The sequence below is a fragment of the Burkholderia sp. LMU1-1-1.1 genome (genome assembly GCF_040675865.1).
GTDB lineage: Bacteria > Pseudomonadota > Gammaproteobacteria > Burkholderiales > Burkholderiaceae_D > Rugamonas.
Genome location: NZ_JBEGHG010000020.1, coordinates 1 through 55862 on the forward strand (window position 1 = coordinate 1; position 55862 = coordinate 55862).

A 55862-nucleotide genomic window follows, 5' to 3' on the forward strand; every position below is an offset into this window, starting at 1 on the left:
CGCAACGACCCGGACGAAAATTCGACCGGGTCGTTAAAGCGGTGGCGCAGCGATATCCAGAGAAACGATTAACTAAGAAAACTTAACTTAGCGGCATTAGGGTCAGGTCCACCATTTCTACACGGGCTGGACCTTACTTGGGCCGTCGGCTCCTGGCGGATTACGGCGTGCCGCCTCATCCGCCAAATGCGGCCTGCGGCGCAAGCACCGCCTAAAACATCAATCGAAGCAAAGACGCTTCTTGGTGGCGGCAATCAGCTTGTCGTCATACGGATGCAGATTCTCGACGAACAGCAACTCCGTCTCGTCCGGCTCTTCCAGGCACATTTCAATCATCATCGGCCCGTCTTCCATGCGGCCCAGGAAGTGCGATGGCCAGCGGTTCTTGCGGTGCGTCTTCAGCACTTCCATCCCCAGCTTGGCCAACGGCGCCTTCACGCCCGCGGCCAACGCCTCGCGCTGCCAGTCGTCCCAATAGTCACTCATTGTCTTACCTTTAAATATCTAACAAAGCGGAATTGTACTCCTTCCGCCGCCCTCCCTACCAAAACCAGACCAAAGTGGCATGCATCGGCGATACGCCAACGAACGCGCCGCGCTTCGCCAATTCCCATTAAAAACAGATAGTTACCAATAAATACCAACTCGACAACGCAAGTCCACTTCAATATTTTATAATACCAGTTAAATACCTGTTGACAAGCTGGTTGGGCAACCATATAGTGCCCTCAACCACCCCGGCCCGGGCCGGCTTCCCAGCGACAGAGTTTTCAGATACCCATGATCGAATTTTTAATAGGCGTAGACGGCGGAGGTAGCGGTACCAGGGTTCGCCTGGCGCGCGTCGACGGCGTCGAACTGGCAAACGGCACCAGCGGGCCCTCGGCGCTGTCGCACGGCATCGCCGGCGCCTGGGCCGCCGTCGAGGACGCGGCCGCGAAAGCCTTCGCTGCCGCCGGGATCGATTTCCCGGCCAAGTCGTCCATCGCGATCGGCCTCGGCATGGCCGGCGTGCATAACCGCCAGTGGGCCGCCGAATTCGTCGCCGCCAATCCCGGCTACGCGCGCCTGGCGCTGGAGTCGGACGGCCACACCACCGTGCTGGGCGCCCACGCCGGCCAGCCGGGCGCCATCATCGCGCTGGGCACCGGCAGCGTCGGCGAGGTCAAACCGCTCCGCGGCCCGCATGTCGAAGTAAGCGGCTGGGGCTTCCCGGCCGGCGACGAGGCTAGCGGCGCCTGGATGGGACTGCGCGCGGCCAACCACCTGCAGCAGGTACTCGACGGCCGCAAGCCGGACGACGCCTTCGCCGCCGACGTCGCCGAAGCCTGCGGCGCGGCCGAAGGCGCGGACCTCGCGCAGACGCGTCTATCGGTCCAGCAATGGCTGGCCAAGGCCACGCAGACCCAATACGCGCAGCTGGCGCGCGTGGTGCTGCGCCATGGCGAATCGAATCCAACCGCGCAGGCAATCCTGCTCGAAGCGGGACGCGAAGTGGAGCGCATGGCCAACGCGCTCGATCCGAGCGGCGCGCTGCCGATCGCGCTGTGCGGCGGCCTGGGCGCGCCATTGCGCCCCTATCTGCCGGCGGCTGTCCTGGCGCGCAGCGTGACGCCGCAAGGCGATTCGGCGGCCGGCGCGCTGCGGCTGATCCAACAACGATTGAAGGAGTAGCCCGTGCCAGCCCAGTCGAGCGAACAGCTGAAAGACTTCGAACCGGACGCCGGCAGCGACACGCCGCTGTACATGCAGCTGGCGAACAAGCTGTCCGACGGTATCGTCAACGGCGAGTGGCGCGCCAACGAGGCCTTGCCCTCCGAGCGCGTGCTGTCGGAGATGCTGAACATCTCGCGCGTCACCGCCCGCAAGGCGATCGACATGCTGTGCGAGCGCGGCATGCTGACCCGCAAGCGCGGCTCGGGCACCTACATCACGCCGAAACTTGAACAGCCCTTGTCGCGCCTGACCAGCTTTTCGGAAGAACTGCGGGAGCGCGGCTTCAACGCCGGCTCGCGCTGGCTGCAGCGCGACATCGGCGTGGCCTCGCCGGTCGAGGTGCTGTCGCTCGGCCTGTCGCCCAACATGCCGGTGGCGCGCCTGAAGCGCCTGCGCACCGCCGACGACGTGGTGATGGCGATCGAAACGACCACCATCCCGGCGCAGTACATGCCCAACCCGCATAGCGTGACCGATTCGCTGTACGGCTATCTGGAATCGAAGGGCACGATCCCGATGCGCGCGCTGCAGCATATCCGCGCCGTCAACGCCAGCGTGGAACAGGCGCGCCTGGCCAACATACCTGCGGGTGCCGCGATGCTGCACATCACCCGCGTCAGTTATCTCGACAACGGCGCAGCGGTGGAACTGACCCACTCGTATTGCCGAAGTGATTATTATGAATTCGTAGCGGAGTCGCGCAGATGAGCAGTGCAATCAAAGGCAATATCCTTACGTCGGCGGGCTGGATCCGCGGCGAGGTCACATTCGACGAACGCGTGATCGCCATCACCGGCGGCGGCATCGATCCGGCGCTCAACGCCGACGACTACATCATCCCCGGCTTCATCGACCTGCACGTGCATGGCGGCGGCGGCAAGGACGTGATGGAAGGCGGCGACGCGGTCCACACCATCGCCGCCATCCACGCGCGGCACGGCACCACCAGCATGCTGGCGACCACGATGACGGCGCCGCCGGAGGATATCGACATCGCGCTGGCCGGGATCGGCAGGGCCGCCGCCCAGCGCGGCAAGGGTGAAGCGCGCGTGCTCGGCGCCCACCTCGAAGGCCCGTACATCAACTCCGGCAAGCTCGGTGCGCAGCCCAACTACGCGCGCTCGGCCAAGCTGGCCGACGTCGAACGCCTCGAAACGCTGGCGCCTCTCAAACTGATCACCGTGGCGCCGGAAATCGAAGGCCACCTGGAACTGGTCAAGGAACTGTCCGACGCCGGCATGCGGGTGCAGATCGGCCATACGCTGGGCTCCTACGAGGACGGCAAGGCGGCGCTGGAAAACGGCGCCCACGGCTTCACCCACCTGTTCAACGCCATGACCGGCCTGCACCACCGCGAACCCGGCATGGTCGGCGCGGCGCTGGCGCACGCGCAGTACGCCGAACTGATACCGGACCTGCTGCACGTGCACCCGGGCGCCATCAAGACCGCGCTGCGCTGCATTCCGCGCCTGTACTGCGTGACCGATTCCACCTCCGCCACCGGCATGCCGGACGGCGAATATATGCTGGGCCGCCAGGTCGTCATGAAGTGCATGGGCGGCGTGCGCCTGCCCGACGGCACGCTGGCCGGCAGCACCCTCACCATGGACCAGGCGCTGCGCAACCTGGTCGGACTCGGCCTCGATCTGGCGGATGCCTCGGCACGGGTCTCAACGTATGCGGCCGATTATCTCGGCCTGCAAGAGCGGGGCCGCGTGGCGCCCGGCGCCTATGCCGACCTCGTGGTGCTCGACCGTGACCTGAACCTCAAAGCCGTCTATATCGAAGGAGAATTGTTGTGACCTCAATGATGTTGAAAGAAGCCCTGTCCGCAGCTGATTGCGTGGCCCTGCAACTGGCCCACGATGGCGACCGCTACGCGGAGCTGGGCCGCAAATTGAGGAGCACCTCCTTCTCGACCGCGCTGACCATCGCGCGCGGTTCGTCGGACCACGCCTGCGCCTACGCCGCCTACCTGATCATGGCGCGCCTGGGCCGCGTGGTGGCGTCGCTGCCGATGTCGCTGGTGACCCTGAACAAGTCGCCGCTGATCACCCGCGACACGCTGGCGATCTCGATCTCGCAGTCGGGCCAGAGCCCGGACGTGGTCGAGCCGATCAAGTACTTCCGCGACGGCGGCGCCACCACCATCGCGCTGGTCAACGACATCGATTCGCCGCTGGCGCACGCCGCCGAATGGGCGATGCCGCTGCGCGCCGGTAAAGAGCAAAGCGTGGCCGCGACCAAGAGCTTCATCACCAGCCTGGTGGCCGGCGCGCGCCTGGTGGCCGCGTGGCAGAACGATCCGGAGCTGCTGGCCGGCCTGGAGGCGCTGCCCGAGTCGCTGCGCGCCGCCACCACCGAGGACTGGTCGCCGGCGCTGGAAGTGCTGGCGCCGGCCCGCAACATCATGGTGGTCGGACGCGGCATCAGCTTCCCGGTCGCGCTGGAAGCTTCGTTGAAATTCAAGGAAACCTCGGCGCTGCAGGCGGAGGCCTTCAGCGGCGCGGAGATCAAGCACGGCCCGATGGCGCTGATCGAGGAAGGCTACCCGCTGGTGATCTTCGCCACGCGCGGCCCGACCCAGGCCGGCCTGCTGCAGCTGGCGAGCGAAATGCGAGGCCGTGGCGCGCGCGTGCTGCTGGCCGCGCCGGCCGACGTGGCCGAACGCGACCTGACCTTGCCGGTGGCGGCGACGCCGGATCTCGATCCGATCGTGGCGATCCAAACCTTTTACGTGATGGCGGCAAAACTGTCGGCGGCGCGCGGCATGGACCCGGACGCGCCGCGCCATTTGAGCAAAGTCACCAAAACAAACTAAGCGCGCCGGAGCACTCCAATGACCGACCAAACAAACAAGACTCACGACGAGTTGCGAAAAATCGCGGGCCAACTGATCATGATCCGCTTCCCCGGCACTGTGCTGGACGCGGCCACCGCCGGCTTCCTGAAGGCGAACAACATCCGCGCGGTCTGCCTTTTCCGGGGCAACATGACCGACTCCGAACAGCTGGGCAAGCTGACCGCCGACCTGCGGGCGGTCATGGGGCCCGAGTCGCTGATCGGCATCGACCAGGAAGGCGGCGCCGTGGTGCGCTCGACCTGGGTGCCGGCGCCGCCCGCGGCCATGGGCCTGGGCGCGGCCGACGACACCGACCTGGCCTACCGCACCGGCGCCGCCGTGGCGCGCGCCGTCAAGGCGCTGGGCTTCAACTGGAACTTCGCGCCGGTTCTGGACCTGAACAACAATCCGCACAACCCGGTCATCGCCGAGCGCTCTTTCGGCGCCGAACCAAAGCGCGCCGCCGAACTGGCGATGTCGTGGATGGCCGGCAGCCACGCGGAAGGCGTGGCCTGCTGCGTCAAACACTTCCCCGGCCATGGCGACACCAATGTCGATTCGCACCGTGACCTGCCGACCGTGAACAAGCCGTTGGAGGAACTGGACCGCCTTGAACTGGCGCCGTTCCGCATCGCGTCGGCCGCCGCGCCGGCGATGATGACGGCGCACATCGTCTATCCGACGCTGGACCCGGACAACCCGGCCACGATGTCGCGCCGCATCCTCACCGGCCTGCTGCGCGACGAGTGGAAGTACAAAGGCGTCGTCATCACCGACGGCATGGACATGCACGCCATCGCCGGCCGCTATGGCGTGGGCAACGCGGCGGTGCGCGCGCTGACCGCCGGCGCCGACATGGTGATGGCGCTCGGCACCCCGGAAACCCAGAACGAAACGCTCGACTCCATCGCGGCGGCGTTGGCCACCGGCGAACTGACGGCGGAAGACGTCCAGCGGCGCCTCGACCGCCTGTCCGCGCTGGCGCTGGCCTATCCGTGCAAGCCGCGCTCGTACAAGGAGGATGCGGCCGACCGCGACGTGATGGCCGAAGGCTGGCGCCGCGCGCTGACGGCCTACCGCCAGCCGCGCCGCCCCGCCAAGGGCGCGCGGGTGCGCCTGGTGGTGCGCCAGGACGTCGTCAGCGACGGCGTATCGGAAGCCGGCGTGCCGGCCGAAACGGTGGCCGCGTCGCTGCGCCGCCTGTACGACGTCGAACTGGTGACCTTCGCCGACGCCGAGGCCTTCGACTGGAGCGCCCTGCCCCGCGACGGCCGCTTCACGATGCTGGCGTCGACCTCGCGCCTGCGCTACGGCGAGCACGCGAGGACCACGTGGCGTCCCGACCTGCATCTGGCGCTGTGGAACCCGTACCAGGCGCTCGACATCCAGGCGCCCGCGCTGATGACCTACGGCTTCGCCAAACCGGCGCTGGACGCGGTCAACAGCTGGCTGGCCGACGAACTGCCAGCCACCGGCCGCGCGCCGGTGCCGGGCTTCGAATAAAATAATCCGGGGACGACGTGGACCACAATAAACAAAACATCCGCAACCCGAAGTTCTGGGTCCCCAGCCTCTATCTGGCGCAAGGCCTGCCGTTCTTCGCGGTGGCCATCGTCGCCAATCAGATGTTAAAGAGCATGGGCGTGCCCAACGACGAGCTCAATCACTGGACCGGCTTGATCGGCTTCGCGTGGGTGTTCAAGCCGTTGTGGAGTCCCTTCCTGGAGCTGGCCAGCAGCAAAAAACTGGTGGTGGTCGGCTTCCAGATCCTCGGCGGCGTATGCCTGGGCGGCGTCGCGCTGGCCTTGCACGCGCCATTCTGGTTCGCCGCCTGCATGGCGATGCTCACGCTGGTCGCGATCTCCGCCGCCACCCACGATATCGCCTGCGACGGTTTGTACATCACCAGCCTCGATGAAAAAGGCCAGGCGCAGTACGCCGGCTGGACCGGCACCTTTTTCAACGCCGGCAAATTCTTCACCACCGGCGGCTTGCTGCTGCTGGCGGGCCACTTCGAAAAAACCATGGGCGTAGTCCCCGCGTGGACCATCTGCTTCTGCATCCTGGCCGCGCTGATGATCGGCCTTGGCCTGTACAACAGCTGGGCGCTGCCGCTGGCGAAAAACGAAACGAGCGCAGACACCAACGCCGCCGCCATCGCCCGCACGCTGTGGGAAGTGATCGTCGAGTTCTTCAGAAAGCCCGGCATCTGGATCTCCATCCTGTTCATCATCCTGTTCCGCGCCGGGGAGGCGCAGGTGCAGTCGATCGGTCCCCTGTTCCTGCGCGAGGCGCGCGCGCTTGGCGGCCTGGGACTGTCCACGTCCGAAGTGGGCGCCGTCTACGGCACCGTGGGCACCGTCGCCTTCGTCGTCGGCAGCATCGCCGGCGGCTACTTCACCTCGTGGCTGAGCCTCAAACGCGCCATCCTGTGGCTGATCCTCGCGGTCAACCTGCCCAACGCCGCCTTCTATCTGCTGTCTTACTTCCAGCCGACCGACCTGGCGGTGATCGGCGCGGCGCTCAGCGTCGAGATGTTCGGCTACGGCTTCGGCTTCGTCGGCCTGATTCTGTACATGATGCAGGTGGTCGCGCCGGGTAAATATCAGACCGCGCACTATGCCTTCGCGACCGGCATCATGCAGCTCGGCTTTGTCCTGTTCAAACTATTCAGCGGCGACATCCAGATCGCGCTCGGCTACCAGCACTTCTTCATCTGGGTGATGCTGTGCGCGATCCCGGTGGCCATCCTGTCGCAGATCATTCCAATGACAGCGCGTCCGCGGCATGAGCCGGAGCCGGTGGTTGCGCGACCAGCGCACAGTTGACGCACCCTTGAATTAAGCGCATCAACCATGATTTATGTAACAATACGTTGGTTTCACCGGCGGGCTCTTTTACTTCCCGGAAAGGGATCGTAGAATGTGCGGTTTGCCGGATCGCGCGTAGCGCGGCCTTGAACACTAACTCCAATAGCGACGGCATGGCGTCTCGGCGCCGGCCATCCCATGTCTTTTGAAGGATTAAACATGTCCCATATTCGTCTCGCTCGTATTAGTCTGATCCTGGCCGCCATTGGCCTGAACGCGGTACCGGCCATGCTGGGCGTGACCGCCGCCCACGCGCAGGACAAGGAAAAAGCCGCCGCCGAAGCGCCGAAGGATACGGTACGTCCGGAGATCTACAAGTTGATCGATCCGGCGCAAACCAAGCCGCTGCTCGATTCGAAGAACTACCAGGAATACCAGACCCGCATCGACACCGCCGCCGCCGCGCCGAACCTGACTCCATACGAGGCGTTTGTGCTGAACCAGATGCGCGTGCAACTGGGCCAGGCCACCAATAACAATGAGCTGACCCTGAAGGCGCTGGAATCGATGATCGATTCGGGCCGTCTGAAGCAGGAAGACAAACTGCGCTTCATCGACGCCGTCGCCGGCATCTACTACAGCTCCATCAAGGACTATGACAAGGCCATCACCTGGTTCAACCGCTACGGCACCGAATCGGGCGACAACGCCAAGCAGCGCCAGTACATCGTGCGTTCGTACTTCCTGAAGAACGACTTCGCCACCGCCAAGACCGAAGTACTGAAGGATATCGAAGCGGCGAAAAAAGCAGGCACCGCGCCGACCAAGGACGAACTCAATTTGCTGGGTAACGTCGGCATCAAACTGAAGGACACCGACCTGTATCTGACGGCGATCGAAGAGCTGGTGCGCTACTACCCTTCGGAAGACTACTGGTTCGACCTGCTGAACCGCACGCGCGGCAAGAAGACCTACGCTCCGCGTCTGGACCTGGACATGGCGCGCCTGAAAGCGGTCGCCGCGCCATCGAAGATGGAGCCTGAGGATTACGTCGAACAGGCCGAGCTGGCGGTGCTGGGCGGCTTCTTCACCGAAGGTAAAATCGCGATGGACAAGGCTTATCCAGGCGCCATCCCGGCCGGTAAAGACAAAGCCGCGATCCAGAAGATCCGCGACAACGCCAACAAGGGCGCCGCCGACGATGCGAAGAACATCGATTCGGGCGTCGCCGCCGCGCAGAAGTCGAAGGACGGTGTCGGCCTGGTCAACCTGGGTTACAACTTCATCACCCTGGGCCAGTTCGACAAGGGTATCGACCTGATGAAGCAAGGTATCGCCAAAGGCGTGTCGAAGAATCCTGAAGATGCGAAGCTGCGTCTGGGCTACGCGCTGGCGATGGCCGGCAAGAAGGACGAATCGGTCAAGCTGCTGGAAACGGTCACCGGCAACGACGGCCGTGGCGATCTGGCGCGCTACTGGATCATGTATCAGAACAAACCTGCGGCAGCACCGGCAGCCGCCGCGAAGTAATCAAACAAAATGCCGGCATCGCCGGCATTTTTTTAACCCGTAACCCGTGATGCGTCGGGGTCGTACCCCAAGGGGTACGACCCCGCCGTTCCGGGTTTCTACCGCCGCATCTCGGACCACAGCGTCTCGATCAGCTGATGCTCGCCATCGGCGCTCAACTCCCAGAACATCGCCCCGCGCAACTTCTTCGACTTGATATAGCGCGCCTTCCCCCTCAGCGATTCCTGGTCCTCGTACGTGATCCAGATCTTCTCCTTCGCGTTGTACAGATACGGCACCTTGGCCGACGCGTTCCAATACCGTTTATAGCCTTTGCCACCCTCGAAGGACGGCGTCAGTATTCCCTGCTTCAGCAAATGGCTGAAGCCATACGCGTTGCCGCCACCGGCGCCGCCGGTCGCGCCACCTTCGCACAACTGATACTGGCCGTCGCCCGCCGGGCCGGGCGCGCACCCCTTCCAACCGTAACCATAAAACGGCACGCCCATCACCAGCTTGTCCGCCGCGATGCCGGCATCCAAATAGCGCTGGACCGACGCCTCAGCATACAAACCCTTGGATGCGACCGGATCTTTCGGATCACCGCTCAATGCAGCCAGATGCCCGGTGGTTTTCTCCCACGGAGCGTGGTAGTCGTAGGTCATGATGTTGATCCAGTCGAGGCTTTGCGCCAGCTCCTTGATCCAGGCGCTGCCCGCCGCGCCGTCGTTGACGAAGTTGGCGTTGGCGCCCGACGCGATGGTGACGCTGTAATGCTTGCCATCCTTCTTGCCGGCCGCGTCGAAGGCGGTGCGCAGTTCGCGTACCAGCTTGATGTAGTTCGGCTTGTCCTGCGGCCGTGCGCAGACCCTGCCCGCCACGCACGGTATGCCAACCTCGGTCGGGTACTCCCAGTCGATGTCGATGCCATCCAAACCGAAGCGGCGCATCAGCTTCACCGACGAGGCGACAAAATTGGCGCGCGCGGTGGCCGAATCGGCGACGTCGGAAAACCGGTTCGACCAATTCCAGCCCCCGACCGACACCACCACCTTGAACTTCGGATGCTGCTTCTTCAACGCCACCAGCGCGCGCAGATTGGCGCCGTCCGCGACGGCGTCGCCGAACACCAGCGCGCCATTGGCCGACGCCGGATCGCCGGCGGCATCCTGGCAGGGCGCCTCGTCATTGACGGAAGGCTCGGGGTTGCCATGCTTGCCGTCCCAGCACACGTCGATGAATGCGTACAGCGCCATCGTCAACTTGTCGGCGCCGACGTTGACGGCGGTGACCGGATACGCCGCCGACTTCCAGCCGGGGTAATAGCCGATCACTTCATCCGCCATGGCCGACGATGACGACAACGCTGCGATGACAGATGCCGCGAACACTGCGCCGGCGTGTAATTTCATGGTGTCTCCAGTAGAATTATTTTTGCAGTTGCGCGATCAAGACGTCCTTGAAACGCCGCACCTCTTCGGGCGACATCGCTCCCAACGCCCCGCGCCGCTGTTCAGGGATATGCGCCAACCGCTGTGGGTCGGAATTGAAAACAAAATGCTCGAAGATCGCCCGCCAGGCCTGCAGCACCTGCGGCTCCAGATCCTTCATGTTCAGCAAGCAGTGCATCAGCGCATTCGACGGCGACATGCTGCGGTCGTTGGCCGTGTGCGAACCGCCCCACCAATAATTGACCAGGATGTTCAGATGGCCGATCGATTCGACCTGATGCCACCAGATCGCCGGAATGTAGATCGCGTCGCCGGGCTCCAGTTCGGCCACCTGCGCCGCCGCCAGCGCGTCGCGAAAGCGCGGGTACTTGTCGAAGTCCGGTTGCGCGCGCGAGGCCATGCTGATCGGCGCGCCGGCCGGGGTGTAATCGAGCGGGCCGACATACAGGTTGCCCACCTGCTCGGGCGGAAACAAGGTGAAGCGCCGCCGGCCGCTGACGCAGGCCGCGATATTCTGCGCCTCGTCGAAATGGGCCGGCACCGTGATGTGATTGCCCAGCCAGATGCGCGGCCGCACCTCGGGTCCCAGCAACGGCAGCTGGTTCTCCGTCAAAAATCCCGGCAGGCATTCGGCGATGACCGCGCTTTGCGCCGCCAGCGCGGGAGCGCGGACGCCGGCCGGCAGATAGCGCATCAACTGGTCGATGATGTCCGACATCGGCAGGCGGTTGCGCACGAAGCTGAAGGCGCTGACGTCGTCGCTATAGGTCACCAGCCCCTGCGCGGCGGGCGGCGTCATGATGGCGTTGACATCAGCGCCGCTGTCGAAGGATTTGAGGTAGCCGCCGACCGCCTCCGGCGACGTCAGCGCGTGGGCGACGACGGGCCAGTCGCGCACCACGCCGCGCATCACAGCGGGGCGGTGCAGCGGCAGGATCTGCTCATGGAAGACGCGGGCGTCGACATCGCGCCACTCGGGTATCGGTTGCGGAATTGGGTGCATCGGCAAAGTATAGCGTTGAAAACCCGTCATGCGACCCGCGCCCGCCTCTTTAGTGGAGGCGGACGCGGTCCGACCGGCTTAGTACTTGACGCGCATCGTCAGGAAGAACTGGCGACCGTTCTTGTAGACCGAACGTGGCTGGTCTTCGTTCAAGGCGTAGTACTTCAGCTTCGGATCGTTCAGGTTACGCATGTCCAGCGAGAAGCCGATCTTCTCGTTGAATTTGTAGCCCAGGGACGCGTTCAGGTAACCCATGCCGACCTGGTTGAACTCCGTGCCGCGATCCAGGCCAACATACGAATCCGAACGGTAGCTGTACGTCAGGCGGGCGTTGAAACGCTCGTCCTCGTAGAACGCGCTGGCGTTGTAGGTGCGCTTCGACGAACCGAGCACCTTGGCGCCGCTGCTGTCGCTGGCGTTGGTGAAGGTGGCATTGCCGTCGATACCGAAGTAGCCGAACAGCGGCTGCTGGTACGACAGCTCGATGCCCTTGACCTTGCCGGTGCTGTTGATCGGCGAAGAGATCAGGTACTGCGCGTCGAAGCCGTTCGGATCGGTGACCTTGGTGGCCTCGGTGTAGGTGCGGTAGGTGCCCACGCGCGTGCCCTGGCCGATGTAGTTGGTCAGGTCCATGTAGTAGACACTGGCCGACACCAGCGAGCGCGGTGCGAAGTAGTATTCCAGCGAGGCGTCGAAATTGTTCGACGTGATCGGCTTCAGATCCGGGTTACCGCCCGAACCGGAACCGACGCCGCCCTTGGTGGCCGGAGGCGTCAGGGTGAAGGTGCCGACCAGCGACGAGAAGTCCGGACGCGTCATGGTGCGCGACAGCGCGAAACGGGCCACCAGGTCCTTGTTCAGATCCAGGCGCAGGTTGGCGCTCGGCAGATAGTCGTTGTAGGTGTGTTCGACGGTGGTCGGCTTGAAGATGCCGAACGCCGACGTGTACACCACGCCCGGCTGGCCCAGTGGCGTATCGCCCGGCATGCCGACATTGCTGACGGCGCGTTCCTTGGTCTGCACGTAGCGCACGCCGACGTTGCCGCTCCAGCCTTCGCCTTCGAAGTTACCCTGGATGTAGGCGGCGCGGTTCTTTTCCTTCAGGTTGAACTCATTGCCGAAGTCCTCACGCGTGCCGTCGGTGGCGCGGTTGGCGAACAGCTTGGAGAACGCCGCCAGCTGTTCGGCGGTGTAGCGGAAGATCCCGCGTGGGAAATTGCCACCCAGGCCGCTGGCGTAGTTCGACGGATACGATCCGGCAGCCGCAGGCCAGTTGGCCGGGTTGTACGGCGAGTTGGCGCCGTTGATGCAGCTGTACTGGGTAGGCAGCGGCGCCGCCCAGAAGAAGCCCGGGCCGCCGGCGGCGTCGGTGCGGGTCGAGCAGGTAGGACCCTGGCCAACCACGTTGTCCGAATAGCGATCGTGATCGGCGCCGCGCACGCCGAATTTCAGCAGCTTGAGCGGACCGGCTTCGAGCTGGAAGTCGCTGTCCAGTTGCAGCCATTTTTCCTTGTCGGTGACGGTGACGTTCTGGTCGCCGAACATCCAGCTGAAGCCACTGGTGGCGTCGGTGCCCGGCGTCGCGGCCGGATTGTTATTGAAGGAGAAGTCGGCGGCCGTGCCGGTGCCGTTCAACTTGTACGACGCGCCGGTGCCGGTGGCGCCGTTCCACGCGATGACGTCCTGGGTCGGGGTTTTTCCCTCGCCTTTCGAGGTGCCGGCCTTGCCGTAGAAAGTCAGGTTCTCGGCGGCGCGCCACTTGCCGTCCAGCGCGATGAATTTGGCGGTCGCCTCGGCGCCGGGACGGGAGATCTGGTCGTACTCGTTATAGTTGGTGCCGGCCACCGGCGCGAAGTTCGCGCTGACCAGGGTCTTGACGCCGTTCTGGGTCTTGACCACATAGCCCGGCAGCGGTGCCTGGCCGTTGCCCTGGTTGATGATGGCGCCACCGTTGAGCAGGTAGTTGTCGTTGGTGTTGGACGCCTTCAAGGTCGAGCTGAAACCGGTCAGGTCGAAGTTCAGATCGCGGCTCGGCTTGAATTGCAGGTCGATCAAACCGCCCCGGCGCTTACGCTCCTGCTGGAACAGCGAGGCGCCAAGGAAGCCGGGATAGTAGGCGTTGGCCAGGTCCGGATTGGCGATCGCCATCGGGCTGTTGGCCAGGATCTTGTCGTAGGACAGCGCTTCCTGGCCGTCGCGGCGCAGGTGGCGTTCTTCGGAGAACACTTGCAGCAAGGCGCCGAAAGTCCGCTGCTCGTTCTTCCAGTTCAGCAAGGCGCTGAATTGCGGATCGGTCTTCTTCGGCAGATCGGCGTACACCGCGCCCAGCGACACTTCGCCGGTGAAGTTCTCCTTGAATTCGAGCGGCTTGCGGCTGATGATGTCGACCGAGCCGGCGACGCCGCCCTCGACCAGGCTCGCTTCCGAGCTCTTGTGCACCACCACCGAACCGACCAGCTCCGACGGCACCAGCGTGTAGCTGACGCTGCGGCCGACCTGGGTGGTCTGGTTCAGGATGAACCAGTCGCCGGAGGCCACGTTGTGGCCGTTGAACAGGGTCTGGGTCAGGTTGGGATTGGTGCCGCGCATCGACACGCGGTCGTTCTCGTCGAAACCGCCTTCGCTGGCGCCGGCGTTGCTGACGTTGACGCCAGGCACACGCTGCAGCGAGTCGGCGACGTTTTTATCGGGCATCTTGCCGATGTCTTCGGCCGTGATCACCTCAAGGTGCGACTCGGCATTTTTCTTTTGGTTCAGCGACTGTTGCAAGGCCGCACGAATGCCCTGCACCTGGACCGTTTGCATCTCCTCGCCGTCCTTCTTGCCGGCATCGGCCTGAGCCTGCGCCTGGGCTTGCGCTTGCGCCGACCACGACATGCCCAGCACCATCAGGCCCACCGCCGCGGCGATCGGCGTCAACTGCTCGACCGCGCTACGTGGCATGTTCGTCTTACCTGGCAGATTCTCTTTCATTTACTCCCCCTTGTTTGCGGCCTGTTTTTTTTGGAAGGCCCGTGCTGTTTTAACGTAGATCGATTCCCCGGTTCATCGCCGCCGCGATGTCGTGCAGATCCCTTTTTTACAACCTCATACAAAACCAATTCAACGCCAATATACCGCAGTACCAATACCAGAATACTACCAATTGCCATATTTTTTTTATATGTTGTGCGAAGTACACATACCAATTCGCCCTTCGTTGCAGAGGAGCATCTATAGGGCGGTGCGGTCCACAGTAAAACCAGTGTGATACCAGAACGGTGGTTCTTTTTGGTATTATCGGATCAGGTATGGCAACGACCGGGTACAGACCAATTCAGGGCGCCCGGCCCGGGACGAGGGAGACGAAACGGATGACATCGCTTGCTGAGATCATGCACACGCTGGGGCAAGGCAGCAGCCAGCCGCTCTACCAGCGCCTACAGCGCGCGCTGCGCACGGCCATCGACCAGCGGCTGTTCGGACCGGACGAAGCCTTGCCGGCCGAGCGGCAGTTGGCGGCCGACCTGTCGATCTCGCGCATCACGGTGAGGAAAGCGATCGACGGGCTAGTGGACGAGGGATTGCTGGTGCGGCGCCCTGGTTCGGGCAATTTCATCAATACGAGGATCGAGAAGAATTTCGCCAAGCTGACGTCGTTTTCGGAGGACATGCGGGCGCGCGGGCGCACGCCGCGCAGCGTGTGGCTCAAGCGGTCGGAAGGGACGGTGACGCCGGAGGAGGCGCTGCGGTTGCGGCTTAGTCCGGGGGCGGCGGTGTACCGGTTTCACCGCATCCGCTACGCCGATGACATCCCGATGTGCATCGAGTACGCCACCATCGTCGCGACGTGTTTGCCGTCGCTGGAGTCGGTGCAGGTGTCGATGTACGAGGCGCTGGAGCATGCGCACAACCGCCCGGTGCGCGCGCTCCAGCGACTAAGCGCGCTGCTGCTCGACGAGGAGCAGGCGGCGCTGCTCCAGGCCAAGGCGGGGGACGCGGGGCTGGCGGTGGAACGACTGGGGTTTCTGCGCGATGGGCGGGCGGTGGAGTTTTGCCGGTCTTATTTTCGCGGGGACCTGTACGATTTCGTGGCGGAGCTCAATGCGGGTTAGGCAATCACGCCGCCGCCGCGGTCGCGCCGAAGATCAGCGAATGATGCGCCGACACCCCGGCAAGCGTGCCATCCGCCGCCGCCAGCGCCACATTCCCCGCCATGCGCGCCGCGTCGCCGCACGCGTACACGCCGGCGACGCTGGTCGCCTTCATGCCGTCGGTGCGCACGTACATGCCCATCGCGCCCTGCTCCAGCTCACACCCCAGCTGCTCGGCCATCGGACTGCCGCTATGCGTGCGGCTAACCACGAACAGACCCGCCATCTCCAGCGACCGCCCGTCCTGCAATTCAACCGTCGCATGCCCGGTGATTGACTTGACCGGCGTGCGCTCGATCGCCACGCCGCGTTTTTCCAGTGACGCCAACTGCTCCGCGTCCGGCTCGAAAGCCCCGTTGAGCAGCATCGTCACCTGCCCCCAATCCGGCAGCATCATCGCGTGATGCATCGACAGCGGCCCCGTGGCCAGCACTCCGATGCGTCCCTCCATCAGCTCATAGCCATGGCAGTAGGGACAGTGGAACACCGTGCCGCCCCAGCGCTCCGCCAGCCCCGGTACCGGCGGCAATTCATCGACCACGCCGGTGGCCAGCACCAGCCGCTGCGCGTTGTAGGCGCCGCCGTCCTGCAAGGTGACGCGGAAGCCCTGCTCCACTTTCTCGGCCCGCTGCGCCGAGCCCTCGATCCAGCGCACGGTCGGATACTTCATCAACTGCGCGCGGCCGTCGGTGGCGATGGCCGCCGCCTCGCGGCCGTCGTGGCCAAGAAAGCCGTGCGAATGCCTGGCGTAGCGGTTGCGGCGCTGGCCGGCATCGACCACCAGCACGCGGCGGCGGGCGCGCGCCAGCTGCATCGCGGCGGACAGGCCGGCGTAGCTGCCGCCGATGACGATGACGTCGAATTCAGTGCTCGGATGTGGGATGTGCATGGGAGGCTCCTTTGTGCTTGGCGTATTCGTCGTTGAAGCGGGTCGACAAATCGGCCAGCGTGACGTCCTTGAAACGCTCGATCAGCAAAGCCTCGGCCTCGTCGAAGGCGCTGGAGAGCGCGTCGTTGACGGCGCGCTCCACCAGGCACTCGGGCTGCTCGCTGCGGTTCCCCATCGCAAACACCGTGGGCGAACCGACCGCCTCGTAGATGTCGCGCAGGGTCACGCGGCGCAGGTCGCAGGTGATGGTCCAGCCGCCGCCATGGCCCTTGTCGGAACCGACATAGCCACGCTCGCGCAGGCCGGCCAGCACGCGGCGCACCAGCACCGGGTTGGTGTCGAGGAAGCCGGCCAGCTCGTCCGAGGTAAACGGCCGGTCGGCGTGCGCCATGTGCAGCAGCACGTGCAGGATGGAGGATAGTTTGCTGTTTCGTCTCATGTAACTAATGATAGTACATAATTGGAGATGGTGCAGAACATTCCTTATTTTTTGGCTTTGGACTCGTCGCCGGCCACCACCACCGTCAGCTTGGCCGGGTCGACGGCTTTGCGGAAGGCGGCGTTGACTTGCGCCAGCGTCGCGGCCTTCAGCTTGTCCTCGTACTCCTTGCTCCAGCTGTAGGTGCGGTTCAGGTACAGGTTGCGCGTCCAGCCGGCGGCCAGTACTTCATCCTTCGATCGGTTCTGGATGCGCTGCTGCAGCAGGCCGGATTTGGCGCCCGCCAGTTCCGCCGCCGTGAAGCCTGCTTTCACCGCCCGGTCCAGCTCTTCCCTGATCGCCGATTGCAGCTTCTTGAGGTTCTGCGGCGCGGCGATGGCGTTGACGTCGAAGCTGCCGGCGCGGTCGATCTCGCCCGCCTGCAAGCCCGTGCCGCCGCCATACGACAAGCCGTCCTTCTGGCGGATGCGGTCCATCAGCCGCGATTTCAAACCGCCGTCGCCGAAGATGTAATTGGCCAGGTCCAGCAGCGGGTAGTCGGGATCGTTGACGTTCAAATCCAGGTTCAGGCGCGCGGCATAGAAGCCGTTTTCCTTTTCCGGCGCGTTGATCATTTTGACGATCGGCGCCTTGTCCACGTTGACGCGGGTGACCGGGGCGTAGGAGACCTTGCTGTCCCAGCCCGAGAAGCTGTCCTCGATGGTCTTGCTGATCAGGGCCTTGTCGAAATCACCGACGACGGCGATCTCGCCGTGATTGGCGCCGTAGTATTTGCGGTGGAAGGCCACCACGTCTTCGAGCTTTAGCGCCTTGACCGCCGCCAGCTGCTCGTCCACCGACATCGGCGCGCGCACGTCGCCTTTCGGGTAGTGGTTGAAGTACAGGTCCATTTCCGTGCTGGCCAGCGACTGCGGTTCGTTGCGCGACGCTTCGATCCCGACCAGCCATTGCTGGCGCAGCTGCTCGAACTCCGCCGCCGGGAAACTGGCGTCCTTCAGCACGTGCGCGACCAGCCGCAGCGCCGCATCCAGATTCGGACCGGTGGTGTCGAAGCGATACAGGTCGCCCGATATTTTTAGTTTGGCGAAGGCGTCGGACAATTGCTCGCGCGTGAACTTGTCGGTGCCGCGCATCAGCATCGCGCTGGCGGCGCTGGAGACGATGGAGGTGTTGAACAGATTCTTCTCGTCGCCCCAGTGCAGCGACATGTTGACCGACACCGCCTCGCCGCGATTCTTCTTCGGCAACAGCGCCACCCGCAGGCCGCCGATGGTCTTGATCTCGGTGCGGGCGTTGATGTTGTCCTGGCTCGGATCGAACACCTCCGACGTCAGCACGCTGTCCTTGCCCTTGAAGTCTTTCATCACCTCGGCCACGCTCGGCGCGGCGGGGATCTCGGCGCGCTGCGGATGGTCTTCGGGAATGAAGGTGCCGACGGTGCGGTTGTCGCGCCTTAGGTAGCGCGCGGCGGCGGCGCTGACCTGCTCCGGCGTGATGGTCGGCAGCTTGTCGCGGTCCAGGAACAGCAGGCGCCAGTCCCCCAGCGCGATCTCCTCGGACAAGGTGACGCCGACCTTTTGCGGATCGTTGAGCGACTTCTCGACGCTGTTGGCGACGTTGCGGCGCACGCGCTCCATTTCCTCGGCCGTCGGCGGCGTCTTGGCGAAGTTCTCAACCGTCGCGATCAGCGCGTCGCGCACCGGTTCCAGCGGTTCGCCGGCCTTGACCACGGCGCCGATCAATTGCAGGCCGGGCGCGTAGCCGGTCTGGCCGAAGCTGAACACCTCGGCGGCCTTGCCGGTTTCCACCAGCGCCTTGTGCAGGCGGCCGGTCGGCGTGTCGCCGAGGATCTCGGACATGAAACTGAGCGCGTCGCTATCCTCCTGCAGCGCCGACGGAATCTTGTAGCCGAGGACCACCAGCTGCATGTCGCCCTTGCGGCGCACGACGAAACTGCGCTCGCCGTCCTGGGTCGGCTCGACCGTCCAGAACGGCGGCAGCACGCGCTTCGGTTTCGGGATCGCGCCGAACGATTTGCTGATCCACGCCAGCGTTTGCGCCGGGTCGAATTTACCGGCCACCAGCAGCACCGCGTTGTCCGGCTGGTAGTAGGTACGGTAGAACTTCTGCAGGTTGTCGATCTTGACGTTTTCGATGTCGCTGCGGTTGCCGATGGTGTCGCGGCCGTAGCTGTGCCAGTCGTAGGCGACGCTCTCCATGCGCTTGAGCAGCACGGCGAACGGGCTGTTCTCGCCGCTCTCGTACTCGTTGCGCACGACCGTCATTTCGGAGTCCAGGTCCTTGCGCGCGACGAAGGAGTTCACCATGCGGTCGGCCTCCATGTCGAGCGCCCATTTCAGGTTCTCCGGGCTGGCCTGGAACACCTCGTAGTAGTTGGTGCGGTCGAAGGAGGTGGTGCCGTTGAAGTCCATGCCGCGGTTGGCGAATTCCTGCGGGATGCTGCGGTTCTTCGGCGAGCCTTTGAACAGCATGTGTTCGAGCAGGTGGGCCATGCCGGTCTCGCCGTAGTTCTCGTGGCGCGAGCCGACCAGGTAGGTGACGTTGACGGTGACCGTCGGCTTGGAGGCGTCGGGGAACAGCAGCACTTTCAAGCCGTTCGGCAGCCGGTACTCGGTGATGCCTTCCACCGACGGTCCCTTGACGACGCCGGCCGGGAGCTTGACGGCGGCGGTGGCGGGCGCCTTGGCTGCCGTGGCGGCGACGGGCTCGGCCCAGGCGGTGCCGGTGGCGGCGAAGGACAGGCCGCACAGCATCATGCTGGCGACGACGGCTTGTTTCAAACGGCTGTTGTTCATGGTGTCTCGCTAAAAACGGATGAACAGGCAGCATAGCCCCACCCCGCCGACGTGGGTAGTGGCAAAAACGAAAATTTTCTGAGGGGAGGCTTAAGTACTTACTTCTCGGGCACCAGGCAGGCGTCGACCATCTGCAGGTCGTTATCCTTGGCGAACGAGATCACGAAGTGATACGCCAGCGGCTCCAGGGCGCGCAGCTTGCCGTTGACCACCACCGACTTGACGCCGTTGACCACCGTCGGCGTGACATACGGCGAAAACTGCAAATGGGAGTCGCGTCCGCCGCCATAACCTTCCGGCTTGAAGCAGGACATCACACCGCACAGGCGCTCGGCCCAGTCGCTGGGACGGAACTGCCTGCCATTGCTGGTGAGGCCTAGGATGAAGAACGATTCCTGCTGTTCTGCCGGTTTTTGAACTGACTCTGCCATGGGCGGGGGCTTGTGCGTAGATACTTGTTGGTAACAAGAATGCGTGGAAAGTCCCGGCGGGACGCGCCGGGCGGATATCATTCTAGAAGAATCTTACGTATTATATCTTATAGAAGACCTAAATACGTAAGTCGTTGATTTCAATCGACCTTTCCTCACAGATAACCAAATTGGTGCAGAAAACTCATCATCCGCACCAAGGCAATACCGCTATTGTACCCTGCTCCCGGCCGTTTTAAGGCGTCCCGCCGAGCCAGGCCGCGCCGGAACACAGCAATAACAACATCATCCACAGCAACAATGCGCGCCACACCAGGCCCACCGTGCTTTGCAGCGCGCGGATGCCCGGCTCCTCGCCCGGCAGCATGTCCGGCTCCATGTCGCTGACGTCGACGGTCGAGGCGTCGACCAGCACCACCTTGGCCGCGTTCTCGGCCGGCGTGCCCAGGCGCACGCCCATGGCGCCGCCGCCGGCTGACAGGATGATGCCGATCGCCTTGTCGCTCCAGCGGTGGGCGAAATTGCGCCACGCGTAAATCGCGTCCTCGAAGTTGCCGACCACGGCGAAGGCGACGGCCGTCAGGCGCACCGGTATCCAGTCGATCCAGTAGAACGCGCGCGCGGCGAACTGGCCGAACGCCTCGTTGCGCATATGTTCCGGTTCGTTCCAGGCGCGCGCCAGGTATTCGGACACGCGGTACATGACGGCGGCGGCCGGGCCGAGCGGCATCAGGAACCAGAAGAACACGCCGAACACGCTGCGGTGCGTGGTGATCAGCGCCTTTTCGACGGCGACGCGGGAGATTTCGCTGACATCCATGCCGACGGTGTCCTGCTTGGTCCATTCGGCCAGCAACGCGCGCGCGGCGGCGTCATCGCCCGCGCTCAGGTGCAGCTGGATCGAGGTGAAATAGTGGCTGTAATGGCGGAAGCCCAGGGTCAGGTAGACCACCAGCACGTTCCAGGCGAAGGCGGCCAGAAACCAGTCGTAGTACTTGAGCACCCAGTAGATCAGCGCGGTGGGCACCATCAGGATGGCCATCATCAGGAACCAGCCGAGGCGGCCGTGGCTCGAATGGCCGGCGTTGAACCAAGTCTCCATCCGCAACGCCAGGCTCTTGATCTCGGCGTAGATCGGGTTATCCGCGCGCAGCGGCTTCATTTGCTCGAGCAGCAGCGCGCATAAAATGGAAAGAAATGTCATTAATGGTCCTTTTTAGGTCGGCGACGCCTTGATGCCCGCTACGATAACCCACCGTGGTGGGAGAATCAAACTTATTAGTTCGGACATCAAGCGCGCAGGAAGTGGAACAGGTTGCGCAGCATGCCGGCGGTGGCGCCCCAGATGTAGTATTCGCCATAGGGCATGGCGTAGAAGCTGCGCAGTCCGCCGGGCAATTGGGCCGACAGGCGCTGGTGGTTCAGGCCGTCCATCAGGAAGGCCAGCGGCACTTCGAAGATCTCGGCCACCTCGGACGGGTCGGGCCGCAGCTCGAACGGCGGCGCGATCAGGCCGACGACGGGGGTGACGCGGTAGCCGGTGCCGGTGAAATAGTCGGGCATGGTGCCGATGACGTCGACATGGGAGCGGTCCAGGCCGATCTCCTCCTCGGATTCGCGCAGCGCGGTGTCGACCGGACCGCTGTCGTAGGCTTCGGCGCGGCCGCCGGGAAAGCTGACCTGGCCGGGATGGTCGGTCAGGTCGGCGTTGCGTTGGGTCAGCAGGATGGTCAGGCCGGTCTCGCGCAGCACCAGCGGGATCAGCACCGAGGCGGCCGTGGCCGGGCTGCCGTCCGGACGCCGCAGGTGCCGTTCGTCGGTGCTCTCCGGCGTCCAGACCGGCTGCTCGGCGAAGCGGCTGCGCAGCCATTGCGGCACCAGGCGCTCGCGGGCGACGGCCGGCTCGCCGGCGATGGCGTCGATCGGCAGCGACTTCGGATCAAATAGCGGCTTGGCCAAACGGAACCTCCATATAAAAAAAGGGCACCCCTTTATGTGGTGCCCCTTCATCCAAACACAAGCGCGGCTATTAAGCTGCGGTTGCTTTCGCCGCTGGGCGACGGTTTGGCAGTTTTTCCTTGATACGTGCCGATTTACCGGAACGATCACGCAGGTAGTACAGTTTAGCGCGACGTACGTCACCGCGGCGTTTCACTTCGATCGAAGCGATCAGCGGGGAGTACAGCTGGAACGTACGCTCGACGCCTTCGCCGGACGAGATCTTACGAACGATGAAGTTCGAGTTCAGGCCACGGTTACGACGGGAGATGACGACGCCTTCGTATGCCTGGGCGCGCTTGCGGGTGCCTTCGACGACGTTGACGTTGACGATCACGGTATCGCCAGGGGCGAAATCAGGGATCTTCTTGCCCAGACGAGCGATTTCTTCTTGCTCGAGTTGTTGAATCAGATTCATTTTAAGACTCCAAAAACCATCGTGCTGGCGCGCAGTTGAGTGCTGTTCAGACACTCGCCCAGTAGAGGATGGGGTTAAACACGCGGACAACATGTCCGCAAGCTTCTACAACAACAGGTTTTTATAAACCTGCCAAAAATTTCTCGTCATGCTTGGTCAGCAGGCCGCTCTCGCGCGCCTTGACCAGCAGATCGGGGCGCTTGCGCGCGGTCGCTTCCAACATGCGCTGGCGGCGCCATTTTTCGATCTCGGCGTGGTTGCCGCCCATCAGCACCGGCGGCACACCCACCCCTTCATACGTTTCCGGCCGCGTGTAGTGCGGCGAATCGAGCAGGCCGTTGACGAAACTGTCTTCGATCGCCGACGCATCCGTGTTCAGCACGCCGGGAATCTGGCGGATCACGGCATCCATCAAGGCCATCGCCGGCAGCTCCCCGCCGGACAGCACGAAGTCGCCGAGGCTGATTTCCTCGTCGATGCAGCGGTCCAGCAAACGCTGGTCCACCGCCTCGTAGCGGCCGCACAGGATCACCAGACCGGGCTCCTGCTTGAGCTGCATGACACGCTCGTGCGTCAACTGCTTGCCCTGCGGCGACATGAACAGCACGCGGGGCGCGGGCAGACCGGCATCGGTCTGGCGCTGCTTCGCCGCGTTGAGCGTCGCTTCCAGGGGCTTGGCCAGCATCACCATGCCGGGGCCGCCGCCATAGGGGCGGTCATCCACGGTGCGGTGATTGTCGGTGGTGAAATCGCGCGGATTCCACAACGACAAGCCACATTTATTCTGTTCGAACGCGCGCCGGGTGACCCCCGACTGCGTCAGTGCGGCGAACATTTCGGGGAACAGGGTCACGACATCGAATTGCATGGCGGGCCGCCCTTATGTTCTTTAGTAATCAAGGCCCCAGTCGACGGTGATCTTCTTGGCCGCCTTGTCCACCTTGATGATGAACGCCTCGACAAACGGGATCAGGCGCTCTTGCGCCGCAACCTCTGGATCGGAGCCTTCCGCCACGGCCGCCGTGATGCGCAAGATCGACTGCGGACCGTTGCTCATCATGTCAGTCACCGTACCGAGGTGCTCACCTTGCAAATTCTCTACATCCAGACCAATCAACTCGGTCCAGTAAAACTCATCTTCGGACAAGGCCGGGAAACGACTGCGCGGAACCGAAACAGCGGCGCCCTTGAGCGCTTCTGCGACGTCCCGATCGGTCACTCCCACCAGCTGCGCGACCACGTCGCCGCCATGCAGTTTGCACTGCTTGACATCGACCTCGTGCAAGCTTGGCTTGTCGATCCACCAGTTTTTCACCGACAGGAGCGCATCCGCATCTTCCGAGAAAGGACGTATCCTCACCCAGCCAGCGACGCCGTAAGCACCGAAGACAAAGCCTACCTGTGCCAGATCGTCGGGGACTTGCACCCCGGATGCATTCTTATCGGTCAAACCAGCAGCCAGACTTAAGCAGCTTTGTTCGACGCTACCAGGCGAGCGACGGTAGGCGACAGTTGTGCGCCAACCGATTGCCAGTGAGCCAGACGGTCAGCGGTGATGCGCAGTGGCACTTCGCCACCCTGCGCCATCGGGTTGTAGAAACCGATGCGTTCGATGAAACGGCCATCGCGGCGATTGCGCGAGTCGGTTGCAACGATGTTGAAGAACGGACGCTTCTTGGCGCCTCCACGAGCTAAACGAATAACGACCATAATATTTCCAAAAAGTGTGCTAGGACGGAAAAAGCCGCAAATTATAGCGCGCTTTGCCGCGAAGCAGCAAGCGTTAATGAAATAATCGGGCGAATTGGGGTAATCGAAGATTATCCCCCGTTCCGGCGCACGGGGCAATAGCCACAGCGATAAAAAGGTGGGCCGGGCCGGTATTATGACCGATACTGCATGCTTTCCGGCTATTTAATCGATAACCATGACGAATCCGCACCACACCGCGCATCCCACCGCCCCTGCCGCACGCCACAAAAACAAGACCGTCGCCGCCCTGCTGGCCTTCTTATTAGGCGGGCTCGGCTTGCACCGCTTGTATCTGCGCGGCCCGCGCGATCCCTGGCTATGGGCGCATCTGGCCGCTGTGCCGCTGGCCTGGGTGATCGCCAAGGGCGCGCCGGACGCGGACGGCTTCTATAAGGTGCTGCCGATCATGGTGTCGGGACTGGTCGGCTTCCTCGAGGCGCTGGTGCTGGGATTGATGTCCGACGAGAAGTGGGATGCGCGCTTCAACCCCACGTCGGACAAGCGATCGGAGTCGCGCTGGCCGCTGGCCATCATCCTGGTCGCTTCCATGATGGTCGGGGCCACCAGCTTGATTGCCACAATCTCACGATTATTTGACTTACTGTACACTGGGGGCGCTTATGGCTAACAATAGGAGACCTACTATGAACAATCGTTCAATTTTGCTGGCGATCACGCTGGCCGCCCTGACGTCCGCCGCGCAAGCCCAGACTCCGAAGCAACACTACAACGCCGAAACCAAGCGCATCGCCACCCGCTACGCGGAAGACAAGAAACTGTGCGCCGAAGAAACCGAATCGAGCGCCCGCATGCAATGTCTGCGCGACGCCAAGTCCGAATTCAACAAATCCAACACGCAAGCGAAGGCCGACTATAAGAACGCCGGTGCGGCCAAGCCTTCGGCCAACTGCGCCGACTGCGGCCGGGTCACCTCGGTCGTGCTGGGCGAAAAGAAGGGTGAAGGCGGCGCGGTCGGCCTGATCGCCGGTGGCGTCGCGGGCGCCCTGCTGGGCAACCAGGTCGGCAGCGGCAGCGGCCGCAAGCTCGCCACCGTGGCGGGCGCCGCCGGTGGCGCCTACGCCGGCAAAAAGGTCGAGGAACATGCGCGGTCGAGCAAGCAGTGGACCGTCAACGTCGAATACGAAGACGGCAAGCACGACAGCTACACCTTCGAAGAAGATCCCGGCATGATGAAGGGCGACCAAGTCAAGCGCTCGAACGGCAGCATCGTCCGCCGCTAAATCGCCTTCCCAATGGGGTCAAGTCTGACATTCGGACACGGGCTGAACCAGGTAATGGTTGTGTTCGTGTCCGAATGTCAGACTTGACCCCCGAGTTTATTTGGCGTGCGACCAGATGAATCGCACGCCATCGCTGCCGTCCGGCAGCGGCCCTGGACTGTCCGCCACCACCTTCCTGGTCTGCGGATCGATGCGCAGGTAGCGGTTGTTCGCGAGCGACATCAGCACCAATTCTCCCGTCGGCGTTTCCATCCATTGGAAACTTTGCGCCGCGCCGGGTTCGCCGGTCTGCAGGCTGACACCGCCCTCCTTGTCCACCGCCAGATAACGCACGCCCGAGGCCAGCGCCACGCGGCCCAGTCCCATATCCTTTACCTCGAACGCTGTCGGCGCGGAAGCGGACAGCTTTGCTCCAGCGACGGCAAGGCCGGTTTCGGTTTTGTAAGAGGCCAAGCTAATGGATTTGCCGAAAGGAATCGCACGCATCAGGCCGCGCGGCATCGGCTCCGCGATGTCGACACTGTCGAAATCGGCGTATCCACCTTCCGCGCCAGTGACGTTGTAATGAAATAGCGCATAGCGCACGCCTTGGAACGTCTTGAGCTGGAACACCATCGTCCAGGCGCCGCCGATGTCGATGAAGCGTTTGCCGTCCACCGAATAACTGAATCTCGCCTGCTCGGTCAGAAAATCACAGTCGGCACGCAGCCAGATTCGTTTGGCGTCCAGCCGAATCCGTGTGGTCTGCCCGCTGATCTGGTCGAATAGCGCGACGTTCAGGCCTTCGGCGGTTTTTGCGACGCCGAGCGTGGCGTAGGGCAGATTCAGCAACCCGAGGCCGGCGACGTCGCCCTCTTTCATCCCCGCAAGGTCCAGCGCGACCGTCGGTGACGATACCGGCCCGATCGCACGCTGGGTCAGGCTATTGCGCGCGTCCCAAAACGATGTCGCCGGCAAGGAATGCAGACGCAGGAACCCCGGCCGCTGCGTCAGCGACCATTTGTTCTCGACCGGGACGTGGTTCCATTGCCAGATCGGCTTCAACTTCCCACTGGAGAAGTCGTCGCTGCGCTCGTACGGCACATGGATCGGTTGGGCCGCGGCGGTCTTCGGTTTGACCCAGGTGCGCGGATTGCGCCCCGGATTACCCGGCAAGCCGAAGTACGGCCAGCCGTCCTTCCATGTCACCGGCGATAACGCGGTCAGGCGACCGACCGAGTTGTAGTCCATCATCGAAAAGCCCCACCACTCGCCAGCCGGCGTGAGCACGATGCCGCCCTGGTGCAACGTCGTGGCGTCGCCGGCCCCAGGCTTGGGCCGGTCGATGACGAACGGCGGCTTGGCGTCCTTCATACGGTTGCCGCGCGCCAGGCCGAAGCCCTCGTCCACGCTGATCGCCCGGTTCACCTCGTAGGGGCCGTAGACGTTGTCGGCGCGCGCGGCCGGCATGCGGAATCCGCCGGCATAGTTGGCGCTGAGGATGAAGTACTTGCCGTCGATTTTATAAAAGTGCGCGCCCTCCCCCATGCCGTCGTCCTTGTCGAACAGGGTTTTCTCAGAACCCGGCACGATGTCGGTCAGATCGTCGTTGAGGCGGGCTACCTGCATGGTCTGGTGCCCCCAGACGGCGTACGCTTTGCCATCGTCATCGAACAGCACCGACAAGTCGTGCAGGCTGCGTTGCATTTCGTGATGTTTCCACGGTCCGCGCGGGTCGGTCGCGGAGTAAACCTGTGTCGCCCGGCGGTTGATGTTGGTGAAGATATAGAAAGTGCCGTTATGGAAGCGCAGGCTGGGCGCCCAAATCCCCTGCCCATAAATCTCCTTGCCCTCCTCCAGCCGGAACTGCGGGCCGAAATCCAGCTTGGGCGCGGCGTAGCTGAGGAACTCCCAATTGACGAGATCCTTCGACCGCATCACCGGCAAACCGGGCATCGCGTGCATGGTGGTGCCGGTCATATAGAACCAGTCGTCGACACGGATCAGGTCAGGATCGGAAAACTCGTCGTAGAACAACGGATTGGTGAACGTGCCATTGCCGTTGTCGGCGGTCCAGGTCGCGCCCTTGAAAATGGACGGCGCCGGCTCGGCAGCGAGCACCGACTGCTGACCCGCCGCAGCCACCACACATGCCGCGCCGACCAACCATGCGGCCAGCCGGCGAAGTTTTCGGTCGCCCGCCATGGATGCATCCTTCATATTGTCCCCTCCTGTACGGCGTTTCGGCCGTGATTCACATTGCGAAATGTTATACGCAATCATTTTACAGGGGTTAGGTCTGGAGCACGACTTTTCGCCCGCTCCGCCATTTGGAAGATCATGGTGGCTGTGACACAATGTTGTCCAACCCATCATCAGGAGCCGCCGTGTCCGCACCAACCTTCCCCGCCCAATGGCAAGGCCTCGTCGATCAAGCCGCGACGGCGCTGCGCGCGTTGGCGCTCGACGAATCGGCCAAGGAAAAATTCTGCAACGACCCGCTGCTGCGCGCTTACATGCACAAGGTGTCGCAGCGCTACGTGGCGGGCCAGACGGTCGCCGAAGCGCTGGCGCGCGTCGAGAGCATCATCGCGCAAGGCCATGCGGCCTCGGTCGAATACATGGGCGAGAGCGTGCGCGACGAAGCGTTCGCGATGGCCGAGACGGAGGTGTTCATGGAACTCACGCGCGCGGTCGGCCAGCGCAACCTGAACTGCTCGATCTCGCTGGACCTGTCGCACGTCGGGTCGATGGTGGACCTGGAGTTGGGCTACCGGAATCTGCGCCGGGTGGCGCTGGCGGCGGCGGAAATCAACCGCGAGGTGATGATCTCGATGGAAGGCGCCGACCGCGCCGACGACATCTACGCCGTCTATGCGCGGCTGCACAAGGAGGACGGCTTGCACAACGTCGGCATCACGGTGCCGGCCAAGCGCCATCGCACCGCGCGCGACCTGCCGCAGTTGATGAAGATTCCCGGCCGCATACGACTGGTCAAAGGCGCGTTTCTGGAGTCGGCGGAGATCTCCTACGACCGCAACAGCCCCGAGCTCGCGGCCGCGTATCGCCGGTACGCGGGCGAACTGCTGCTGAGCGGCCACAAGTGCTCGATCGCCACGCACGACCGCGCGATCCAGGCCGACCTCAGCGAACTGATTCTGAAGGAGCGCATCGATCCGCGCTGGTATGAATTCGAATCCTTGATCGGCCTGGGCGCCGACAACATCGCCGGACTCAAGGCGCGCGGCTTCCCCACCCGCGAATACGTGGTCTTCGGCGAAGAGCATTTCCTCTACGTGCTCAACCGTATCGCCGAGGAACCGGTGCGGGTGTATCAGGCGATTGTGGATGTGATGGGCACGCCGGCGTGAGCCGGCGCCTGCGTAACGGCGTCAACAACGATTCGATAAGGAGACCCATATGTCAGATTTCACCCATGTCAGATTCACGCTTGCCGTGCTTGACCTGGCCAAGTCCACGTACTACTACACTTCGGTGCTTGGTCTGGAGATAGACTTCACGGCGCCCGGTTGGACGTTTCTGTCCCGTGGCAGCTTTCGGGTGATGCTCGGCGAGTGCACGGACGCCATTCCGCCGGCGGAGCTGGGCGACCATTCGTGGTTTGGGTATGTGACGGTGTCGGACGCCACCGCCCTGTTTGCGGAGTACCAGGCCGCCGGCGCCGAGTTCACGCAGACGCTGGCGGACAAGCCGTGGGGCATGCGCGAGTTTGGCGTTCGCACCATCGACGGCCATCGCATCATGTTCGGCCAGGAGCTCTAGTCATCAATGAAGGCGGAGTTCGACCAGTGTCGAGATGGCTGCCTCGGCCTCGCGGACCGAGCGGGCTGACGGGCGGGCTCCGGCGGCGACGGCCCAAGCCAGCACCCAGTGGCCGGCGATGATTTCCTCGGCGGCCGTTTTTGCTTGAAGCATGCGGCGTGCAGCCTCGTTCATACGTTTCACGGCATAAGCTTTGCGGGTATTTTTGATGGGAGCGATAACGATGGATGTCATGGCAGACCTCACTGTAAACATCCCCCTTTTACGCAACGCGCACGAAAATGGATTCAATTCCAGTGAAGAAACCATAGCCGCGGTTCCACGTAGGGCGGATTAGGCGGAACGCCGTAATCCGCCATTTATGAGCCGTCGGCGGCGCATGCATGGCGGATTACGCTGCGCTAATCCGCCCTACGTGTCTCAACGTCAGATTTGACGTCAACGAACGATGCCAGCTTAGAACTGGTCCTCGCTCAACGCCAGCACGCCGGCGCTGCCGTCGATAATGGCGGTGCGCAAGCCCGACGATTGCGACAGGATGTGGTCGGCGAAGAAGCGCGCGGTGGCGATCTTGGCTTTGTAAAAAGCAGCGTCCCCTTCGTTGGCGTCGAGCTTCCGCTGCGCGATCACGGCGGCACGCGCCATCTGCCAACCACCCAGCACGATGCCAGCCAGCTTCAAATACAGCACGCTGCCCGAGAACACGCCCTTGATGTCGCTCTTCATGTTGGCGACGACGTACTCCACCACCGCCTCCAGATCCTTGCTGCCAGCCGACAGCTGCGCCAGGATCGCCTTGAAGTCGGCCGAGCCGCCGGCGGCCAGCTCCGCTTCCGTCGCGCGCACTTGCGCGATGATGCCCTTGGCGACAGCGCCGCCGTCGCGCACGGTCTTGCGGCCGACCAGGTCGTTGGCCTGGATCGCGGTCGTGCCTTCGTAGATCGTCAAAATCTTCGCATCGCGATAGTGCTGCGCCGCGCCCGTTTCTTCGATGAAGCCCATGCCGCCGTGCACCTGCACGCCATCGCGCGCAACGTCCTGCGACATCTCGGTCGACCAGCCCTTGATGATCGGCACCAGATATTCGTACACCGCCAGACTGGCCTTGCGCGTTTCCGCGTCGGCGTGGCTGTGGGCGACATCGCTGATGCCGGCGCCGACGTAGGCCAGCGCGCGCGCGGCCTCGGTCTGCGAACGCATCGACATCAACATGCGGCGCACGTCAGGATGGTGGATGATCGCCACCGGACCGGCCGAGCCGGCCAGATCGCGCGACTGCACGCGGTCCTTGGCGAACGCCACCGCCTTTTGATACGCGCGCTCGGCCAGGCCGATGCCCTGCAGGCCGACGCCGAAGCGCGCCGCGTTCATCATGATGAACATGTATTCCAGGCCGCGATTTTCCTCGCCGACCAGGGTGCCGATGGCGCCGCCATGGTCGCCGAATTGCAGCACGGCGGTCGGGCTGGCCTTGATGCCGAGCTTGTGTTCGAGCGAGACGCAATGGGCGTCGTTGCGCGCGCCGATCGATCCATCGGCGTTGACCAGGAACTTCGGTACGATGAACAGCGAGATGCCCTTCACGCCGGCGGGCGCATCCGGCGTGCGCGCCAGCACCAGGTGGACGATGTTTTCGGAGAAGTCGTGCTCGCCGTAGGTGATGAAGATCTTGGTGCCGAACACCTTGTAGGTGCCGTCGCCCTGCGGCACGGCGCGGGTGCGCACGGCGGCCAGGTCGGAGCCGGCTTGCGGCTCGGTCAGGTTCATGGTGCCGGTCCATTTGCCCGACACCAGGTTTTCCAGATAGATGGCTTTCTGCTCGTCGCTGCCGGCCGTCAGCAGCGCTTCGATCGCGCCGTCCGACAGCAACGGGCACAGCGCGAACGAGATGCTGCCCGCGTTGAGCATTTCGATGCACGGCGTCGCCAGCAGCTTGGGCAAGCCCTGGCCGCCGAACTCCACCGGATGCTGCACACCCTGCCAGCCCGCCTCGCCGAAGGCCTTGAAGGCGTCCTTGAAGCCCTTGGACGTGGTCACCTGGCCGTCGTGCCAATAGCTCGGCTCCTTGTCGCTCGGATGGTTCAGCGGCGCGATGACGTTGCTGACGAATTTCGCGTTCTCCTCCAGGATGGCTTCGGCCGTGTCCGGGGTCGCGTCTTCATTGCCCGGCAGCGCGTTGACGCCGGCCAGGTCCGCCAGTTCGTTCATCACGAACAGCATGTCTTTCAGGGGTGCTTGATAGGGCATCTTATGTCTCCAAGAAAAAAGCCACGGCAATCCGGCGGTGCCGGATCAGCGTGGCTCGGGTGCGCTCAGGCTGTATCAGCCCAGTTCTGCGACCAGTTGCGGCACGATTTCGAACAGATCGCCAACGATGCCGTAGTCGGCAACGGAGAAGATCGGTGCTTCCGGATCTTTGTTGATCGCGACGATGGTCTTCGAATCCTTCATACCGGCCAAGTGCTGGATCGCGCCGGAAATACCGACGGCGATGTACAAGGTCGGCGCGACGATCTTGCCGGTCTGGCCCACTTGCCAGTCGTTCGGCACGTAGCCGGCGTCGACCGCTGCGCGCGAGGCGCCCATGGCCGCGTTCAGCTTGTCGGCCAGCGGTTCCAGCACCTTGAAGGCGTCGGCCGAACCCATGCCGCGGCCACCGGAAACGATGATCTTGGCGGCGGTCAGTTCCGGACGGTCCGACTTGGCCAGCTCGCGGCCGACGAAGCTCGATTTGCCCGAATCGCCGACGGCGGTGACGGTCTCGGTCGCGGCCGAGCCACCGGTGGCGGCGGCGGCGTCGAAGCCGGTCGAGCGCACGGTGATGACCTTGATCTTGTCCGACGATTGCACGTAGGCGATGGCGTTACCGGCGTAGATCGGACGCTCGAAGGTGTCCGGCGAATCGACCTTGGTGATTTCGGAAATCTGCGCCACGTCCAGCTTGGCGGCCACGCGCGGCAGGATGTTCTTGCCGTAGGCGGTGGCGGGAGCCAGGATGTGGCTGTACGAGCCGGCCAGCGCCAGCACCTGCTCGGCGACGTTCTCGGCCAGGCCGTCGGCGAAGTGCGCGGCGTCGGCAACGATGACTTTCGACACGCCGGCGATCTGCGCGGCGGCCGCCGCGGCGGCGCCGGCGTTGGAACCTGCGACCAGCACGTGCACGTCGCCGCCGCACTGGGCGGCCGCGGTCACGGTGTGGAGGGTGCTGCCCTTCAGGCTGGCGTTGTCGTGTTCTGCGATGACTAATGCGACCATGATTGTTCCTTTAGATGACTTTGGCTTCGGTGCGCAGTTTTGCGACCAGGGTGGCGACGTCCGGTACCTTGATGCCGGCCGAGCGCTTGGCAGGCTCGACGACCTTCAGGGTTTTCAGGCGCGGGGTCACATCGACGCCCAGGTCTTCCGGCTTGGTCACGTCCAGCGGCTTTTTCTTCGCCTTCATGATGTTCGGCAGGGTCACATAGCGCGGCTCGTTCAGGCGCAGGTCGGTGGTGACGATGGCCGGCAGCGTCAGCGCCAGGGTTTCCAGGCCGCCGTCCACTTCGCGGGTGACGGTCACTTTGCCGTCTTCCAGCACCACTTTCGACGCGAACGTCGCTTGCGGCCAACCCAGCAGCGCGGCCAGCATCTGGCCGGTCTGGTTGGAGTCGTCGTCGATCGCCTGCTTGCCCAGGATGATCAGCTGCGGCTGTTCCTTGTCGGCCAGCGATTTGAGCAGCTTGGCGACGGCCAGCGGTTCCAGCTCGACCGAGGTCTCGACCAGGATGCCGCGGTCGGCACCGATCGCCATACCGGTACGCAGGGTTTCCTGGCACTGGGTCACGCCGCACGACACCGCCACCACTTCGGTGACCTTGCCGGCTTCCTTCAGGCGCATCGCCTCTTCCAGCGCGATCTCATCGAAAGGGTTCATCGACATTTTGACGTTGGCGATATCGACGCCAGTGCCGTCGGACTTGACGCGAACCTTGACGTTATAGTCGACCACGCGTTTGACGGGTACCAAGACTTTCATAGCTATGCCTTTGGGAAAATGTATAAATGTTCGGGACTAAATGTGGGCTAGATTATATGAGAAATCCACCGCGCACAAGAAATTAAAGCACGATCGTGCGATTTTTCGCTAGTAGAAACCGTCTAAAAATCAGTTTTCCTAGACGGCGGTTCTACAGGGAAGGGTGACGCAGGGAGGGGCGGCGCTTATTTGCGCTGCATCAAAAAGACGAACTCGCGTCCGGTTTGCACGTGGGACAGCAGCGCGTTGCCGGTTTGTTTGGCGAACGCCTGGAAGTCGCGCACGGAACCGGGGTCGGTTGCCATGATACGCAGCACTTCACCGCTTTGCAGCTCGGACAAGGCTTTTTTAGCCTTAAGAATCGGCAGCGGGCAATTCAGGCCGCGCGCGTCGAGTTCTTTATGGAATTCCATGATTTCGTTTTCAAGTATCGTGTCAGTCATCAAGAACCCGCTAGTTTGTTAAGCACTTTCGCAATACTACTCCAATTTGTGGAGCTTGACGCGCTGCACCAAAATAGTTCATTGCGCGTTGCAAGTTCGCAACGGGAACTTGCGATTTCACAATAAGTCTGCTTAAACAACAGCGGCCCGCGCTTGACACGCGGGCCGCATCGGTGCTGCATTACAGCCGTGGTTGCAGGCTGCAAGCCGCTTTAGTTACTTTGACGCACGTTCGCCTACCCATGCGGCGACACCGGCCAGCGCGGCTGGCAAACCGCTAGGATCGGTACCGCCGGCCTGCGCCATATCGGGGCGGCCGCCGCCTTTTCCGCCCACTTGTTGTGCAACGAAGTTCACCAGCTCGCCGGCCTTGACCTTGGACGTGGCATCCGCCGTCACGCCGGCGATCAGGCTGACTTTGCCGTCGGCGACGCTCGCCAGCACGATGGCGGCGGTCTTCAGCTTGTCCTTCAGCTTGTCCATGGTCTCGCGCAGGCGGGCCACGTCGGCGCCGTCCAGCGTGGCCGCCAGCACCTTGATGCCGTTGACGTCCACCGCTTGCGTGACCAGCTCGTCGCCCTGCCCCGAGGCCAGTTTCGACTTCAGCGCGGCCAGTTCCTTCTCCAGCGCCTTGACGTGGTCCTGCACCTGGCCGATACGCGCGGTCAGTTCCTCGGGATTCGATTTCAGCGCGGCCGCCGCCTCCAGCAGACGGCGGTTCATCGACTGCACCAGCGCCAGCGCGCCCTCGCCGGTCACCGCTTCGACGCGGCGGATACCGGCGGCGACGCCGCTTTCCGAGATGATCTTGAACAGGCCGATGTCGCCGGTGCGCTGCACGTGGACGCCGCCGCACAGCTCTTTCGAGCTGCCGATGTCGAGCACGCGCACTTCGTCGCCGTACTTCTCGCCGAACAGCGCCATCGCGCCGTGCTTGACGGCGTCGTCGAACGACATGTGCTGCGCCTTGGTCGCGTGGTTTTCCAGGATCTCTTTATTGACCTTGGCTTCCACTTCGGCGATCTGCTCGGCCGTCAGCGGCGCGTTGTGGCTGAAGTCGAAACGGGTTTTGTCCGCGTCGACCAGCGAGCCTTTTTGCGCCACATGGCCGCCCAGCACTTCGCGCAGGGCTTTGTGCATCAGGTGGGTCGCCGAGTGGTTGCGGATGGTGCGCGCGCGCTTGCCCTGGTCGACGTCGGCGCTGACCGCGTCGCCCACTTTGAGCGAACCGGCGGACAAGGTGCCGTGGTGGCCGAACACGTCGGCCTGGATTTTCAGCGTGTCGTCGACGTTGAACGCGGCGGCGCCGGCAGTGATCGTGCCCTGGTCACCGACCTGGCCGCCCGATTCGGCGTAGAACGGCGTGGTGTCCAGCACCACGATGCCCGACTGGCCGGCCGTCAGTTCTTTCACCGAGGTGCCGCCCGTGTACAGCGCCACGATCTTGCTGGTGGCGTGGCTCAGGTTATCGTAACCGACGAACTTGTTCTTCTCGCCCGAATATTCGACCTTGCTGTCCTTGACCGATTTGCCGCCCTTGCGCGACAGCTCCTGGCTTTCCTTCAGGGCGGCGTCATAGCCTTCCTGGTCGAAGCTGATGTTGCGTTCGCGGCAGATGTCGGCCGTCAGGTCCGGCGGGAAGCCGTAGGTTTCGTACAGGGTGAAGGCGGTGGCGCCGTCGATGCCGGTGCTGTCCTTGGCCAGCTGCGCTTCCAGCACTTTCATGCCGGTTTCCAAGGTCTCGCCGAAACGTTCTTCCTCGGCCTTCAGCATCTGCGCGACGCGGTCCTTGGCTTCTTCCAGCTCGGGATAGGCACCGCCCATCTCGATCGCCAGATCGGCCACCAGCTTGTAGAAGAACGGTTTGGTCTGGCCCAGCTTGTGGCCATGGCGCAGCGCGCGGCGGATGATGCGGCGCAGGACGTAGGCGCGGCCTTCGCTGCCCGGAATCACGCCGTCGACGATCATGAACGCCGAAGCGCGGATGTGGTCGGCGATCACGCGCAGCGACTTGTTTTCCAGGTCGGTGGCGCCGGTTTCGCGCGCGGCGGCCTTGATCAGGGCCTGGAACAGGTCGATCTCGTAGTTCGAATGCACGTGCTGCAGCACGGCGGCCAGGCGCTCCATGCCCATGCCGGTGTCGACGCACGGCTTCGGCAGCTTGTGCATCACGCCCGCTTCGTCGCGGTTGAACTGCATGAACACCAGGTTCCAGATTTCGATGAAGCGGTCGCCGTCCTCGTCCGGCGAGCCTGGCGGGCCACCCGGAATGTCGGCGCCGTGGTCGTAGAAGATCTCGGTGCACGGACCGCATGGGCCGGTGTCGGCCATCTGCCAGAAGTTATCCGAAGCGTAACGCGAACCCTTGTTGTCGCCGATGCGGATGATGCGCTCTTTCGGCACGCCCACTTCATTGGCCCAGATGTCGTAGGCCTCGTCGTCTTCCATGTAGACGGTCACGGTCAGCTTCTCGGCCGGCAGGCCGTACACCTTGGTCAGCAGCTCCCAGGCGAAGTTGATGGCGTCGCGCTTGAAATAGTCGCCGAAGCTGAAGTTGCCCAGCATTTCGAAGAAGGTGTGGTGGCGCGCGGTGTAGCCGACGTTTTCCAGATCGTTGTGCTTGCCGCCGGCGCGCACGCAGCGCTGCACGGACGTCGCGCGGGTGTACGGGCGGCTGTCGGTGCCGGTGAACACGTCCTTGAATTGCACCATGCCGCTGTTGGTCAGCAGCAAGGTCGGGTCGTTGCCAGGTACCAGGGAGCTGGAACGGACAATCGAATGACCCTTGGATTCAAAAAACTTGAGGAATTTGTCGCGGATTTCAGATGATTTCATGTCGTGAGCAGAGGTAGCTGGCAAATGCAAAGGGTTGATTATATATGACCCCGCCAGCGGAAGGGTTGCCAGGCGGGGTTGTCAGGAAAACGTCGGGCCGATCAAATCGATGCGGTCGGTGCAAAAGCCGTCCACGCCCCAGGACAGGATCTCCCTGCCCCGCAAGGGATCGTTGACGGTGTAGCAAAACAGGCCGTAACCGCCGGCCTTGATCGCCCGCGCCAGTTCCGGGGTCAGGTGCTTGTGGTTGGTGTGGATGGCGACGGCGCCCAGTTCCCTCGCCTGCGCCTGCCAATCGTCCGGAATCCGGTCCAGCAGGTAGCCGCGCGGCAGGTCCGGGGCGGCGTCGCGGGCGGCGGCCAGCGCGTCGAAGCTGAACGAGGATAGCAAGGGGATGGCGGCGGGGTCGCCGGCGGCGATCTCGCCGGTATAGCTGTCGCGCGTCACGGTGGCCACCCAGCGCCCCGTTTCGGTCTCGAAACCGTCGGCCGGCTTGATTTCCACGTTCATCCAGATGCGCTGCGCCTTGCAGTAATCGATGAATTGCGTGTAGTACGGCACCGGTTCGTCCTTGAACTGCTGGCCGAACCAGGCGCCGGCGTCCATCGCCGCCAGCTCGACGGCGTCGGTGTCGGGCACGCTGCCGCGCCCGGCCACCGTGCGGCCGAAGTCGGCATCGTGCATCACCATGCCGATGCCGTCGCGCGACAGCATCACGTCGAACTCGACCGCATGGAAGCCGTAGGCCAGGCCGGCGCGCAGGCCGGCGACCGTGTTTTCCGGCGCCAGCGTCCCGCCACCGCGATGTGCAACAATTTTAGGATACGGCCACATGATGAATACCTCCGGCGTCAACCCCACACCCGCACCAGAGGGGTCGTACCCAGTGGGGTACGACCCCGGGCTGCGCGGGGTGCGGGGTAAATATTTGTTATAAAACCAACTCCCACCCTATCACGAATGCCGCGCAGACACTACACTGGCGGCCTGATAGGATTACTCAAAAGGTTAGACATATCATGACAGCTCAAAAAGCGTTAAGCCACATCCGCGTGCTCGATCTGAGCCGGGTGCTGGCCGGCCCCTGGTGCTCGCAGAACCTGGCCGACCTGGGCGCCGACGTCATCAAGATCGAACGCCCCGGCGCCGGCGACGACACGCGCGCCTGGGGCCCGCCCTACGCCCGGGACGCCGACGGCAACGACACCACCGAGGCCGCCTACTACCTGGCCGCCAACCGCGGCAAGCGCTCGGTCACGGTGGACATCGCCAGCGCCGAGGGCCAGGCGCTGCTGCGCGAGCTGGTCAAGCATTGCGACGTGGTGCTGGAAAACTACAAGGTCGGCCAACTGAAACGCTACGGCCTCGACTACGACTCGCTCAAGGCCATCAAGCCGGACCTGGTCTATTGCTCGGTGACCGGCTTCGGCCAGGACGGCCCGTACGCGCACCGCGCCGGCTACGATTTCCTGATCCAGGGCATGGGCGGGCTGATGTCGGTGACCGGCGAGCGCGACGACCTGCCCGGCGGCGGCCCGCAAAAAGCCGGCGTCGCGCTGACCGACCTGATGACCGGCATGTACGCCACCATCGCCATCCTCGCGGCGCTGACGCAGCGCGACCGCGACGGCACCGGCCAGTACATCGACCTGGCGCTGCTCGACGTGCAGGTGGCGATGCTGGCCAACATGGGCAGCAACTACCTGAACAGCGGCAAGCCGCCCAAGCGCTGGGGCAACGCCCATCCGAACATCGTGCCGTATCAAACCTTCGCCTGTTCGGACGGCTACATCATCGTCGCCACCGGCAACGACGGCCAGTATCAAAAGTTCGTCGAAGCGGGCGGGCGCGGCGACCTGGCCTTCCACGAGCGCTACGCCACCAATCCGCTGCGCGTGAAGAACCGCGACGAACTGGTGCCGCTGCTGGCGGCCATGGTGCTGACGCAAAGCCGCGATTTCTGGATCGACACGCTGGAGGCCGTCGGCGTGCCGTGCGGCCCGATCAACAACCTCGACGATGTCTATCAAAATCCGCAGGTGCTGGCGCGCGAACTGGTGATGGAGGTGCCGCACCCAACCGCCGGCAAGGTCAAGCTGGTGCGCAGTCCGATGCGCATGTCCGGCGCGCCGGCCGACGCCGCGTCGACCTTGCCACCGCCGCTGCTGGGCCAGCACACCGACGAAGTGCTGCGCGACTTGCTCGGCCACAGCGAAGCCGACATCGCCACCCTGCGCAACAAAGGAGTTCTTTAAGCATGAGCAGCAACGTAACATTGAAAGAAATCACCGGTCACAACTTCGAGGCCTTCATGGCCATGGAGCTGCCCGAACACCAACGCGATTACATCGCCAGCAATGCCTTCTCGATCGCGCAGGCCAAGTTCTACGCCGATTACATCCCGCGCGGCATCTACTGCGACGGCGAGCCGGCGGGCTTCCTGCTGTACGACCGCCAGTCGAACGACAATCCCGGTGAATATGGCATCTACCGCTTCATGGTGGACTTCCCCCGCCAGGGAAAGGGCATAGGCCGGCGCGCGATGGAACTGCTGCTGGAAGAGCTCAGGGCCAAGCCGGACGTCAAGCTGATCACGATTTGCTACAAGCCGGGCAACGTCGCCGCGCGGACGTTCTACCAAAGCTTCGGCTTCGAGGAGACCGGCCTGGACGAGATCGGCGAGATGATCGCGGTGATCAAGGTGGCGGATTAGCGCGGCACATCCGCCACGTGCGCCTCACCTTAAAACATCCCGCTTCAACTCGATGATCTGACTGTGCATGTAAGTGACCGAGCCCTTCATCTGCGCGGACAATTGCGGAATGTTGGCGCACACCCGCTTGGCGCGCTCGGCCATCAATTCCATATCGCGGATCAGCTTGTGGATGCGCTGCCCGTCCTGCGACAGCAAGATCTCGCGCGCCGTGTCCGACAGCCGGTCCACGCGCTGGATGCTGTCGCGCAGCTCGCTCGGAAGATTGGGCTCGGCGGAACTCGCCTGCGCCGCCTGGCCTATCGCTTGCTCAAGTAAATGGAACCGGTGCTCGATGTCGTTCGTTTGCAGCATGGTGACTCCTCCCTGTAGGATCAGGCACAGGCGTGCCAGTGCAGATTCGACCCTCGCCAATACCGCCAGTTTCAGCCACCGCGTCCGCCCATTGACGCACGTCAGACCGCCATCGAAATCGCCGCGCCCCCGGATGAGCCAGCTGTGCTACGCACGCCGAGCCGCATCTGTTAGTATTAATTAACAAAGCCCGCACCCCAGAACGGACATGGACAGCCACCAGTACTCCGCACACCTCCGCGACCCCGAACACCAGCCGTTGGAGCAGTTTTTCGCCCACAGTCCCTATTTCGCTTTTTCGATCGACGAAGGCGGCGGTCTGCTGTGGTTCAACGGCCACACCCGCTCCGCGCTCGGCCCCATCGCGGACGTGGCGCCGGCCGCCTCGCTGTATGCGACCTGGTCGGTGCCCATGCTCAAGGACGAGGCGCTGCCGACGGCGCGCGCGCGCGGCTACTGGCGCGGCGAGCTGGAGCTGGTTGGCGCCGGCGGCGTTCCGCACATGGTCACGCAGACGGTGGAATGGCGCCGCGCCACGCCGCACCAGCCGGGCCAATACCTGTGCCTGTCGTATCCGCTCGACGACTACGACGTGTTCGAGTCGCGACTGCGCTTCAAGCACCTGTTCGAAGCCCATCCGCAACCGATGTGGGTGTATGACTTGCAAACGCTACGCTTCCTGGTCGTCAACGCCGCCGCCGTCGCCCACTACGGCTACACGGAGGCCGAATTCCTGCAGATGACGATCAAGGACATCCGCCCGCCCGAACAGCTCGAGCGGCTGGAACGCAACCTGGCCGCCGCCCCGGTCAAGGGCGCCGAGCGCGCCGGCAGCTGGACCCACGTCAAGCGCGACGGCAGCCATATCGAGGTCGAGATCTCGTCGCATTCGGTGACCATCGCCGGCCACCCGTCGCGCTTCGTCGTCGTCCACGACGTCACCGAACAATTGCAAATGGCGGCCGAGCTGCACGCCTCGCGCGAGCTCAAGAACCTGGTCATCAACCAGATCCCGCACCAGATTTTCTGGAAGGGGCTCGACGGCAACTACCTCGGCGGCAACGAAGTGTTCGCCCGCGCCGCCGGACTCGCTAGCACCTCACAAGTGGCCGGCAAGCGCGACGAGCAGCTGCCGTGCGCGCACAACGCCGAGGCCATCCGTGCCGAGGACAGCGTCATCGTCGCCACCGGCCGGCCGCAGCTGGACCGCCAGGACCACATGACGCTGGCCGACGGCACGGTGCACTGGTTCCTGATCAACAAGCTGCCGTTCCACGACCAGCACGGCAACATCATCGGCGTGCTGGGCATGATCGAGGACATCAGCGAACGCAAACAGAACGAGATGATGCTGCAATTGCGCGGCCGCGCGCTCGAAGCCAGCGTCAACGCCATCGTCATCACCGCGCACGGGCCGGACGGCGACCTGATCGAGTACGCCAACCCCGCCTTCGCCCGCCTGTTCGGCCACAGCGGCGCCGACGCCAACGGCCGGCGCCTGGATCAGTTGCTCGGCAATGAAGAGCACAGCGACGACGGCGAGGCGCTGCGCGCGGCGCTGCAATCGCGTCTCGAGGTGACCTTGTTGATGGGCGCGCGCCATCGCGATGGCACGCCGCTGTGGACCCAGCTGCATCTGGCGCCGGTGCACACCGGCGCGGAGATCACCCACCACGTCTGCGTGCTGACCGACCTGACCGAAACCATCAACTACCAGGAGCAGCTGGAGCACCAGGCCAGCCACGACGCGCTGACCGGCCTGCCCAACCGCGCGCTGTTCGGCGACCGCATGGCGCAGGCCATCAGCTACGCCCAGCGCTACGGCCATGGCGTGTGGGTCGCGTTCATCGACCTCGACAACTTCAAGCTGGTCAACGACAGCGAAGGCCACCAGGCCGGCGACGAGCTGCTGTGCACCATCGGCGCCCGCCTGAGCGCCTGCCTCGACACGAGCGACACCGTCGCCCGGCTCGGCGGCGACGAGTTCCTGCTGCTGATGCCGGACGCCGACGGCCGCGCCATGTCGCTGTTGCTCGAGCGCGTGCTCGACGCCGTCAGCGCGCCGGTGGCGCTGGGCAAGCAGCTGTTCACCGTCACCTGCAGCATCGGCGTCAGCGTCTACCCCAACGACGGCGCCGAACCGCAGCAACTTCTCAAGCACGCCGACATCGCCATGTACCGCGCCAAGGAGGCCGGGCGCAACCAGATCCAGTTCTACGAGGCGGCCATGCACACGCGCATCGCCGAGCGCACCATGATCGAGGCCGAGCTGCGCCACGCGCTGCCGCGCAACGAATTGAGCTTGCAATACCAGCCCAAGGTCGATTTGCGCAGCGGCGCCGTGGTGGGCATGGAGGCGCTGCTGCGCTGGCACCATCCGGCCATGGGCGTGGTGTCGCCGGCGCGTTTCATCGGCGTGGCCGAGGAGACCGGCATGATCGTGGCGATCGGCCGCTGGGTGCTGCGCACCGCCTGCGCGCAGAACAAGGCCTGGCAGGCGGCGGGACTGACGCCGCTGCGGGTGGCGGTCAACCTGTCGGCGCGCCAGTTCCGCGATCCGGCCTTGACCGGCGAGATCCTGGCGGCCCTGCACGACAGCGGCCTGGAGGCGCAGTACCTGGAACTGGAACTGACCGAGAGCCTGATGATGCACAACGTCGGCGAGGCGGTGGAAGTGGTCGAGCAACTCAAGCGGCTCGGCATCGCGCTGTCGATCGACGACTTCGGCACCGGCTATTCGAGCCTGGCCTACCTGAAGCAGTTCCCGGTCGACTACCTGAAGATCGACCAGTCCTTCACGCGCGAGATGCTGACCGAGCCGAAGGTGGCGGCGATCGTGCGCTCGGTACTGGCGCTCGGCCACAGCCTGGGCTTCAAGGTGATCGCCGAGGGTGTCGAAACCGAGGCCCAGCTGGCCTACCTGCGGCGCCACGGCTGCGACGAGATGCAGGGTTACTTCTTCAGCAAGCCGCTGCTGCCGGGCGACTTCGCCGAGTTGCTGCGGCAGGAACGCGGCCTGGCGCCGCAGTTGAGCTCGGCACAGCGCCAGCAGCAGACCTTGCTGCTACTGGACGACGAATCGTCGATCCGCTCGTCGCTGAAACGGCTGTTCCGGGTGGACGGCTACCATATCCTGAGCGCCGAGACGGCCGAGCAGGCGTTCGACATGCTCGCCATGAACGAGGTGCAGGTGGTCATCAGCGACCAGCGCATGCCGGGCATGAACGGCACCGAATTCCTCAGCCGGGTCAAGAACATGTACCCGGGCACGATACGCATCATCCTGTCCGGCTACGCCGACCTGGAATCGGTGCTCAACGCCATCAACCGCGGCGAGATCTACCGCTTCTACACCAAGCCATGGGACGACGAGACCTTGCGCGAGAACATACGGGAAGCGTTCGAATACCACCGGCTGCTGCATGCCGACGACGACGGTCGGGAACCGCCGGAATAGACCGCGGGGACCACGGCGCGGTACTTGCAACAAAGATAAATCGCAGCCAGCGGCCCGGCTACAATGCCGGCCATGAAACTACAACGTCAAAAGCGTTGGCCGGGCTTGCTTCTGACCGGCGTCGCGCACCTCGCGGTGCTTTGTTTTTTCCTGCAAAGCCAACGTGTGGCGAACGCCCCCCGCGCTCCACGCGACGCGATTCAATGGCTGCTGCCTGTGCCGAAAGTGGCAGCGCCGCGCGTGGCGGCACCGGCGCCCCGCATCAAGACGCAGCCCGCCGCGCCCCGGAAGTTTTCTCCGATCGCAGAGCCCGTGTCGGCGGCGCCGATCGCGCCAAGCGAAAGCACGCCAGCGCCAGCTCCCTACGATCCCTTCGCGCAAACACAGGCCGCGCCGCCGCCCGGCACCGACGGCATCCTGGCGCAAGCCAGGCTCGACGCCGGCAAGATCGACAAGGAATTACGCAAGACCTTCCCCATCGCCGAACCGCTGCCGCCGCCCGACAGCAAACAGGCACGGCTGCAACGCGGCTTCGACGCCGCCCACGAGGCGGTGCCGCCGAAATGGTATCAAGGCGCCAGAATGGTGGAGCTCAGCACCCCGGACGGCGAGAACAAGACCCGTACCTACAAAATCATCACCGCCCTGCTGACCTATTGCATCAACATCCATCCGGACGGCAGGAAGAGCTACACCGAGTGTCCGCGCTAATTATTTTTCGGCCGCGCCCAGCGGCGCCAAGCGCCGCAGGCGCAGCGCCACCAGCATCGCCAGCGTCAGCGCCAGGCCCAGCACCATCACCACGCCGGGCCAGCCGTCGCGGCCCCACATGACGCCGGTGGCCGAACCGATCACGCTCGAGCCAAGGTAATAGAAGAACAGGTACAGCGCCGACGCCAGCGCCTTGCTGGTGGTCGCGCGCCGCCCGACCCAGCTGCTGGCCACCGAGTGCGTGGCGAAGAAGCCGTAGGTGAACAGCGCCACGCCGGCCACGATCAGCGGCAGCCAATTGGACAAGGTCAGCAGCAAGCCGACGATCATGATGGCCATCACCGCCCACAACACATGGCGGCGGCCGAAGCGGTCGGCCAGGCGCCCGGCCCAGACCGAGCTGTAGATCCCCAGCAGATACAGGAACGACACCGCCCCGACCAGGCTATGGTTCAAGCCGAACGGCGCGCCCAGCAGGCGGTAGCCGATGTAGTTGTACAGGCTGACGAAAGCGCCCATCAGCAGGAAGGCCAGCGCGAACAGCCACGGCATGCCCGGATCGGACAGATGGAGTTTGAAACCCGAGGCCATCGAGCGCACGCCGCCGCCGGACGGCACGAAATGACGCGAGGCCGGCAGGCTGCGCCAGAATTCCCATGCCGCCAGCACGCCGGCCACCCCGACCGCGCCGACCGCCAGCCGCCACGAAAAATGGTCGCTCAGCACCGACGTGATGACGCGCCCCGCCATGCCGCCGAAGGCGCTGCCGCTGATGTACAGGCCCATCGACAAGCCCAGCGAACCCGGCTCAATCTCCTCGCCCAGGTAGGCCATGGCGATGGCCGGCATGCCGCCCAGCGCGATGCCGAGCAACGCGCGCATCGCCAACAATTGCGGATAGTTGTGGGCGAACGCGCTCAGTATCGTCATCAGCGCGGCGATCGCCATCGCGGCCACCATCAGCGGCTTGCGGCCGAGGCGCTCGGACATCGCGCTCGACGCCACCAGCGACAAGGCCAGCGCGGCGGTCGACACCGATAACACCATGCTGCTCTGCGCCGCGCTCAACGCGAACTCGTGGGACAACAACGGCATCAACGGCTGAACGCAGTACAGCAGCGCGAAACAGGAAAAGCCGCCGAAGAACATGGCGCGGTTGCTGCGTTTGAATTCCGTGCTGCCGGCGGCGATGCGTGGCGCCGGGGTGTACGGTGGCGGCGCAACGGGTAAAGCCGAGGCCGACGCTGTGCTTGAAGACATATTGGTATTCCGATGCAAAACTCGATGGTGTCATCTTAGGATTGCACTATACGACTGTCCAATATATATTTAAGTCGTTAGTCATACTTTTAAGAGATAACAAGTCAAGGGTTCAACATTGGAATTACGTCATTTGCGCTACTTCGTCGCGGTCGCCGAGGAGCTGAGCTTTACCCGCGCCGCCGAGCGCCTGCACATCGGTCAACCGCCGCTGAGCCACCAGATCCAGATGCTGGAAGCGGAAGTGGGCGCTCAGTTACTGGAGCGCAGCAAGCGCTGGGTGCGCCTGACGGAAGCCGGAAAACTGTTCCTGGACGATGCGCGCCGCGTGCTGTCGCTGTCGGAACAGGCGGTGCAGACGGCACGCCGGGCCGAGCGTGGCGAGGCCGGGGAATTGCGCGTCGGCTTTACGTTTTCGACGCCGCTGACGCCGCTGTTCGCGACCGTCATCAACCGCTACCGCCAGCGCTATCCCGGCGTCACCCTGACCTTGCATGAACGATCGACGCTGGCGCAGATCAACGCGCTGGCCAGCCGCGAGCTCGATCTGGGGCTGGTGCGGCCGCCGGAGTCGGCGCTGCCCGAGGCGGTGATGACGACCGAGTTGCGGCGTGATCCGCTGGTGATGGTACTGCCGGAGGAGCATCCGTTGGCGGCCCGGGAAACGTTGCGGATCAGCGATCTGGAGGGGCAGCCACTGGTGATGTATCCGAAGACGGCCGGCACCGGCATCCACCCGCAGATTTTCCGGCTGTGCCGCGCGGCCGGGTTCGAGCCGACGATCGCGATGGAGGCCGGCGAGGCGTCGACGATGGCGGGATTGGTGGCGGCGGGGTTCGGGATCGCGGTGTTGCCGAGTTCGTTCGACATCATCCGCTTGAGCGGGGTGCTGTACCGGCCGCTGGCGGACAAGGATGCGACCACGGCGCTGCTGCTGGCGCAGCGCAAGGACGAGATATCGCCGCTGGTGGCCGCGTTCAGGGCGATCGCGTTGGAGGCCGCAAGCGGGTGAGCCGCCGTCAGCCCATCCGTCAATTACGAATAATCGGCGTCCAACTCCGACCCGGCATAATTCTCCAGCTCGGCGAACAAGGTCTTCATCGCGGTGCGCCCCTTGATATGCTGAATCACGGTACAAGTCTGGCGATAACTCTCGATCCGGTCCAACAACACCGGATGATGCTGCACCGGCACCTTGGCCACCAGCGCCGCCCAACCCTCCTCGTAATCCGGCTTGTTCTTGCGCACCGATTTGACGAAACGCTCGAACTCCTTCTGTCCGGTGCGCGCGACCACCCTGCCCCCGCCCTCGATCGCGAAGATGATCGCCAGCGCGATCACGCCCTCGGCATTCAAATCCGTATCGCTGACCGGCCCCTCGGTGTTGTGCCGGCGCAGCCACCCGGCCAGCCGCACGATCGCCTGCACCTCCTTGCGCTGCTTTAGCATGACCGAATACCGGTCGCCGCCGTTCCAGTTCTGGTTCGGATCGGTCTGGCACAGCTCGATGAACAGGTCGCGCAGCCGGCGCGCCGAATACACCGGATCGGTGTCGTATTCGCCGACCAGGGTATCCTCCGGCAACGCCGACAGCTCCTTGATCATCCGGAAACCGATCTGGAAAGCATGCTCGGCGCCGTGCTCGATCAGATAATCCAGCGCCGCCAGATCCGTATCGTTCGGGATCACATGATCGAGCCCCAGCGACACCCCGCCCACCGTCAACTGCAGCGCCTTCTGGATGCCCTCGGCGGTGCGGTCGTTGGTGAACTTTTCGGCCACCATCGCCGTGATGCCGGTCAGCTCGTCGGCCAGCGCATAGGCGGCGTCATCGTCCGGATGGGTCGCCAGTTGCTGGATCGCGCGCGTCAGGCGCGGCAAATTCTCTACTACTAATGCTGGAAGCATCGATTCGGTATCCTTCGAATATTCCATCAAGAGAAGATGCCGGTGCCGACGCTGCGGCGCGAACCCGCCTTGGCGCTGCGTGTCGACGGTACCTGCTTGCGCAAGCGGTACAGCAATTCCTTGGTCGAACGCTGCAGGAAGGTCGGCTCGTCGTCCGGGTCGTCGCTGAACTCCGCGTCGGCCAGGTCGGCGCTGTGGCGGAACTCGGGGAACAGCTCGAACAGCGAGCGGTCCCAGCCGTCTTCCGAGGCTTGCGCCAACGCGATCGCCAGCGGCACGACGTCGTTGTCGGACGAGGTCTGGCCGGTCAGGTACGGGCCCTTGGCGATGATCTCGCCGGCCACCTCCAGGATTTCCTTCGGCGCCATCGAGAACAGGATGGCGAAGATGGTGGCGCCGTGGTCGGTCGCCGAGGCGGCCTGCAGCAGTTCGCTGCGGCGCTCCTCGTCGTCGGTCGAGAACACCACGCCGTGCACATGCGCGAACAGCGATTCGGCGATGCGCTCCGGGTCGTCCTCGATCAGGTCGTCCTGCCAGGTCGCGGCGAAGAAGGCCAGGCTGTCGGCCCAGGCCTTCGGCGGCACCAGCAGGGTCGCCAGCGACATCTTGCCGCCGTCGAAGCCGGCCATGTGCAGCGCCGTCACTTGCGGCGGGATGTTACTCAACACTTCCACCACCGCCAGGTCGCCGAACTGGTCGGCCGCTTCGGCGAAGGCTTGCTCGGCGTGGCCCAGCGAGCCGGCCAGCACCAGTTCGGTCACTTGCTTGCTCAGCGCGGGCAGATTGCTTTTGTTTTCGTCGGACATGGTTTAATCCTCCTTGTCGAACATTTGGGCGAAGTCGTCGGTCGCGTTGTCTTCGTCCGCGACATCGTCGCCGTCGTCGTTGGCCGACAGTTGTTCCAGCGATTGGTCGTCGTCGTCCCACTTGCGCGGGTTCTTGAACAGGAAGGCGGTGATGATCGCCTGGCGCGCCAGCTCCGGCAGGTTCTCTTCCAGCGCCGCGTACATCTGTTGCGCAGCCTCGCCTTTGCACGAGGCCATCGTGAACACGCGGGCGGGGTCGCCGAACTCGTAATCCTGGGCTTCGGCCAGCAGGCCTTTCGGGTCGCTGAACTCGATGTGGTCGACCAGGGCGAAGGCCAGCATGTTGACATCCTCGATGCCGCCGCCGCTGGCGTACTCGGACACCAGCGCGTCGATCATGCGCTGGTAGTTCTTGCGGTCGGGCGGATCGCCCAGAATGCCTTCGATCTGGCCTTCCAGTTCGCGCGATTGATAGGCGAATTCGGGGTGTACTTTTCTCATTGCTTGCTTTCGTTTTTTGATGCTGTGTATATGTGTTTGGGCCGCTGGCGGAGCGTGGCCGATTACGGCGTGCCGCCTAATCTGCCCTACGTGTTTTAGTGGCCACGTCGGTCCACAGGTTCAGGCTGGCGGTAAGACGGTGCCGTGCAGGTTGAACACCGAGCGCCATAACTGGTACGCTTCCGCCTCCGAATCGATGATGATGCGGTGGTTCACGCTTTGGTTGTATTCCTCGCGCTTGACCGGGTCCGACAGGATCTCGTAGGCCTTGGTGATGCTTTTGAAGCGCGCCTCGGCGCCGGGTGCCTGGTTGCGGTCCGGGTGAAAGCGCATCGCCAGCGAACGGTATATCTTTTTGATCTCGTCTTCGGTGGCGTTAGGCGCGATACCCAGCGTGTTGTAATGATTTTCCATCTTGGAAACTCCCTGGGGCCGTTATGCCGAACAATTAAAGGCGAATTATACCCGTCGCACCAGCGGCTATCCCGGCCGGGCCGCCGCGACGCAGCATTTCCCCTCAGCCCACGGAGGGGATACGGTAAAATGCCCTTCACACGAACTCTTGCAAAGCCCACTTTTCAGATGAGCAACGAAAAAAACAGCCCAGCGCCCGCCTTACCGTCCAACTTCCTGCGCGCGATCATCGATCACGACCAGGCCGCCGGCACCCACGTGCGCGCAGGCATGCCTAGTGTAATCACCCGCTTCCCGCCCGAGCCGAACGGCTACCTGCACATCGGTCACGCCAAGTCGATCTGCCTGAACTTCGGCCTCGCGCGCGACTACCAGGGCCGCTGCAACCTGCGCTTCGACGACACCAACCCGGCCAAGGAAGAGCAGGAATACGTCGATACCATCATCGACAGCGTCAAGTGGCTGGGGTTCGACTACGACTACCCAAAGGCCGACGGCGGCGTCGAGCACCACTTGCACTACGCCAGCGACTACTTCGACCAGCTGTACGCGATGGCCGAGTACCTGATCGGCAAGGGCTATGCCTACGTCGACAGCCAGTCGGCCGATGATATGGCGGCCAATCGCGGCAATTTCAACACGCCTGGCAAGAATTCGCCGTTCCGCGACCGTCCGCGCGAGGAATCGCTGCAAATCTTCCGCGACATGAAAGCCGGCAAATACGCCGACGGCGAGCACATCCTGCGTGCCAAAATCAGCGAGGACGCCATGTCCTCGCCGAACATGAACATGCGCGACCCGGCCATCTACCGCATCCGCCACGCCCACCACGTGCGTACCGGCGACGCCTGGTGCATCTATCCGATGTACGACTACACGCACCCGATCTCGGACGCGCTGGAGAACATTACCCATTCGCTGTGCACGCTGGAATTCCAGGACCACCGCCCGTTCTACGACTGGCTGCTGGAAACACTGGCCGAAGGCGGCTTCTTCACGCTGCCGCTGCCGCGCCAGTACGAGTTCTCGCGCCTGAACCTGACCTACGTCGTCACCAGCAAGCGCAAGCTGCGCCAGCTGGTCGAGGACGGCATCGTCAGCGGCTGGGACGATCCGCGCATGCCGACCATCGTCGGCCTGCGCCGGCGCGGCTACACGCCGGAGGCGATCCAGCTGTTCTGCGAGCGCATCGGCGTGACCAAGTCCGACGGCTGGATCGACATGAGTACGCTGGAAGGCTGCCTGCGCGAGGATCTCGATCCGAAGGCGCCGCGCGCCACCGCCGTGCTGCGTCCGCTCAAGCTAATCATCGACAACTATCCCGAGGGCCAGAGCGAGGAATGCACGTCGCCGGTCCACCCGCACCACCCCGAAATGGGCGTGCGCACCTTCCCCATCACGCGCGAGCTGTGGATCGAGGAGGAGGACTTCATGGAAGTGCCGAGCAAGGGCTATTTCCGCTACTACCCGCCGATCGACGACAAGCCGGGCAGCCGCGTGCGCCTGCGCCACGGCTACGTGACCGAATGCACCGGTTTCGACAAGGATGAGAACGGCAAAGTGGTCGCTGTCCATGTCAATTACTTCCAGGACTCCAAGTCGGGCACGCCCGGTTCGGACAACTACAAGGTCAAGGGCAATATCCACTGGGTGTCCGCCGCCACCGCGCTGCAGGCCGAAGTGCGCCTGTTCGACCGCCTGTTCACCGACGCCCAGCCGGACGCCGGCGGCAAGGAATTCCTGTCGTTGCTCAATCCGAACGCCAAGGAAGTGGTCACCGCCTATCTGGAGCCGGGCATGAGCGCGGCCCTGCCGGACCAGCGTTTCCAGTTCGAACGGCACGGCTACTTCGTCGCCGACCGCGTCGACTCGAGCGCCGGCAAACCGGTGTTCAACCGCATCGTGACGCTAAAAGACAGCTTCGTCGCCAAATAAGGCTTTTGTCGACCATAAGACCGGCGCCCTCCGCGAGGAGGCGCCGGTTTTTTCATCCCCGTGCCGGAAAAGCGTCCAGGACAAATGGCGTTATTTATAAAATTACTTGACTAGCATTAGCAATATTTTCTATATTCAAGTAAGGTGGAAATCACGGAAGTTGCTTGAAAGGCAATCGGAATGGAGGTACTTCTCGCGCAGCGACAAATGTTTTCCCCGCCAAAATCCGTCTGGTGGGCGGGCATCATGCTGTCTCTGGGCGTGGGCGCGCTGTGCTATGTCGCCGCCTATAAAATGGTCGAGTACGACGCCGGCGAGCGCTTCATGCACCAGGCGCGCAACGCCCAGTACCACATCAGCTCGCGCATCGACACCTATGCGGACGTGCTGCGCGCGACGGCCAGCTACTTCGACGCCAGCGGCAAGGTCGAACGCGAAGACTTCCATCGTTTCGTGCGCGGACTGAAACTGTCGACCCAGTTCCCCGCCCTCGTCAGCATCAATTACGCCGAGTACATCACCGAAGCGCAGCGCGAGGATTTCGAAAAGGTATCGCGCCGCAGCGGCGACGGCACCCCCAACGGCTATCCCGACTATGTCATCCAGCCGACCGGCCACCGCGCCGACTATTCGGTCATCACGATGATCGAGCCGATCGCGGCGTTCCGCTGGCGGGTCGGGCTCGATATCACGCACAAACCGGCGGTGGCGCAGGCGCTGGCCAACGCGCGCGACACCGGCGAGATCAGCACGTCCGGCAAGCAGATCGACATGGACAGCTTCGGCCAGGGCGGCGGCATGGCGATCCGGCTGCCGCTGTACCGCAAGGATATGCCGCTGACCACCACCGAGGAGCGCCGCGCCGCCTACCGGGGTTCGGTCGGCATCGGCTTCAGCGTGCCGCGCCTGGTGCAGCTGGCGATGGACCAGATGCAAGTGCGCGACGTGCGCCTGCGCCTGTACGATGGCGGCGAAAGCAGCGACCGCTCATCGGCGGCGTCGGCGCCCGCCTTATTGTTCGACAACAAGGCCAACGGCGGCGACAATGTGCGCCCCGCCGACCAGTTCGGCATCGTGCTGCCGCTGACGTTCAACGGCCGCCAATGGCATGCCCATTTCAGCGCGCCCAAGGCGGCCTGGTCCAGCCGCTTCGACCTGTTCCTGCCGTGGCTGGCCATGCTGGCCGGTTTTATCGGCTCGCTGCTGTTCTACTTGCTGATCCACACGCTATCGTCGTCGCGCATGCGGGCGATCAAGATGGCCAAGGTCATGACCAAGGAACTGCGCGACAGCCAGGCCAAGCTGCAGCAGTCGCACCACAAGCTGCGCCGGCTGGCCGCGCACGCCGACCAGATCAAGGAGCAGGAGCGCAAGCGCATCGCGCGCGAGATCCATGACGACCTGGGCCAGAACCTGCTGGTGCTGCGCATCGAGGCCGACATGCTGGCCACCCGTACCCGGCACCGCCATCCGCGCCTGCACGCCCGCGCGAAAAGCACGCTCAGCCAGATCGACAGCACCATCAAAAGCGTGCGCCACATCATCAACGATCTGCGTCCTAACGTGCTGGATTTGGGCCTGAACGCCGCCGTCGAATGGCAGATCGCCCAGTTCCGCCAGCGCTCCGGCATGGTGTGCGAGCTGATCGAGCACCAGCGCGATATCCGCATCGACGACCATTGCGCCACCGCCTTCTTCCGCGTGTTGCAGGAATCGCTGAGCAATATCATCCAGCACGCGCACGCCAGCCTGGTCCGGGTGGAATTGCGGCAGGCCGGCGGCATGCTGAGCATGACCATCACCGACAACGGTGTCGGCATGCGGGCAAGCAATCGCAACAAGGTGGGGTCGTTCGGCCTGGTCGGCATCGAGGAGCGCATCAGCTTGCTCGGAGGGGTCTGCTCCATCATCGGCAGCCCCAATGCCGGCACCACGGTCGCCATCTCGGTGCCGATCGACCACGTCCCCCCGGCCTCCAACGACGATATCAACGATATCAACGACTCCGGCCACCTGACCGCCAACGTCATCGCCTGACTACCCTCCTGTTTGCCACGTCGGGACTAGGATAAGTCATCGGCGTGTAGGAATTTCCTCAATAACATTGATAAATATCAAATGTGAAGAAGCAAAGTTAGGCAAAAATCAATTGCTTCGCAATGTTTCTTAACCCGTATCAATTTAGAGGAGATGTCCATGAACATCATCAACGCCCTGGATCTGGACCCAATCAAGGTCAAGCTGATGCATAAAGAATCCGGCGAAGGCTGGTCGCTGGAACGTGCCAACGCTGTCGAGTTCGAATATCGCCGGTTCCTGACGCTGATGAAAAAATACCCCCACGAACAGACCTCGCCACTGGTCGACGTGGACACGTTCTGGCACTACCATATCCTCGACACGATGAAGTACGCCGCCGATTGCGAGGCCGTGTTCGGCTACTTCCTGCACCACTTCCCATACGTCGGCATGCGCGGCGAAGAAGACGAAGCGGCGCTGGCGCGCATTGGGCAGCGGATGAAGGAACTGTACGAAGCGGAATTCGGCGAGGACTATGTGCGTCCGGCGAAGCGCGCCTTCGAAGGCGCGACCCAAGCCAACGCCTTCTGCGGCTCGCCTGAAATGCAGGCAAATGCCTTCTGCGGCTCGCCTGAAAAACAAGCAAACGCCTTCTGTGGCTCGCCCGAGAAGCAGGCCAACGCCTTCTGCGGCTCGCCTGAAAAACAAGCAAACGCCTTCTGCGGCTCTCCCGAGAAGCAAGCCAACGCCTTCTGCGGCTCCCCTGAAAAACAAGCCAATGCCTTCTGCGGCTCACCCGAGAAGCAAGCCAACGCCTTCTGCGGCTCGCCAGAGAAGCAAGCCAATGCGTTTTGTGGTTCGCCCGAAAAACAGGCCAACGCGTTTTGTGGCAGCCCAGAAAAGCAGGCCAACGCGTTTTGCGGCTCTCCCGAAGAGAAAGTCGCATTTTGCGGCAGCCCGGAGAAAGCCGTATCCGCAAAAGTCCCCAACCAGCCCGGCCTGTTCAGCGGCCGTCCCAGCCTGAGCTAAGAAGCAACCGGCGGCGGCCACAAAACCGGGCGCCCGTCTAAACCACGTAGGGCGGATTAGCGAAGCGTAATCCGCCATCTGTGGTCCGACGGCGGCGCCAGAGGCCACCAAAATTAAGCCACGCCACCGCGCGGCATGATTAAAAAAGTGGCATACTCTGAACTCCACCGTCTTGGGAGCTCATCATGGCCGTCAACTCAGTCGCCTCAAACAGCGCCGCAGTCCAATCAACGCCGCCGCCGCGCCAGGCGGAACCGGTCCAGGCCGCGCCCAAGCCTGCCGAGCAAGCGGCGCCACCGGCACCGCCGCCGCAGCAAGCGGCAACCGCGCCCACCGTCAACAGCAACGGCCAGCGCATCGGCACGACGATCAGCACGTCAGCGTAAGCGAACCCAACCAAGGCAGGCCGATCAAAACCGGACCCACCTAAGACAACGGCGCGTCACCGAGAGGTGCGCGCCGTTGTCTTTTTTGTTGGTCGCCTATCAGGCCGCCATCAGTTCGCGCAGCTCGCGGATGCTGAAATCGCTGATCTCGTGCATACGGATCAGGATGGTCGCACCAATCGGGAGCGTGTTGTGGCGAATTTTGCTGATGACTGGAGGTGCTACTTCCAGCGCGCGCGACAGCGCAGCATCGTTTTTCAGTTGCAGCTTTTCGATGATGGCGTCGAGGACGCGGTTCGGATTGTAGGTTGGGGATGCGGTGATTTCTTTGATAGACATAATGTTTAAGTAGGTTCGTAGCCGTTTTCGCAAAAAAACGACACATGGGTAAATAAAATTATTAGCTCAATTACCAGTGAAGCACTACAAAACGCGAACGTTTATGCCGGTTTTTAGTGCCTAGCCGCGATAATACACGTTTTTGTTAACGAACGGCTAACCCGAGCTGTTTTTGTGTGAGATTTTGATAGATTTTACACCCATTTCTTATGCTAGGAAGAAATTTGTTGCAAGAAAAGGTATAAAACATTGTAAAGTTTTGTAGCAACTCAGTTGAGGCGGCTGAGGCCGGAGGCGCGGAAACACCATTCGACGGCCATCAGGGTGGCCAGTTGCGCGATGGTGCTTGGCAGAAAGATGGTCGAGGCCGACCCGAAGCCAACGTGGCTGGACGGACTGCGCCAGCCCAACTGACGACGGATTTCTTCTGGTGTCGGTGGCGGACGGCGGGCGCACTCACGCAGTTGCATGTAGGCACGAACCTGCTCTTTCGTCGGATGCAAAGTGGCTGGCATACGCGAGCTCCTCTTAGAGATACAACGATATCGCATCAAGCGCTGATTTGTTTGATGCGCGTCAAGCAAGTCATCTTAATAGTTTGACACAGAAAGCTGACATCGGGCTTGCACTGGTATAAGTCTCGGTATCTTTTTACACCTTTTTGTCGGGCAACTACAAGCGCCGCGGCGCTGCTATGTGCGGGTAGCCACGCTCGACGTGATCCGGTCGTTTAAAATGACGTTTTCCCGCCTCCGGCCGGACCACCAACCGCAATCCAACAACACTTAAGGCGCCCATGACCTACGAAGAATTCCTCGATGAGGTAACCACCCTGCTGCACGAGATCTACGACCTCGACGATGCGGCCGCGATCAAGCTGGTGGTCGACGCGCAGGACGCCGATTATTTCGTCGCGCACGACGACAAGGAAGAGATGCGCACGGTTGAACAGGCGAAGAAAGACGCCACCGCGCTCTACGAAGCCAAACAGAACCGGAATCAGACCCAGCGCAAGCAGCAGTTGCGCAAGGTGCAGCAGAAGAAATAAGCAAAGAAATAAGCAACCATCGGGCGGCCGGGCCGCCGCCCGCCACCATCACATCCCCGCCAGCATCCCCGCCACCGTCGGATAGCGCAGCCGCACCCCCAGCTCCCGCTTGATGCGTCCGTTGCTCAGCCTGCGCGATTCGGACATAAACGACAGCAGCGCCGGCGTGATCACCTGTTGCAATTCGGCACGCGGCAAACGCGGCGGCCGTTGCATGCCGAAAGCGTCCGCCACCGCGTCGAAGTATTCCGCCATCTTCATATCGCTGTCATCGACCGCGTGGTAGATACGGTTTGGCAAGCCGCCAAACAGCGCGCTGACGATGATCGCGGCCAGGTCGTCGGCATGGATGTGGTTGGTATACACATCCTCGGCGGCCAGCAAGGCCGGCGTGCCCTGTTGCAAGCGCTTGATCGGCAGCCGCTCGGCTCCATAAATCCCCGGCACGCGCAGTATGGACAGGTCCGAACCGGCACGCA

53 protein-coding genes (1 of these 53 running past the window's edge) are annotated in these 55862 nt (G+C 63.4%); 22 read left to right on the plus strand and 31 right to left on the minus strand.

Annotated elements, in window-relative coordinates; all coding sequences use genetic code 11:
• Positions 1-219: 219 nt before the first annotated feature.
• Positions 220-486 (minus strand): hypothetical protein, encoded by a 267-nt coding sequence (locus MRBLMU1_RS17415; protein WP_363503609.1) that lies wholly within the window; start codon positions 484-486, stop codon positions 220-222.
• A 294-nt stretch (positions 487-780) separates the two neighbouring features.
• Here MRBLMU1_RS17415 and MRBLMU1_RS17420 point away from each other — a divergent pair, with 294 nt between their 5' ends.
• The 7 genes from MRBLMU1_RS17420 (at position 781) to MRBLMU1_RS17450 (ending at position 8898) form a co-directional block, all read left to right on the plus strand.
• Positions 781-1674, plus strand: a complete 894-nt coding sequence (locus tag MRBLMU1_RS17420; protein WP_363503611.1) for a BadF/BadG/BcrA/BcrD ATPase family protein — start codon at positions 781-783, stop codon at positions 1672-1674.
• A gap of 72 nt (positions 1675-1746) precedes the next feature.
• On the plus strand, positions 1747-2424 hold the full coding sequence (locus tag MRBLMU1_RS17425) for a GntR family transcriptional regulator (RefSeq protein WP_315217129.1): 678 nt from the start codon (positions 1747-1749) through the stop codon (positions 2422-2424).
• Complete coding sequence (gene nagA / locus MRBLMU1_RS17430) at positions 2421-3518, plus strand: N-acetylglucosamine-6-phosphate deacetylase (RefSeq protein WP_363503613.1); 1098 nt, start codon at positions 2421-2423, stop codon at positions 3516-3518. Before MRBLMU1_RS17425 ends, nagA begins: the two co-directional genes overlap by 4 nt.
• Before the next feature lie 5 nt (positions 3519-3523).
• The gene (locus tag MRBLMU1_RS17435; protein WP_363503725.1) at positions 3524-4537 is read left to right on the plus strand and encodes an SIS domain-containing protein; all 1014 of its coding nucleotides are present in this window, start codon (positions 3524-3526) and stop codon (positions 4535-4537) included.
• A gap of 18 nt (positions 4538-4555) precedes the next feature.
• Positions 4556-6061 carry a beta-N-acetylhexosaminidase gene (nagZ, locus tag MRBLMU1_RS17440; protein WP_363503615.1) on the plus strand — a complete coding sequence of 502 codons (1506 nt, stop codon included), beginning with the start codon at positions 4556-4558 and terminating at the stop codon, positions 6059-6061.
• A 17-nt stretch (positions 6062-6078) separates the two neighbouring features.
• The gene (locus MRBLMU1_RS17445; RefSeq protein WP_363503617.1) at positions 6079-7386 is read left to right on the plus strand and encodes an MFS transporter; all 1308 of its coding nucleotides are present in this window, start codon (positions 6079-6081) and stop codon (positions 7384-7386) included.
• Positions 7387-7587: 201 nt separating this feature from the next.
• Positions 7588-8898 (plus strand): hypothetical protein, encoded by a 1311-nt coding sequence (locus MRBLMU1_RS17450; RefSeq protein ID WP_363503619.1) that lies wholly within the window; start codon positions 7588-7590, stop codon positions 8896-8898.
• Positions 8899-8996: 98 nt separating this feature from the next.
• Here the strand turns inward: MRBLMU1_RS17450 and MRBLMU1_RS17455 are convergent, their stop codons facing one another.
• Genes MRBLMU1_RS17455 through MRBLMU1_RS17465 form a run of 3 tightly spaced genes read right to left on the minus strand, consistent with a single transcriptional unit; the run spans position 8997 to position 14304 of the window.
• Positions 8997-10289, minus strand: a complete 1293-nt coding sequence (locus tag MRBLMU1_RS17455) for a glycoside hydrolase family 18 protein (protein ID WP_363503621.1) — start codon at positions 10287-10289, stop codon at positions 8997-8999.
• Between the two features lie 16 nt (positions 10290-10305).
• Entirely contained in the window at positions 10306-11361 is a 1056-nt protein-coding gene (locus tag MRBLMU1_RS17460; RefSeq protein ID WP_363503623.1) for a cupin-like domain-containing protein, read from the minus strand.
• A gap of 48 nt (positions 11362-11409) precedes the next feature.
• On the minus strand, positions 11410-14304 hold the full coding sequence (locus MRBLMU1_RS17465) for a TonB-dependent receptor (protein ID WP_363503625.1): 2895 nt from the start codon (positions 14302-14304) through the stop codon (positions 11410-11412).
• 380 nt (positions 14305-14684) lie between these two features.
• On the opposite strand from MRBLMU1_RS17465, the gene MRBLMU1_RS17470 reads away from it, so the two are divergent.
• Entirely contained in the window at positions 14685-15425 is a 741-nt protein-coding gene (locus tag MRBLMU1_RS17470; protein ID WP_363503627.1) for a GntR family transcriptional regulator, read from the plus strand.
• A 4-nt stretch (positions 15426-15429) separates the two neighbouring features.
• On the opposite strand, the gene MRBLMU1_RS17475 is transcribed toward MRBLMU1_RS17470, so the two are convergent.
• The 10 genes from MRBLMU1_RS17475 to rpsP all read right to left on the minus strand — a co-directional run bounded on the left by MRBLMU1_RS17475 (position 15430) and on the right by rpsP (position 24165).
• Positions 15430-16353 (minus strand): NAD(P)/FAD-dependent oxidoreductase, encoded by a 924-nt coding sequence (locus tag MRBLMU1_RS17475; RefSeq protein ID WP_363503629.1) that lies wholly within the window; start codon positions 16351-16353, stop codon positions 15430-15432.
• Positions 16328-16792 (minus strand): Rrf2 family transcriptional regulator, encoded by a 465-nt coding sequence (locus MRBLMU1_RS17480; RefSeq protein ID WP_363503631.1) that lies wholly within the window; start codon positions 16790-16792, stop codon positions 16328-16330. The genes MRBLMU1_RS17475 and MRBLMU1_RS17480 overlap by 26 nt, the downstream gene beginning before the upstream one ends.
• A gap of 44 nt (positions 16793-16836) precedes the next feature.
• The gene (locus tag MRBLMU1_RS17485) at positions 16837-19608 is read right to left on the minus strand and encodes a M16 family metallopeptidase (RefSeq protein WP_363503633.1); all 2772 of its coding nucleotides are present in this window, start codon (positions 19606-19608) and stop codon (positions 16837-16839) included.
• Positions 19609-19706: 98 nt separating this feature from the next.
• Positions 19707-20039, minus strand: a complete 333-nt coding sequence (locus MRBLMU1_RS17490) for a DUF3579 domain-containing protein (RefSeq protein WP_090315719.1) — start codon at positions 20037-20039, stop codon at positions 19707-19709.
• Between the two features lie 235 nt (positions 20040-20274).
• A complete protein-coding gene (locus MRBLMU1_RS17495) occupies positions 20275-21243 on the minus strand; it encodes a CobD/CbiB family protein (protein WP_363503635.1) in 969 nt (322 codons plus the stop codon).
• Between the two features lie 86 nt (positions 21244-21329).
• On the minus strand, positions 21330-21998 hold the full coding sequence (locus tag MRBLMU1_RS17500; RefSeq protein ID WP_363503637.1) for a CoA pyrophosphatase: 669 nt from the start codon (positions 21996-21998) through the stop codon (positions 21330-21332).
• A 70-nt stretch (positions 21999-22068) separates the two neighbouring features.
• Positions 22069-22455 carry a 50S ribosomal protein L19 gene (gene rplS / locus MRBLMU1_RS17505; RefSeq protein WP_090315727.1) on the minus strand — a complete coding sequence of 129 codons (387 nt, stop codon included), beginning with the start codon at positions 22453-22455 and terminating at the stop codon, positions 22069-22071.
• Positions 22456-22576: 121 nt separating this feature from the next.
• Positions 22577-23323: a tRNA (guanosine(37)-N1)-methyltransferase TrmD gene (gene trmD / locus MRBLMU1_RS17510; protein WP_363503639.1), complete on the minus strand. Its 747-nt coding sequence runs from the start codon at positions 23321-23323 to the stop codon at positions 22577-22579.
• Between the two features lie 21 nt (positions 23324-23344).
• Positions 23345-23905, minus strand: coding sequence for a ribosome maturation factor RimM (rimM, locus tag MRBLMU1_RS17515; protein ID WP_363503641.1), 561 nt, complete (start codon positions 23903-23905; stop codon positions 23345-23347).
• Positions 23906-23919: 14 nt separating this feature from the next.
• Positions 23920-24165 carry a 30S ribosomal protein S16 gene (gene rpsP / locus MRBLMU1_RS17520; RefSeq protein ID WP_019921707.1) on the minus strand — a complete coding sequence of 82 codons (246 nt, stop codon included), beginning with the start codon at positions 24163-24165 and terminating at the stop codon, positions 23920-23922.
• A 217-nt stretch (positions 24166-24382) separates the two neighbouring features.
• On the opposite strand from rpsP, the gene MRBLMU1_RS17525 reads away from it, so the two are divergent.
• Positions 24383-24835, plus strand: a complete 453-nt coding sequence (locus MRBLMU1_RS17525) for an NINE protein (RefSeq protein ID WP_363503644.1) — start codon at positions 24383-24385, stop codon at positions 24833-24835.
• Positions 24836-24851: 16 nt separating this feature from the next.
• The gene (locus tag MRBLMU1_RS17530) at positions 24852-25448 is read left to right on the plus strand and encodes a glycine zipper 2TM domain-containing protein (RefSeq protein WP_363503646.1); all 597 of its coding nucleotides are present in this window, start codon (positions 24852-24854) and stop codon (positions 25446-25448) included.
• 96 nt (positions 25449-25544) lie between these two features.
• Here the strand turns inward: MRBLMU1_RS17530 and MRBLMU1_RS17535 are convergent, their stop codons facing one another.
• Entirely contained in the window at positions 25545-27647 is a 2103-nt protein-coding gene (locus tag MRBLMU1_RS17535) for a glycoside hydrolase 43 family protein (protein ID WP_363503648.1), read from the minus strand.
• A gap of 167 nt (positions 27648-27814) precedes the next feature.
• Here MRBLMU1_RS17535 and MRBLMU1_RS17540 point away from each other — a divergent pair, with 167 nt between their 5' ends.
• Both MRBLMU1_RS17540 and MRBLMU1_RS17545 read left to right on the plus strand, forming a co-directional pair.
• Positions 27815-28798 (plus strand): proline dehydrogenase family protein, encoded by a 984-nt coding sequence (locus tag MRBLMU1_RS17540; RefSeq protein ID WP_363503650.1) that lies wholly within the window; start codon positions 27815-27817, stop codon positions 28796-28798.
• A 49-nt stretch (positions 28799-28847) separates the two neighbouring features.
• Positions 28848-29210 carry a VOC family protein gene (locus MRBLMU1_RS17545; protein ID WP_363503652.1) on the plus strand — a complete coding sequence of 121 codons (363 nt, stop codon included), beginning with the start codon at positions 28848-28850 and terminating at the stop codon, positions 29208-29210.
• A 3-nt stretch (positions 29211-29213) separates the two neighbouring features.
• Here MRBLMU1_RS17545 and MRBLMU1_RS17550 read toward each other — a convergent pair whose 3' ends face one another.
• From MRBLMU1_RS17550 to ugpQ, 7 genes are all read right to left on the minus strand, one after another.
• Positions 29214-29444, minus strand: coding sequence for a hypothetical protein (locus MRBLMU1_RS17550; RefSeq protein ID WP_363503654.1), 231 nt, complete (start codon positions 29442-29444; stop codon positions 29214-29216).
• A 222-nt stretch (positions 29445-29666) separates the two neighbouring features.
• Positions 29667-31457: an acyl-CoA dehydrogenase gene (locus tag MRBLMU1_RS17555; RefSeq protein ID WP_363503656.1), complete on the minus strand. Its 1791-nt coding sequence runs from the start codon at positions 31455-31457 to the stop codon at positions 29667-29669.
• A 75-nt stretch (positions 31458-31532) separates the two neighbouring features.
• A complete protein-coding gene (locus tag MRBLMU1_RS17560; protein WP_090315758.1) occupies positions 31533-32465 on the minus strand; it encodes an electron transfer flavoprotein subunit alpha/FixB family protein in 933 nt (310 codons plus the stop codon).
• Positions 32466-32475: 10 nt separating this feature from the next.
• Entirely contained in the window at positions 32476-33225 is a 750-nt protein-coding gene (locus MRBLMU1_RS17565; RefSeq protein WP_363503658.1) for an electron transfer flavoprotein subunit beta/FixA family protein, read from the minus strand.
• 185 nt (positions 33226-33410) lie between these two features.
• Positions 33411-33638 carry a sulfurtransferase TusA family protein gene (locus tag MRBLMU1_RS17570; protein WP_036623531.1) on the minus strand — a complete coding sequence of 76 codons (228 nt, stop codon included), beginning with the start codon at positions 33636-33638 and terminating at the stop codon, positions 33411-33413.
• 246 nt (positions 33639-33884) lie between these two features.
• On the minus strand, positions 33885-36503 hold the full coding sequence (alaS, locus tag MRBLMU1_RS17575) for an alanine--tRNA ligase (RefSeq protein ID WP_363503660.1): 2619 nt from the start codon (positions 36501-36503) through the stop codon (positions 33885-33887).
• 81 nt (positions 36504-36584) lie between these two features.
• Positions 36585-37337, minus strand: coding sequence for a glycerophosphodiester phosphodiesterase (gene ugpQ / locus MRBLMU1_RS17580; RefSeq protein ID WP_363503662.1), 753 nt, complete (start codon positions 37335-37337; stop codon positions 36585-36587).
• A 185-nt stretch (positions 37338-37522) separates the two neighbouring features.
• On the opposite strand from ugpQ, the gene MRBLMU1_RS17585 reads away from it, so the two are divergent.
• Positions 37523-38758, plus strand: coding sequence for a CaiB/BaiF CoA transferase family protein (locus tag MRBLMU1_RS17585; protein ID WP_363503664.1), 1236 nt, complete (start codon positions 37523-37525; stop codon positions 38756-38758).
• 2 nt (positions 38759-38760) lie between these two features.
• Positions 38761-39216, plus strand: a complete 456-nt coding sequence (locus MRBLMU1_RS17590; protein ID WP_363503666.1) for a GNAT family N-acetyltransferase — start codon at positions 38761-38763, stop codon at positions 39214-39216.
• A gap of 24 nt (positions 39217-39240) precedes the next feature.
• On the opposite strand, the gene MRBLMU1_RS17595 is transcribed toward MRBLMU1_RS17590, so the two are convergent.
• Complete coding sequence (locus tag MRBLMU1_RS17595) at positions 39241-39570, minus strand: hypothetical protein (protein ID WP_363503668.1); 330 nt, start codon at positions 39568-39570, stop codon at positions 39241-39243.
• 208 nt (positions 39571-39778) lie between these two features.
• Between MRBLMU1_RS17595 and MRBLMU1_RS17600 the strand changes: the two genes are divergently transcribed.
• Positions 39779-43027, plus strand: coding sequence for an EAL domain-containing protein (locus MRBLMU1_RS17600; RefSeq protein ID WP_363503670.1), 3249 nt, complete (start codon positions 39779-39781; stop codon positions 43025-43027).
• Between the two features lie 72 nt (positions 43028-43099).
• The gene (locus tag MRBLMU1_RS17605) at positions 43100-43738 is read left to right on the plus strand and encodes a hypothetical protein (RefSeq protein ID WP_363503672.1); all 639 of its coding nucleotides are present in this window, start codon (positions 43100-43102) and stop codon (positions 43736-43738) included.
• On the opposite strand, the gene MRBLMU1_RS17610 is transcribed toward MRBLMU1_RS17605, so the two are convergent.
• Positions 43739-44998, minus strand: a complete 1260-nt coding sequence (locus MRBLMU1_RS17610; protein ID WP_363503674.1) for an MFS transporter — start codon at positions 44996-44998, stop codon at positions 43739-43741.
• Between the two features lie 118 nt (positions 44999-45116).
• Here MRBLMU1_RS17610 and MRBLMU1_RS17615 point away from each other — a divergent pair, with 118 nt between their 5' ends.
• The gene (locus MRBLMU1_RS17615) at positions 45117-46010 is read left to right on the plus strand and encodes a LysR family transcriptional regulator (RefSeq protein ID WP_363503676.1); all 894 of its coding nucleotides are present in this window, start codon (positions 45117-45119) and stop codon (positions 46008-46010) included.
• A 23-nt stretch (positions 46011-46033) separates the two neighbouring features.
• On the opposite strand, the gene MRBLMU1_RS17620 is transcribed toward MRBLMU1_RS17615, so the two are convergent.
• The 4 genes from MRBLMU1_RS17620 to MRBLMU1_RS17635 all read right to left on the minus strand — a co-directional run bounded on the left by MRBLMU1_RS17620 (position 46034) and on the right by MRBLMU1_RS17635 (position 48627).
• Complete coding sequence (locus MRBLMU1_RS17620; protein ID WP_363503678.1) at positions 46034-46906, minus strand: hypothetical protein; 873 nt, start codon at positions 46904-46906, stop codon at positions 46034-46036.
• A gap of 26 nt (positions 46907-46932) precedes the next feature.
• Positions 46933-47712, minus strand: coding sequence for a hypothetical protein (locus MRBLMU1_RS17625; protein ID WP_315220669.1), 780 nt, complete (start codon positions 47710-47712; stop codon positions 46933-46935).
• A gap of 3 nt (positions 47713-47715) precedes the next feature.
• A complete protein-coding gene (locus MRBLMU1_RS17630; protein WP_363503680.1) occupies positions 47716-48213 on the minus strand; it encodes a hypothetical protein in 498 nt (165 codons plus the stop codon).
• A gap of 120 nt (positions 48214-48333) precedes the next feature.
• Entirely contained in the window at positions 48334-48627 is a 294-nt protein-coding gene (locus MRBLMU1_RS17635) for a DnaJ domain-containing protein (protein WP_315220665.1), read from the minus strand.
• A gap of 168 nt (positions 48628-48795) precedes the next feature.
• Here MRBLMU1_RS17635 and MRBLMU1_RS17640 point away from each other — a divergent pair, with 168 nt between their 5' ends.
• From MRBLMU1_RS17640 to MRBLMU1_RS17655, 4 genes are all read left to right on the plus strand, one after another.
• Positions 48796-50562, plus strand: coding sequence for a glutamine--tRNA ligase/YqeY domain fusion protein (locus MRBLMU1_RS17640; protein ID WP_363503683.1), 1767 nt, complete (start codon positions 48796-48798; stop codon positions 50560-50562).
• 207 nt (positions 50563-50769) lie between these two features.
• Positions 50770-52599 carry a CHASE domain-containing protein gene (locus MRBLMU1_RS17645; RefSeq protein WP_363503685.1) on the plus strand — a complete coding sequence of 610 codons (1830 nt, stop codon included), beginning with the start codon at positions 50770-50772 and terminating at the stop codon, positions 52597-52599.
• A 159-nt stretch (positions 52600-52758) separates the two neighbouring features.
• Positions 52759-53610: a glycine-rich domain-containing protein gene (locus MRBLMU1_RS17650; RefSeq protein ID WP_363503687.1), complete on the plus strand. Its 852-nt coding sequence runs from the start codon at positions 52759-52761 to the stop codon at positions 53608-53610.
• A gap of 185 nt (positions 53611-53795) precedes the next feature.
• Positions 53796-53996, plus strand: a complete 201-nt coding sequence (locus MRBLMU1_RS17655; protein WP_363503689.1) for a hypothetical protein — start codon at positions 53796-53798, stop codon at positions 53994-53996.
• 99 nt (positions 53997-54095) lie between these two features.
• Here the strand turns inward: MRBLMU1_RS17655 and MRBLMU1_RS17660 are convergent, their stop codons facing one another.
• Positions 54096-54335, minus strand: a complete 240-nt coding sequence (locus tag MRBLMU1_RS17660) for a hypothetical protein (RefSeq protein WP_008445950.1) — start codon at positions 54333-54335, stop codon at positions 54096-54098.
• A 269-nt stretch (positions 54336-54604) separates the two neighbouring features.
• On the minus strand, positions 54605-54850 hold the full coding sequence (locus MRBLMU1_RS17665) for a hypothetical protein (protein WP_363503691.1): 246 nt from the start codon (positions 54848-54850) through the stop codon (positions 54605-54607).
• A gap of 281 nt (positions 54851-55131) precedes the next feature.
• Between MRBLMU1_RS17665 and MRBLMU1_RS17670 the strand changes: the two genes are divergently transcribed.
• Positions 55132-55383, plus strand: a complete 252-nt coding sequence (locus MRBLMU1_RS17670) for a hypothetical protein (protein WP_363503693.1) — start codon at positions 55132-55134, stop codon at positions 55381-55383.
• A gap of 48 nt (positions 55384-55431) precedes the next feature.
• On the opposite strand, the gene MRBLMU1_RS17675 is transcribed toward MRBLMU1_RS17670, so the two are convergent.
• Positions 55432-55862: the final stretch of an SDR family oxidoreductase gene (locus MRBLMU1_RS17675; RefSeq protein WP_363503695.1), read on the minus strand. It continues 466 nt past the right edge of the window; 431 of the gene's 897 nt are visible here — the last part of the coding sequence; its start codon lies beyond the right edge, outside the window; it ends in the stop codon at positions 55432-55434.

Excerpts from the sequence above, each read along its gene's own strand:
- MRBLMU1_RS17415 (WP_363503609.1), bottom strand. The coding sequence starts at position 486 with ATGAGTGACTATTGGGACGACTGGCAGCGCGAGGCGTTGGCCGCGGGC.
- MRBLMU1_RS17420 (WP_363503611.1), top strand. The coding sequence starts at position 781 with ATGATCGAATTTTTAATAGGCGTAGACGGCGGAGGTAGCGGTACCAGG.
- MRBLMU1_RS17425 (WP_315217129.1), top strand. The coding sequence starts at position 1,747 with ATGCAGCTGGCGAACAAGCTGTCCGACGGTATCGTCAACGGCGAGTGG.
- nagA (WP_363503613.1), top strand. The coding sequence starts at position 2,421 with ATGAGCAGTGCAATCAAAGGCAATATCCTTACGTCGGCGGGCTGGATC.
- MRBLMU1_RS17435 (WP_363503725.1), top strand. The coding sequence starts at position 3,524 with ATGATGTTGAAAGAAGCCCTGTCCGCAGCTGATTGCGTGGCCCTGCAA.
- nagZ (WP_363503615.1), top strand. The coding sequence starts at position 4,556 with ATGACCGACCAAACAAACAAGACTCACGACGAGTTGCGAAAAATCGCG.
- MRBLMU1_RS17450 (WP_363503619.1), top strand. The coding sequence starts at position 7,588 with ATGTCCCATATTCGTCTCGCTCGTATTAGTCTGATCCTGGCCGCCATT.
- MRBLMU1_RS17455 (WP_363503621.1), bottom strand. The coding sequence starts at position 10,289 with ATGAAATTACACGCCGGCGCAGTGTTCGCGGCATCTGTCATCGCAGCG.
- MRBLMU1_RS17460 (WP_363503623.1), bottom strand. The coding sequence starts at position 11,361 with ATGACGGGTTTTCAACGCTATACTTTGCCGATGCACCCAATTCCGCAA.
- MRBLMU1_RS17465 (WP_363503625.1), bottom strand. The coding sequence starts at position 14,304 with ATGAAAGAGAATCTGCCAGGTAAGACGAACATGCCACGTAGCGCGGTC.
- MRBLMU1_RS17470 (WP_363503627.1), top strand. The coding sequence starts at position 14,685 with ATGACATCGCTTGCTGAGATCATGCACACGCTGGGGCAAGGCAGCAGC.
- MRBLMU1_RS17475 (WP_363503629.1), bottom strand. The coding sequence starts at position 16,353 with ATGCACATCCCACATCCGAGCACTGAATTCGACGTCATCGTCATCGGC.
- MRBLMU1_RS17480 (WP_363503631.1), bottom strand. The coding sequence starts at position 16,792 with ATGAGACGAAACAGCAAACTATCCTCCATCCTGCACGTGCTGCTGCAC.
- MRBLMU1_RS17485 (WP_363503633.1), bottom strand. The coding sequence starts at position 19,608 with ATGAACAACAGCCGTTTGAAACAAGCCGTCGTCGCCAGCATGATGCTG.
- MRBLMU1_RS17490 (WP_090315719.1), bottom strand. The coding sequence starts at position 20,039 with ATGGCAGAGTCAGTTCAAAAACCGGCAGAACAGCAGGAATCGTTCTTC.
- MRBLMU1_RS17495 (WP_363503635.1), bottom strand. The coding sequence starts at position 21,243 with ATGACATTTCTTTCCATTTTATGCGCGCTGCTGCTCGAGCAAATGAAG.
- rplS (WP_090315727.1), bottom strand. The coding sequence starts at position 22,455 with ATGAATCTGATTCAACAACTCGAGCAAGAAGAAATCGCTCGTCTGGGC.
- trmD (WP_363503639.1), bottom strand. The coding sequence starts at position 23,323 with ATGCAATTCGATGTCGTGACCCTGTTCCCCGAAATGTTCGCCGCACTG.
- rpsP (WP_019921707.1), bottom strand. The coding sequence starts at position 24,165 with ATGGTCGTTATTCGTTTAGCTCGTGGAGGCGCCAAGAAGCGTCCGTTC.
- MRBLMU1_RS17525 (WP_363503644.1), top strand. The coding sequence starts at position 24,383 with ATGACGAATCCGCACCACACCGCGCATCCCACCGCCCCTGCCGCACGC.
- MRBLMU1_RS17530 (WP_363503646.1), top strand. The coding sequence starts at position 24,852 with ATGAACAATCGTTCAATTTTGCTGGCGATCACGCTGGCCGCCCTGACG.
- MRBLMU1_RS17535 (WP_363503648.1), bottom strand. The coding sequence starts at position 27,647 with ATGAAGGATGCATCCATGGCGGGCGACCGAAAACTTCGCCGGCTGGCC.
- MRBLMU1_RS17545 (WP_363503652.1), top strand. The coding sequence starts at position 28,848 with ATGTCAGATTTCACCCATGTCAGATTCACGCTTGCCGTGCTTGACCTG.
- MRBLMU1_RS17550 (WP_363503654.1), bottom strand. The coding sequence starts at position 29,444 with ATGACATCCATCGTTATCGCTCCCATCAAAAATACCCGCAAAGCTTAT.
- MRBLMU1_RS17555 (WP_363503656.1), bottom strand. The coding sequence starts at position 31,457 with ATGCCCTATCAAGCACCCCTGAAAGACATGCTGTTCGTGATGAACGAA.
- MRBLMU1_RS17560 (WP_090315758.1), bottom strand. The coding sequence starts at position 32,465 with ATGGTCGCATTAGTCATCGCAGAACACGACAACGCCAGCCTGAAGGGC.
- MRBLMU1_RS17565 (WP_363503658.1), bottom strand. The coding sequence starts at position 33,225 with ATGAAAGTCTTGGTACCCGTCAAACGCGTGGTCGACTATAACGTCAAG.
- MRBLMU1_RS17570 (WP_036623531.1), bottom strand. The coding sequence starts at position 33,638 with ATGGAATTCCATAAAGAACTCGACGCGCGCGGCCTGAATTGCCCGCTG.
- alaS (WP_363503660.1), bottom strand. The coding sequence starts at position 36,503 with ATGAAATCATCTGAAATCCGCGACAAATTCCTCAAGTTTTTTGAATCC.
- ugpQ (WP_363503662.1), bottom strand. The coding sequence starts at position 37,337 with ATGTGGCCGTATCCTAAAATTGTTGCACATCGCGGTGGCGGGACGCTG.
- MRBLMU1_RS17585 (WP_363503664.1), top strand. The coding sequence starts at position 37,523 with ATGACAGCTCAAAAAGCGTTAAGCCACATCCGCGTGCTCGATCTGAGC.
- MRBLMU1_RS17590 (WP_363503666.1), top strand. The coding sequence starts at position 38,761 with ATGAGCAGCAACGTAACATTGAAAGAAATCACCGGTCACAACTTCGAG.
- MRBLMU1_RS17595 (WP_363503668.1), bottom strand. The coding sequence starts at position 39,570 with ATGCTGCAAACGAACGACATCGAGCACCGGTTCCATTTACTTGAGCAA.
- MRBLMU1_RS17600 (WP_363503670.1), top strand. The coding sequence starts at position 39,779 with ATGGACAGCCACCAGTACTCCGCACACCTCCGCGACCCCGAACACCAG.
- MRBLMU1_RS17605 (WP_363503672.1), top strand. The coding sequence starts at position 43,100 with ATGAAACTACAACGTCAAAAGCGTTGGCCGGGCTTGCTTCTGACCGGC.
- MRBLMU1_RS17610 (WP_363503674.1), bottom strand. The coding sequence starts at position 44,998 with ATGTCTTCAAGCACAGCGTCGGCCTCGGCTTTACCCGTTGCGCCGCCA.
- MRBLMU1_RS17620 (WP_363503678.1), bottom strand. The coding sequence starts at position 46,906 with ATGCTTCCAGCATTAGTAGTAGAGAATTTGCCGCGCCTGACGCGCGCG.
- MRBLMU1_RS17625 (WP_315220669.1), bottom strand. The coding sequence starts at position 47,712 with ATGTCCGACGAAAACAAAAGCAATCTGCCCGCGCTGAGCAAGCAAGTG.
- MRBLMU1_RS17630 (WP_363503680.1), bottom strand. The coding sequence starts at position 48,213 with ATGAGAAAAGTACACCCCGAATTCGCCTATCAATCGCGCGAACTGGAA.
- MRBLMU1_RS17635 (WP_315220665.1), bottom strand. The coding sequence starts at position 48,627 with ATGGAAAATCATTACAACACGCTGGGTATCGCGCCTAACGCCACCGAA.
- MRBLMU1_RS17640 (WP_363503683.1), top strand. The coding sequence starts at position 48,796 with ATGAGCAACGAAAAAAACAGCCCAGCGCCCGCCTTACCGTCCAACTTC.
- MRBLMU1_RS17645 (WP_363503685.1), top strand. The coding sequence starts at position 50,770 with ATGTTTTCCCCGCCAAAATCCGTCTGGTGGGCGGGCATCATGCTGTCT.
- MRBLMU1_RS17650 (WP_363503687.1), top strand. The coding sequence starts at position 52,759 with ATGAACATCATCAACGCCCTGGATCTGGACCCAATCAAGGTCAAGCTG.
- MRBLMU1_RS17655 (WP_363503689.1), top strand. The coding sequence starts at position 53,796 with ATGGCCGTCAACTCAGTCGCCTCAAACAGCGCCGCAGTCCAATCAACG.
- MRBLMU1_RS17660 (WP_008445950.1), bottom strand. The coding sequence starts at position 54,335 with ATGTCTATCAAAGAAATCACCGCATCCCCAACCTACAATCCGAACCGC.
- MRBLMU1_RS17665 (WP_363503691.1), bottom strand. The coding sequence starts at position 54,850 with ATGCCAGCCACTTTGCATCCGACGAAAGAGCAGGTTCGTGCCTACATG.
- MRBLMU1_RS17670 (WP_363503693.1), top strand. The coding sequence starts at position 55,132 with ATGACCTACGAAGAATTCCTCGATGAGGTAACCACCCTGCTGCACGAG.